50 protein-coding genes and 1 tRNA gene are annotated in these 57,017 nt (G+C 70.4%); 12 read left to right on the plus strand and 39 right to left on the minus strand.

Features of this window, described 5'->3' with window-relative positions:
* Positions 1-124 precede the first annotated feature (124 nt).
* From AC07AB_RS32690 to clpS, 7 genes are all read right to left on the minus strand, one after another.
* Positions 125-1,075, minus strand: coding sequence for a PLP-dependent cysteine synthase family protein (locus tag AC07AB_RS32690; protein ID WP_478574695.1), 951 nt, complete (start codon positions 1,073-1,075; stop codon positions 125-127).
* Positions 1,075-1,353 carry a MoaD/ThiS family protein gene (locus tag AC07AB_RS32695; RefSeq protein WP_478574698.1) on the minus strand — a complete coding sequence of 93 codons (279 nt, stop codon included), beginning with the start codon at positions 1,351-1,353 and terminating at the stop codon, positions 1,075-1,077. Before AC07AB_RS32695 ends, AC07AB_RS32690 begins: the two co-directional genes overlap by 1 nt.
* Positions 1,354-1,441: 88 nt before the next feature.
* Positions 1,442-1,555: a putative leader peptide gene (locus AC07AB_RS32700; protein WP_478574701.1), complete on the minus strand. Its 114-nt coding sequence runs from the start codon at positions 1,553-1,555 to the stop codon at positions 1,442-1,444.
* Positions 1,556-1,690: 135 nt separating this feature from the next.
* Entirely contained in the window at positions 1,691-2,125 is a 435-nt protein-coding gene (locus tag AC07AB_RS32705; protein WP_478574704.1) for a M67 family metallopeptidase, read from the minus strand.
* A gap of 262 nt (positions 2,126-2,387) precedes the next feature.
* Complete coding sequence (locus AC07AB_RS32710; protein WP_478574707.1) at positions 2,388-3,875, minus strand: amino acid permease; 1,488 nt, start codon at positions 3,873-3,875, stop codon at positions 2,388-2,390.
* A 307-nt stretch (positions 3,876-4,182) separates the two neighbouring features.
* The gene (locus AC07AB_RS32715; protein ID WP_478574710.1) at positions 4,183-4,785 is read right to left on the minus strand and encodes a DUF2017 domain-containing protein; all 603 of its coding nucleotides are present in this window, start codon (positions 4,783-4,785) and stop codon (positions 4,183-4,185) included.
* Entirely contained in the window at positions 4,785-5,096 is a 312-nt protein-coding gene (clpS, locus tag AC07AB_RS32720; RefSeq protein ID WP_478574713.1) for an ATP-dependent Clp protease adapter ClpS, read from the minus strand. Before clpS ends, AC07AB_RS32715 begins: the two co-directional genes overlap by 1 nt.
* Positions 5,097-5,378: 282 nt before the next feature.
* Between clpS and AC07AB_RS32725 the strand changes: the two genes are divergently transcribed.
* Together AC07AB_RS32725 and AC07AB_RS32730 are read left to right on the plus strand one after the other, a co-directional pair.
* Positions 5,379-6,707 carry a nicotinate phosphoribosyltransferase gene (locus AC07AB_RS32725; protein WP_478574715.1) on the plus strand — a complete coding sequence of 443 codons (1,329 nt, stop codon included), beginning with the start codon at positions 5,379-5,381 and terminating at the stop codon, positions 6,705-6,707.
* A gap of 320 nt (positions 6,708-7,027) precedes the next feature.
* Positions 7,028-7,621 carry an isochorismatase family protein gene (locus tag AC07AB_RS32730; RefSeq protein WP_478574717.1) on the plus strand — a complete coding sequence of 198 codons (594 nt, stop codon included), beginning with the start codon at positions 7,028-7,030 and terminating at the stop codon, positions 7,619-7,621.
* Positions 7,622-7,813: 192 nt separating this feature from the next.
* Here AC07AB_RS32730 and AC07AB_RS32735 read toward each other — a convergent pair whose 3' ends face one another.
* A complete protein-coding gene (locus AC07AB_RS32735) occupies positions 7,814-8,158 on the minus strand; it encodes a hypothetical protein (RefSeq protein WP_478574963.1) in 345 nt (114 codons plus the stop codon).
* 382 nt (positions 8,159-8,540) lie between these two features.
* Between AC07AB_RS32735 and AC07AB_RS32740 the strand changes: the two genes are divergently transcribed.
* On the plus strand, positions 8,541-8,783 hold the full coding sequence (locus AC07AB_RS32740; protein WP_478574720.1) for a hypothetical protein: 243 nt from the start codon (positions 8,541-8,543) through the stop codon (positions 8,781-8,783).
* A 641-nt stretch (positions 8,784-9,424) separates the two neighbouring features.
* Positions 9,425-9,766: a hypothetical protein gene (locus tag AC07AB_RS32745; RefSeq protein WP_478574722.1), complete on the plus strand. Its 342-nt coding sequence runs from the start codon at positions 9,425-9,427 to the stop codon at positions 9,764-9,766.
* A 57-nt stretch (positions 9,767-9,823) separates the two neighbouring features.
* Here the strand turns inward: AC07AB_RS32745 and AC07AB_RS32750 are convergent, their stop codons facing one another.
* Entirely contained in the window at positions 9,824-10,501 is a 678-nt protein-coding gene (locus tag AC07AB_RS32750) for an RDD family protein (RefSeq protein WP_478574725.1), read from the minus strand.
* 107 nt (positions 10,502-10,608) lie between these two features.
* Positions 10,609-12,255: an RDD family protein gene (locus AC07AB_RS32755; protein ID WP_478574728.1), complete on the minus strand. Its 1,647-nt coding sequence runs from the start codon at positions 12,253-12,255 to the stop codon at positions 10,609-10,611.
* A gap of 403 nt (positions 12,256-12,658) precedes the next feature.
* Here AC07AB_RS32755 and AC07AB_RS32760 point away from each other — a divergent pair, with 403 nt between their 5' ends.
* Positions 12,659-13,135, plus strand: a complete 477-nt coding sequence (locus AC07AB_RS32760) for an SsgA family sporulation/cell division regulator (RefSeq protein WP_478574731.1) — start codon at positions 12,659-12,661, stop codon at positions 13,133-13,135.
* Positions 13,136-13,166: 31 nt separating this feature from the next.
* Here the strand turns inward: AC07AB_RS32760 and AC07AB_RS32765 are convergent, their stop codons facing one another.
* The 4 genes from AC07AB_RS32765 to hppD form a co-directional block, all read right to left on the minus strand.
* Positions 13,167-13,562, minus strand: a complete 396-nt coding sequence (locus AC07AB_RS32765) for a VOC family protein (protein WP_478574734.1) — start codon at positions 13,560-13,562, stop codon at positions 13,167-13,169.
* Positions 13,563-13,751: 189 nt separating this feature from the next.
* Complete coding sequence (locus AC07AB_RS32770; RefSeq protein ID WP_478574737.1) at positions 13,752-15,122, minus strand: FAD-binding oxidoreductase; 1,371 nt, start codon at positions 15,120-15,122, stop codon at positions 13,752-13,754.
* A 63-nt stretch (positions 15,123-15,185) separates the two neighbouring features.
* Positions 15,186-16,325, minus strand: coding sequence for a phage baseplate protein (locus tag AC07AB_RS32775; RefSeq protein WP_478574739.1), 1,140 nt, complete (start codon positions 16,323-16,325; stop codon positions 15,186-15,188).
* A 314-nt stretch (positions 16,326-16,639) separates the two neighbouring features.
* Positions 16,640-17,779: a 4-hydroxyphenylpyruvate dioxygenase gene (gene hppD / locus AC07AB_RS32780; protein WP_478574742.1), complete on the minus strand. Its 1,140-nt coding sequence runs from the start codon at positions 17,777-17,779 to the stop codon at positions 16,640-16,642.
* Positions 17,780-17,920: 141 nt separating this feature from the next.
* Between hppD and AC07AB_RS32785 the strand changes: the two genes are divergently transcribed.
* From AC07AB_RS32785 to AC07AB_RS32805, 5 genes are all read left to right on the plus strand, one after another.
* Positions 17,921-18,385, plus strand: a complete 465-nt coding sequence (locus AC07AB_RS32785; protein ID WP_363130690.1) for an Lrp/AsnC family transcriptional regulator — start codon at positions 17,921-17,923, stop codon at positions 18,383-18,385.
* A 24-nt stretch (positions 18,386-18,409) separates the two neighbouring features.
* Entirely contained in the window at positions 18,410-19,057 is a 648-nt protein-coding gene (locus AC07AB_RS32790) for an ABC transporter permease (RefSeq protein WP_478574744.1), read from the plus strand.
* A complete protein-coding gene (locus AC07AB_RS32795) occupies positions 19,050-20,327 on the plus strand; it encodes a betaine/proline/choline family ABC transporter ATP-binding protein (RefSeq protein WP_478574747.1) in 1,278 nt (425 codons plus the stop codon). The genes AC07AB_RS32790 and AC07AB_RS32795 overlap by 8 nt, the downstream gene beginning before the upstream one ends.
* Complete coding sequence (locus AC07AB_RS32800; RefSeq protein WP_478574749.1) at positions 20,324-21,202, plus strand: ABC transporter permease; 879 nt, start codon at positions 20,324-20,326, stop codon at positions 21,200-21,202. The genes AC07AB_RS32795 and AC07AB_RS32800 overlap by 4 nt, the downstream gene beginning before the upstream one ends.
* A gap of 365 nt (positions 21,203-21,567) precedes the next feature.
* Positions 21,568-22,458: a glycine betaine ABC transporter substrate-binding protein gene (locus AC07AB_RS32805; protein ID WP_478574965.1), complete on the plus strand. Its 891-nt coding sequence runs from the start codon at positions 21,568-21,570 to the stop codon at positions 22,456-22,458.
* A 40-nt stretch (positions 22,459-22,498) separates the two neighbouring features.
* Here the strand turns inward: AC07AB_RS32805 and AC07AB_RS32810 are convergent, their stop codons facing one another.
* From AC07AB_RS32810 to AC07AB_RS32840, 7 genes are all read right to left on the minus strand, one after another.
* Entirely contained in the window at positions 22,499-23,287 is a 789-nt protein-coding gene (locus AC07AB_RS32810) for a S16 family serine protease (protein ID WP_478574751.1), read from the minus strand.
* A gap of 562 nt (positions 23,288-23,849) precedes the next feature.
* Positions 23,850-24,491 (minus strand): IclR family transcriptional regulator, encoded by a 642-nt coding sequence (locus AC07AB_RS32815; protein ID WP_478574754.1) that lies wholly within the window; start codon positions 24,489-24,491, stop codon positions 23,850-23,852.
* Between the two features lie 336 nt (positions 24,492-24,827).
* Complete coding sequence (locus AC07AB_RS32820) at positions 24,828-26,615, minus strand: DEAD/DEAH box helicase (protein WP_478574756.1); 1,788 nt, start codon at positions 26,613-26,615, stop codon at positions 24,828-24,830.
* Between the two features lie 202 nt (positions 26,616-26,817).
* Positions 26,818-28,509 (minus strand): MFS transporter, encoded by a 1,692-nt coding sequence (locus AC07AB_RS32825; RefSeq protein WP_478574759.1) that lies wholly within the window; start codon positions 28,507-28,509, stop codon positions 26,818-26,820.
* 141 nt (positions 28,510-28,650) lie between these two features.
* The gene (locus AC07AB_RS32830; RefSeq protein WP_478574762.1) at positions 28,651-29,751 is read right to left on the minus strand and encodes a YeiH family protein; all 1,101 of its coding nucleotides are present in this window, start codon (positions 29,749-29,751) and stop codon (positions 28,651-28,653) included.
* On the minus strand, positions 29,751-30,317 hold the full coding sequence (locus tag AC07AB_RS32835) for a cysteine dioxygenase family protein (protein WP_478574765.1): 567 nt from the start codon (positions 30,315-30,317) through the stop codon (positions 29,751-29,753). Before AC07AB_RS32835 ends, AC07AB_RS32830 begins: the two co-directional genes overlap by 1 nt.
* Positions 30,318-30,478: 161 nt before the next feature.
* A complete protein-coding gene (locus AC07AB_RS32840; protein ID WP_478574768.1) occupies positions 30,479-31,384 on the minus strand; it encodes a LysR family transcriptional regulator in 906 nt (301 codons plus the stop codon).
* A 151-nt stretch (positions 31,385-31,535) separates the two neighbouring features.
* Between AC07AB_RS32840 and AC07AB_RS32845 the strand changes: the two genes are divergently transcribed.
* Positions 31,536-32,402: an alpha/beta fold hydrolase gene (locus AC07AB_RS32845; RefSeq protein WP_478574770.1), complete on the plus strand. Its 867-nt coding sequence runs from the start codon at positions 31,536-31,538 to the stop codon at positions 32,400-32,402.
* Positions 32,403-32,490: 88 nt separating this feature from the next.
* Positions 32,491-32,562, plus strand: a tRNA-Cys gene (locus AC07AB_RS32850).
* Between the two features lie 124 nt (positions 32,563-32,686).
* Here the strand turns inward: AC07AB_RS32850 and AC07AB_RS32855 are convergent.
* From AC07AB_RS32855 to AC07AB_RS32940, 18 genes are all read right to left on the minus strand, one after another.
* On the minus strand, positions 32,687-33,637 hold the full coding sequence (locus AC07AB_RS32855) for a hypothetical protein (RefSeq protein WP_478574772.1): 951 nt from the start codon (positions 33,635-33,637) through the stop codon (positions 32,687-32,689).
* Between the two features lie 207 nt (positions 33,638-33,844).
* Positions 33,845-34,336 carry a hypothetical protein gene (locus AC07AB_RS32860; protein WP_478574774.1) on the minus strand — a complete coding sequence of 164 codons (492 nt, stop codon included), beginning with the start codon at positions 34,334-34,336 and terminating at the stop codon, positions 33,845-33,847.
* Positions 34,337-34,406: 70 nt separating this feature from the next.
* A complete protein-coding gene (locus tag AC07AB_RS32865; RefSeq protein WP_478574777.1) occupies positions 34,407-36,227 on the minus strand; it encodes an alpha/beta hydrolase in 1,821 nt (606 codons plus the stop codon).
* 9 nt (positions 36,228-36,236) lie between these two features.
* Positions 36,237-36,686: a hypothetical protein gene (locus AC07AB_RS32870; protein ID WP_478574780.1), complete on the minus strand. Its 450-nt coding sequence runs from the start codon at positions 36,684-36,686 to the stop codon at positions 36,237-36,239.
* Between the two features lie 138 nt (positions 36,687-36,824).
* Complete coding sequence (gene mycP / locus AC07AB_RS32875; RefSeq protein WP_478574967.1) at positions 36,825-38,018, minus strand: type VII secretion-associated serine protease mycosin; 1,194 nt, start codon at positions 38,016-38,018, stop codon at positions 36,825-36,827.
* 100 nt (positions 38,019-38,118) lie between these two features.
* Positions 38,119-39,321, minus strand: a complete 1,203-nt coding sequence (mycP, locus tag AC07AB_RS32880) for a type VII secretion-associated serine protease mycosin (RefSeq protein WP_478574782.1) — start codon at positions 39,319-39,321, stop codon at positions 38,119-38,121.
* Positions 39,322-39,361: 40 nt separating this feature from the next.
* A complete protein-coding gene (locus tag AC07AB_RS32885; protein ID WP_478574785.1) occupies positions 39,362-40,972 on the minus strand; it encodes a WXG100 family type VII secretion target in 1,611 nt (536 codons plus the stop codon).
* Positions 40,973-41,050: 78 nt separating this feature from the next.
* Positions 41,051-41,329, minus strand: coding sequence for a hypothetical protein (locus AC07AB_RS32890; RefSeq protein ID WP_478574788.1), 279 nt, complete (start codon positions 41,327-41,329; stop codon positions 41,051-41,053).
* Positions 41,330-42,148: 819 nt separating this feature from the next.
* Positions 42,149-43,282, minus strand: a complete 1,134-nt coding sequence (mycP, locus tag AC07AB_RS32895) for a type VII secretion-associated serine protease mycosin (RefSeq protein ID WP_478574791.1) — start codon at positions 43,280-43,282, stop codon at positions 42,149-42,151.
* A gap of 106 nt (positions 43,283-43,388) precedes the next feature.
* Entirely contained in the window at positions 43,389-44,996 is a 1,608-nt protein-coding gene (locus tag AC07AB_RS32900; protein WP_478574794.1) for a WXG100 family type VII secretion target, read from the minus strand.
* A gap of 78 nt (positions 44,997-45,074) precedes the next feature.
* On the minus strand, positions 45,075-45,575 hold the full coding sequence (locus tag AC07AB_RS32905; RefSeq protein ID WP_478574796.1) for a hypothetical protein: 501 nt from the start codon (positions 45,573-45,575) through the stop codon (positions 45,075-45,077).
* 189 nt (positions 45,576-45,764) lie between these two features.
* Entirely contained in the window at positions 45,765-46,094 is a 330-nt protein-coding gene (locus AC07AB_RS32910; protein ID WP_478574799.1) for a hypothetical protein, read from the minus strand.
* 258 nt (positions 46,095-46,352) lie between these two features.
* The gene (locus AC07AB_RS32915; protein ID WP_478574970.1) at positions 46,353-48,686 is read right to left on the minus strand and encodes a xanthine dehydrogenase family protein molybdopterin-binding subunit; all 2,334 of its coding nucleotides are present in this window, start codon (positions 48,684-48,686) and stop codon (positions 46,353-46,355) included.
* A 121-nt stretch (positions 48,687-48,807) separates the two neighbouring features.
* On the minus strand, positions 48,808-51,717 hold the full coding sequence (locus AC07AB_RS32920; RefSeq protein WP_478574802.1) for a (2Fe-2S)-binding protein: 2,910 nt from the start codon (positions 51,715-51,717) through the stop codon (positions 48,808-48,810).
* Positions 51,714-52,610 (minus strand): FAD binding domain-containing protein, encoded by an 897-nt coding sequence (locus AC07AB_RS32925; protein WP_478574805.1) that lies wholly within the window; start codon positions 52,608-52,610, stop codon positions 51,714-51,716. Before AC07AB_RS32925 ends, AC07AB_RS32920 begins: the two co-directional genes overlap by 4 nt.
* Positions 52,611-53,274: 664 nt before the next feature.
* Positions 53,275-54,171: a carbohydrate ABC transporter permease gene (locus tag AC07AB_RS32930; RefSeq protein WP_478574808.1), complete on the minus strand. Its 897-nt coding sequence runs from the start codon at positions 54,169-54,171 to the stop codon at positions 53,275-53,277.
* Positions 54,168-55,160, minus strand: coding sequence for a carbohydrate ABC transporter permease (locus AC07AB_RS32935; protein ID WP_478574811.1), 993 nt, complete (start codon positions 55,158-55,160; stop codon positions 54,168-54,170). The genes AC07AB_RS32930 and AC07AB_RS32935 overlap by 4 nt, the downstream gene beginning before the upstream one ends.
* 5 nt (positions 55,161-55,165) lie before the next feature.
* On the minus strand, positions 55,166-56,476 hold the full coding sequence (locus tag AC07AB_RS32940) for an extracellular solute-binding protein (protein ID WP_478574814.1): 1,311 nt from the start codon (positions 56,474-56,476) through the stop codon (positions 55,166-55,168).
* Between the last annotated feature and the right edge of the window lie 541 nt (positions 56,477-57,017).

Genomic DNA, 57,017 nt, shown 5'->3' on the forward strand with positions numbered 1-57,017 from the left:
GGGGGGGGGTTTTGGTGGGGGGGGTGGGGGGGGGGGGGGGGGGGATGGGGGTGGCCGCCGTGCGAGGGGGGGGGGGGGCGGGGCCGGGGGGGGGGGGGGGGCCCCCCCCCCGGGACGGACGCCGCTACGCCCAGAGCTGGCCGTGCAGCTTCTCGACCGCGGCCTCGGTGGTCTCGGCGGTGTAGACGCCCGTCGAAAGGTACTTCCAGCCGCCGTCGGCCACGATGAAGACGACGTCCGCGGCGCGCCCGGCCCGCTCCTCCTTGCGGGCCACGCCGATCGCCGCGTGCAGGGCGGCGCCCGTGGAGACGCCCGCGAAGATGCCTTCCTCGGCGAGGAGTTCGCGGGTCCGGCGGACCGCGTCCTCGGAGCCGACGGAGTAGCGGGTGGTGAGGACCGACTCGTCGTAGAGCTCGGGGATGAACCCCTCGTCCAGGTTGCGCAGCCCGTAGACGACGTCGTCGTAGCGCGGCTCGGCGGCGACGACGCTGATGCCGGGGACGTTCTCGCGCAGATAGCGGCCGACGCCCATGAGCGTGCCCGTGGTGCCGAGGCCCGCCACGAAGTGGGTGACGGAGGGCAGGTCGGCGAGGATCTCGGGGCCGGTGGTGGCGTAGTGCGCGCCCGCGTTGTCGGGGTTGCCGTACTGGTAGAGCATCACCCAGTCCGGGTGCTCCCCGGCGAGTTCCTTGGCGACCCGTACGGCCGTGTTGGAGCCGCCCGCCGCAGGCGAGGAGATGATCTCCGCCCCCCACATGGTGAGCAGTTGGCGCCGCTCCTCGCTGGTGTTCTCCGGCATGACGCACACCATGCGGTAGCCCTTGAGCTTCGCCGCCATGGCGAGCGAGATGCCGGTGTTGCCGCTGGTCGGCTCCAGGATGGTGCAGCCGGGCGTGAGCCGGCCGTCCTTCTCCGCCTGCTCGACCATGTGCAGGGCGGGGCGGTCCTTGACGGAGCCGGTGGGGTTGCGGTCCTCCAGCTTGGCCCAGATACGGACGTCCGTGGCCGGCGAGAGCCGCGGCAGCCGTACGAGCGGGGTGTTCCCGACGGCTGCCAGCGGGCTGTCGTAGCGCATCAGCGCATGCCGCCCGCGACGGCCGGGAGGATCGTGACGCTGTCGCCGTCGGTCAGCTCGGTGGTGATGCCGCCGAGGAAGCGGACGTCCTCGTCGTTGAGGTAGACGTTGACGAAGCGGCGCAGTTCGCCCTTGTCGACCAGGCGCTCGCTGATGCCGGGGTGGCGGCTTTCGAGGTCGGCGATGAGCTCCTGGAGCGTGGCTCCGCTGCCGCCGACCTCCTTCCGGCCGTCGGTGTAGGTGCGCAGGATGGTCGGAATGCGGACGTCGATGGCCATGGATGTGCTCCTGTCGGAATGCGGGAAGGGGCGTCGGGCTGCGCGCGGCGGCGCGCCGTGGTGCTGGTGCGAGCGGACGCCGCGGCAATCAGGCGGCAGGGCTGCGCGGACACATCGCGCTGGCGAGGCGGCACAGGTCGACGTGCAGCCGCGCCACGAGCAGTGCGCCCGGCGTCTTCTCGCTCACGTCGTGGGAAACCATGGGCTCATCGTATCGATTCCCGGTCCGGTCACCGGAAGGTTGTCCCGGGATGCGAACGGCTGGGTCTCGTTGTACGGACGCGATCGGGCGTACGGGCGGGCCGGGAGCCCGGCGAGGGCGCCCGTCCGGTCTCGCTCAGCCCGCTCCGTACTCCTCGACGAGCTTGACGTCCTCCTCGGTGATCACGCCGTCCACGATGCGGTACGAGCGGAAGGAGACGGGCCCCTCGTCGTTGCCGCACTCGGCGGTGGACACCAGCACGTAGTGGGCGCCCGGCTCGTTGGCGTAGCTGACGTCCGTACGGGAGGGGTACGCCTCGGTCGCGGTGTGCGAGTGGTAGACGATGACGGGTTCCTCGTCGCGGTCGTCCATGTCGCGGTAGAGCTTCAGCAGGTCCGTCGAGTCGAACTCGTAGAAGGTGGGCGAGCGCGCGGCGTTGAGCATCGGGATGAACCGCTCGGGGCGGTCGGTGCCCGCCGGGCCCGCGACCACTCCGCACGCCTCGTCGGGGTGGTCGGCGCGGGCGTGCGCCACGATCCGGTCGTGGAGGGCCTGGGTGATGGTCAGCATGGCGCCAGCATAAAAGGGGCCGTGCGGGGCGGGTCGCACGCAGGGGCCGGGGCGCGGGCGGGAAGGACCGGCGGGGCGGGTCGCGCGCAGGGGCCCGGGGCGCGGGCGGAAAGACCGGCGGAGCGGGTCGCACGCAGGGGGCCGGGGCGCGGGCGGGAAGACCGGCGGGCCCGCCCGCGCCGGTGAACGGCGCGGGCGGGCCCGGGTGCTGGACGTACGGCGGCGGGTGCGCGGGGTTCCCGCGTCCGCCGGTCCGTCTGCCTCAGTCCTCCTTCTCGGCCGTGCCCTGGGCGACCAGGTTCGGGTGGCCCTTGCGTTCGAACGCCTGCGGGTTGCGCGCCTTGAGCACGAAGTACCCGATCATCAGGATCGCCGCCCACACCGGGGCCGCGTACAGCGAGACCCGGGCCTCCTTGTCGACGCCCATCAGCACGATCACCATGGCGATGAAGGCGAGCGCGAAGAGGCTGGTCCAGGGGGCGCCGGGGGCCCGGAAGCTGGACTGCGGGAGCAGGCCGCGGTCGGCCATCCGGCGGTAGCGCAGCTGGGAGATGAGGATCATGATCCAGGCCCACATGCCGGAGATGGTCGCGAACGAGACGACGTAGTTGAACGCCTCGCCGGGCCACTGGTAGTTGATCCACACGCCGACGAGCATCAGCGCCACCGAGATCGCGGTGCCGCGCGTCGGCAGGCCGTTCTTGCTCAGGTAGTTGAAGACCTTGGGGCCCTGGCCGTTGCGCGAGAGATCGCGGAGCATACGGCCGGTGGAGTACATGCCCGAGTTGGCGGAGGAGAGCGCCGCGGTGAGCACCACGAAGTTGATGATGCCCGCGCCGGCCGGCAGGCCGATCTTCACGAACGCCGCGACGAACGGGCTGGTGTCCGGCAGGAATACGGTCCAGGGGACCACCGACAGGATGATGATGAGCGCGCCGATGTAGAAGACGGCGATGCGCCAGGGCACGGTGTTGATGGCCTTGGGCAGGACCTTCTTCGGATTGGTGGCCTCGCCCGCGGTGACGCCGACGAGTTCGACGGCGAGGAAGGCGAACATCACGATCTGCAGGGTCATCAGCGTGCCGCGGATACCGTGCGGGAAGAATCCGCCGTGGGACCAGAGGTTGGTGAAGGAGGCGGTGTCGCCGGCGTCGGAGAAGCCGATGGTGATCACGCCGAGGCCGATGAGGATCATGCCGATGATGGCCGTGACCTTGACCATCGAGAACCAGAACTCCAGCTCACCGAAGAGCTTGACCGAGATCAGGTTGACGCCGAAGAGGATGACCGTGAAGACGAGAGCCGATCCCCATTGTGGGATGTCCTTGTTCCAGTAATGCACATAGGTGGCCGCGGCGGTCACTTCCGTGATGCCGGTGACGACCCAGAAGAGCCAGTAGGTCCAGCCGGTGACAAACCCCCAGAACGGGCCGAGGAATTCTCGTGCGTACTCCGAGAACGACCCCGACACCGGGCGGTACATGAGCAGTTCGCCCAGTGCCCGCATGATGAAGAAGATGACCAGACCGGCCGCGGCGTAGGCGAGGATCAGGCTGGGCCCGGCCTTGGTGATGGCCTTGCCCGCACCGAGGAAGAGGCCGGTGCCGATGGCGCCGCCGATGGCGATCATCTGGATCTGACGGTTGCCCAGTCCGCGCTGGTAACCCTCTTCGGAAGCTCCCTGACCGCTTCCGTCCTGCTCTGCGGCAGCCGCTCCCGCGGCGTGGTCCGCGACCTGCTCAGAGGTCATGGTGGTGCGCCTTTCTCCATAACGACCCGGTCTGCCCGGATCGGGTCCCGATCCCCCCGGATGGAGTTCCTGCACGCCGACGGTCGGCCGGCGCAGCGCCCCCGCCGCGACATGGGTGGCGTCGCTGCGGCAGATCGTGAAGATTTATCACGGCCGTCGCGGGATCGGCACAAGTGACCATGGAACCGGCCGGTGGAAAAGTGGGACAATTAGCCTGGAGTGTGGCAATAACCCCGCCTGTAGTGACGGGATCGTTATCCGGATTTGAGCGCTCGTTGAGCGAACACTTCCCCCCGCATATCCGGCTTCAGGGCATAAGGGTTTCCACGAGGGATTCCTGGAGCCCGCCGAGCCACAGATATGCCATGACCATCGGCTTGCGCGGGTCCTCGTCCGGCAGCTGGAAGAACATCTCGCTGTCGTCGTCCGCGGCGATCTCCAGCCGGGCCCCGATGGCCAGCCGCAGGTCATTGAGGGCGCCGAGCCACTGCCGGGACTCCTCGGGCCGCAGCTTGAGCACGGCGCCGCCGTCGCCCGCGGCCGTCACCGAGTCGAGCGAACGCACGACGGCGAGGGCGTCCTCACGCTTACGGGTCCGCAGATCGTTCTCGGTGAAGCGGCGGAACTCGGCGGACCGCTCGCGCGCCGCGCCCTCCTCGGCCGACTCCGGCTTCACGTCCGGGCCGCCGTAGGCGTCCGGGAAGAGGCGGGCCAGCGCCGCGTCGGTGGGCGGCTCGCTCGGACCCTCCGCGAAGAGCCGGGCCAGCGGATCCTCGTCCTCCGGACCACTCTCGCCGGGCCCGATCAGCTCCAACAGCTGTACGGCCAGGCTGCGCAGGATGGATGCCTCGACCTCGTCGAGGGCGATGGCCGCGCCGCCGCCGGGGACCGGCTCGAAGTACCCGGCCATCAGCGGTCCTGCTGCAAGGTCGCCCACAGCCCGTAGCCGTGCATCGCCTGCACGTCGCGCTCCATTTCCTCGCGACTGCCGCTCGACACGGTGGCGCGGCCCTTGCGGTGGACGTCCAGCATCAGCTTGTGGGCCTTGTCCTTGGAGTAGCCGAAGTACGCCTGGAAGACGTACGTCACATAGCTCATGAGGTTCACCGGGTCGTTGTGTACGAGCGTGACCCAGGGAACGTCGGGCTCAGGCACCACGGAGGGTGCCTCGCTCGACTCGGGACGTTCGATCTCGACCGGTGCGACGCTCACGGGTTCCATGCTGCCACCCCGGGTGGGGCATCGCACAAACGGCCTCTAGAAATCGTCACTCTGACGAGTATTCGGGGTAGCATCTCGTGGCGGCCCCCGGACCCCGGCCAAGACCCGGTGCGGCGCGCACGAAGCGGAACAGCGACAACGCACAAGCGCACAGCCGAGAACGCACAGAGCACAGAAGCGCAGAAGCGCAGAAGCGCAGAAGCATGCGAACGCGGAAGTGCGGAAGCGCGGCACGGCATGGCACGGCAAGCACAGAGGGCACGAAAAGCGAGGTAGGCGGAAGTGAACGCTGCGGACCTGGGGCTGCCGGTGGAGGTGCCGTCGACGGCGCTCTTCACCGACCGATACGAACTCACCATGTTGCAGGCCGCCCTGCGGGCCGGCACCGCCGACCGCCGCTCGGTCTTCGAGGTATTCACCCGCAGACTGCCCGAGGGGCGCCGGTACGGTGTCGTGGGGGGCACCGGCCGGGTACTGGACGCCGTCGAGAACTTCCGCTTCGACGGGGACGTGCTCGACTTCATGGCCGAGCAGAACATCGTCGACGAACCGACGCTGGCGTGGCTCGCCGACTACCGGTTCCGTGGCGACATCTGGGGCTACCCCGAAGGCGAGGTGTACTTCCCCGGCTCGCCGATCATGCGCGTCGAGGGCACCTTCGCCGAGGCGGTGCTGCTGGAGACGGTGATCCTCTCGATCCTCAACCACGACTCGGCGGTCGCCGCCGCGGCGTCCCGGATGTCGGTGGCAGCGGGCGACCGGCCGCTGATGGAGATGGGCGCCCGCCGCACCCACGAGCTGGCGGCCGTCGCCGCCGCCCGCGCCGCGTACGTCGGCGGCTTCGCCACCACCTCCGACCTCGCGGCCGGCTTCCGCTACAACATCCCGACCGTGGGCACCAGCGCCCACGCCTTCACCCTGCTGCACGACAGCGAACGCGACGCCTTCACCGCGCAGGTCGACTCGCTCGGCGGCCGTACGACCCTGCTGGTCGACACCTACGACGTCACCGAGGCGGTGCGCACCGCCGTGGAGGTGGCCGGGCCGGAGCTGGGCGCGGTCCGCATCGACTCCGGCGACCTGCTGCTGATCGCGCACCGGGTGCGGCAGCAGCTCGACGACCTGGGCGCCGACAAGACGAAGATCGTGGTCACCAGCGATCTGGACGAGTACGCCATCGCCTCGCTCGCCGCCGCGCCCGTGGACGCGTACGGGGTCGGCACCCAGCTCGTCACCGGCAGCGGGCACCCGACCTGCTCCATGGTCTACAAGATCGTGGCCCGCGCCGACTCGAACGACCCGGCGGGCCCGCTGCGCCCAGTGGCGAAGAAGTCCATGGGCTCGAAGTCCTCGATGGGCGGACGCAAGTGGGCGGCCCGCCGCCCGGACGCGGACGGCATCGCCGAGGCCGAGGTCGTGGGCACCGGCCCGGTGCCGCCCGAACTGGCCGATCACCAGTTGCAGGTGCGGCTCGTGCGCGCGGGCGACGTGGTCGCCCGCGAGCCGCTGGACGCCGCCCGCGACCGGCACATTCGGGCCAGGGCGGGGCTGCCGCTGTCCGCGACGCAGCTGTCGCGGGGCGAGGCCGTGCTTCCTACGGAGTACGTGTAGCCGAGCCTCCCCCGGAGTACGTGGAGCCCCGCCTCCTCCGGAGTGAGTGGCGCCCCGCCTCCCCCGGAGTACGTGTAGGGGGAAGCGCATGTAGGGGGCGCGGGGTGACGGCGGGAGCGCCCCTTGGTGTCGCGTCACGCCCGTAGGAGCTGCTGCGGGCGTGACGGAAGGCGGGGTTCCGTCCGGTGGGAATCGCTTGGTTCGAACGCCCTCTCCCGTAACGCCTCCGCACTCACTACCCTCGGTCACAACGAGTCGGTCCGCACGCTCCCCCGAAGACCCCCCACCGCCCCCGCGGCCCCTGCCAAAGGATGCGCACCATGCACCGTGCATTGATCGTCGTTGACGTGCAGAACGACTTCTGCGAAGGCGGCAGCCTCGGCGTCGCGGGCGGCGCCGACGTCGCCGCCGGGGTCACGGACCTCATCGGCGAGGCCACCGCCGGGTACCGCTACGTGGTCGCGACGCGTGACCATCACATCGATCCCGGTGAGCACTTCTCCTCCCATCCGGACTTCGAGAACTCCTGGCCCCCGCACTGCGTCGCCGGCACGGAAGGCAGCGGCTTCCATCCGAACTTCGCGCCGGCCGTCGCCTCCGGCGCCGTCGAGGCGGTCTTCGACAAGGGCGCCCACACGGCCGCGTACAGCGGGTTCGAGGGCGCCGACGAGAACGGGACGCCGCTGGCCCGCTGGCTGCGGGACCGGGACGTGGCCGAGGTGGACGTCGTCGGCCTCGCCACCGACCACTGCGTACGGGCCACCGCGCTGGACGCGCGGCGCGAGCGCTTCGTCACGCGGGTGCTCCTGGACCTGACCGCCGGCGTCGCCCGGGGCACCACCGAGCGGGCCCTTGAAGAGCTGCGGGACGCCGGCGTGGAGCTGAGCGGCAAGCCGGTCCTCCAGAACGGCTGACCGGCGGCGGCAGCCTGCGGCCGTCCGCGATACGGCGCGGTCTGTCCATGGTCCGCCCACGGCCGCCTGGCGGCGGCACGGGCGCAGGGCCGCGGTGACGGGGCGCAGGGCCGCGGGACGGGCGTGGAGGCCGCGCGGTACGCCTGCGCGCCGGTCCGCGGCCCCGGCGGCCCACGTCCGTACGGGCACTCGCTAGTGGCTGGCTCCCGCGCGGCGGTCCGCCGGGGCGCGCAGCAGGCTGCGGATCGGGTGCCACGACTCGGTGTCGTCGTCGGGCACGGACCGCCAGACGAGGCCGTCCGGGTGGTGCAGCACCGCCGTTATCTCGTCGGGCGTCGGCGGCTCGGTGTTGCCACGCAGGTAGACGGCGCGCAGCCCGAGGTTGCGGAGCCTGGTCAGGGCGCGCTGGCGGTTCACGGCGTGCACCAGGACCCGCACCCGGGCCCCCGGCATCCCACTGCCGCCGGGCGGGCTGGGCAGCGACAGGGCCACCACCACACTGCCCCCCGGAAGCTTGGCGAATCCGCCACCGGCCATGTGCATCAGAACCCCTTCGTGAGACGTCGCGTCAATAAGAGCTTCACGGGATGCATTCAAACGCTATCGGCCGCCGACCGCTAGGGGGCAATGGCTCACACACCTCTGACCTGCGGCAATGCTGATCCATCGGATAGCGGCCTGGCCTGGAGCTCCATCGCGGGGCCGCCCGGACCTGCCTTAATGATCTTGCTCGGGAGGTGAGTGTCAGTAAGGATCACGCCATATGCGCGGTCATCGGCCACGCGCCGACGGGGTCCGCGGCCGCCGGTGCGCACGCCCCCGCGGGGCCTCCCCTTCCGCTTCCGCTTTCCGCACCCCGAGACTCGCGGCGCCAAAAGGCGCACGACGCAAGAAGTCTCGCGCCGTCAAAAGTCTTGCAGTGCCAAAACTGGAGAACCTGGAGGTGTTTCTGGTTGAAGTCTTTACGCAAGGCCCCGCCGCCGCCTTTCTGGCGACCGGTGGATCGGCTGAGGATTGTGCGCCGGTCCGGGATTCCCCGCAGCACTTCCTCACCGGTGAACGCGCCCCGTCGACCGCCTCCGAAACCGGAGCGCACACCATGGATTTATCGACCTTGCCGCCGGAGGCGGCCGGAGCCCATTGGAGCCCGCGAAGATCGTGAATATCTTTTCGGTCTTCTCCGGTGCAAGTTCCGCATAGCCGCCGCTACCGCTCTCGACGATCTTCGACGCACCGCGGCGTTCGCGCTCCGCGTCGCGGAGTGCCACCGGCTGCGCCACGACGGCGAGCCGACCTTCGCCCGCGGCCCGTACGAGCCCTGACCCCCTTCCCGAAAACCCAACCTGACCTGCAGAAACCCTCACCCGCACACGATCGCTGGGCGATCGTTCACCCGCGTGGCGCGGGCAGCCGGGGCCGCCGCCCGGAGCGCGCCGACCGCCGTGATCACGGCACCGGACCCGATCCTTCCCGTTGACTGTTGTGCGTTTGTGAGCGTCCTTCTCCGTAAGAACTGAGGAGGCGTTAATCCGGAGTGACAGAAGGAAAAGCAGATCCGCGTCGGAACCCGGACGGCCGGTGCGGTACGTGGCCTTTGCGTTACGAATATCGGACATCAACAGGCGCGCCCATCTCAGCTGTCGGATGGCTGAATGATTCCGTGCGCCCCCCATGCATCGGTACCGTGTGTTAGGTCACGCTTACCAGCAGTTCCGTGGGGGCAGACAGCCCCGTAGAGTCGTTTTGCGGTACGCACTACACGACTCTCCCCCTCAATCGAAGCCCCGAGGACGGATCACCGCTATGCCGCGTCCGACTCCCGCACAGATCGCCTACGGTTCGGCCACTGTCGTCATCTCCGCCCTCGCGATGCTGCTTCTGTCGCAGACGCGAACGGGGCTGGGGGTAGCGGTGGTCGCCGTCGTCGCCCTCGCGCTCGGGCTACTCGTCGCCATGACCGTGCCGCTGCCGCGCACGGCCGCTCGCGCGGCGCGAGCCAATGAGCCGCAGACCACCACCGCTCCGGGCACCGCCGCCGTGTCCACGCCCGCGGCCGTGTCGGTCTCCGCACGCCGGGTGGCCGGCCGACGCGCGCCCGCGCGCGCCGGTGGCTCACGGATCAAGGAGCACTCCCTGCGCCGCTGAGCGGCAAAACGTTTTTGCCCCCTTGTCCCACATGCTCCCCGTGGTGCACACCCCGGTTCACCGCGCGGAGACCACCACGGTCCTGGCGGCCTTGTCGTGCAGGCACTGCTGATACGGCTTGTCCCAGGTGCACCACAGGACGTTGACCAGCCAGAAGATGAAGCCGCAGCACGGCACGATCTCCGGCAGGGAGTAGGTGGCCGCCCGCGCCCATCCGGGGCGGCCCGCCGGAATCGCGCCGTTCTCCAGCATCGCCACGCGGATCTTCATCAGCCGCTTGCCGACGGTCTGCCCCCGGCTGGTGAGCATCAGCCCCTCGTAGACGAAGTAGACGAGGGCGATGATCACCGACAGGCTCGTGGACTTCACGGTGTCCTCGGTCGGGTTGTAGCCGCCGATCACCAGCGTGGCGACGACGCTGACCGGGATGCCGACGATGAGCCCGTCGATGATCCGGGCCACGAGACGCCGGCCCCGGCCGGCGAGGGGCGGCATCCCCGCCAGCGGGTCGGCCGCACCGTATTGATCCCCGTACGGATTGCCGGGGCCGCCGCCCCCGCCGTACGGGCCACTGCCACCGTACGGACCACCGCCCCCGTCGCCGTACGGTCCACCGCCCCCGCCGCCGGGCACGTCCGCGCCGTACGGCGGAGGCGGAGGGGCGGAAGGCGGCGGTTCCTGCGGCTTCTTCCGGAACGGGTCATCCTCGGGCGGCCGCGCTTGGTCGCTACTCATGGACCCAGTAGACCGGCCTACGCGGACCGTCGCATCCGGCTCACGCCGTCCGGGTGGAATTCGAGCCGCGCGAAATGGCGCCCTCCGGCGCACTCACCGCGCCACGCTCAGCCGGCGTCCGCCACGAAGGTGTGCGCCGCCTTGTCGTGCCAGCACTGCCGCCACGGCCGGTCGAACAGACACCACAGGACGTTCACGACGCCGACCACCAGCAGGCCCAGCACGCCGTACACCAGCCATCGGCGCAGCGCCGCCCCGAACGACGGCTTGTCGTGGTCCTCGATGCTCAGCACCCGCACCCCGCACAGCTTCTTGCCCGCCGTGCGGCCCCACTTGGCCGTGGGCAGCGCCTCGTACACGACCCCGGCCAGCAGCAGCACGGCCAGCACGATGCCGAGGTAGGTGCCGGTCGTACCGTCCAGGAGCCAGACGGTGACGGTCTCGCCCGACTGCTTGGCCCCCTCGACCTTGCCGTCGATGTGGTCGGCCGCCTTCGACCAGAGCGGCACGGCGGCCGCGGCCACGATCGCGCCCAGCACCACCGAATCGATCAGCCGCGCGCCGAGGCGGCGGCCGAGGGAGGCGGGCCGGCCCTGGGCCTGCGCCGCTTGGAGGAAGGGGTTGTCCACCGGGGGCTTCCACGGAATGACACCCTCCGCCGGGGCCGCCGGAGCATAGGCGCCCGCGTGCGCCCCCTCGGGGTACGGAGCCGCCTGCTGCGGCTGCTGTGCCTGCTGCCCTTGCTGTTGCGACCACGCGGGCGCGCCGCCGCCCTGCACGGGCACCAGGCCCTGCGGGGGCTGAACCGGCTGAACGGACGGCTGGGGACCCTGCGCGGTCCGTGCCTGCGGGCCCTGCTGTCCGTGTTGGCCCTGCTGTGCTTGCTGTGCTTGCTGTGCTTGCTGGCCCTGCTGCCCTGGTCCGCCCGCCGGCGCGGGCTGCACGCGCGCCTCGGGGCTGTCCGTACCGCGCCCGTAACCGGCCATCGCCCCGCCGATCGGGGCGGCCCACGGCTCGGGGGCCGGCTCGGCGGCGCGTACGGGCGGCGGAGCGGCGTGTCCGGCGGGGGGCGTGCCGCCGCCCTGGGCGGGCACGCTCTCGCCGCTCCGGGCGGGTGCGGCGGCCGGGGGCGCGGCCTCGGTGCTCTCGGCCGGGGCGGGCCAGACGACGTCATCGGGCGCGGACCGCGCGGCGGGGGCGTACCGGGCGGTCTCAGGTGCGCCCGCCTCCGGCTCGGAAGGCCGGTGCGCGGACGCCGTCTCGGGCCGCTCGTCGGCCGTACGGTCGTCCGGGCCCCAGGAGATGTGGCGGTCCGGCTCGCCGCCGAAGGCGTTCTGGGGCGAGGCGCCGGCCGGCCAGCCGGCAGCGGGTCCGGGCCGGGCGCCGTGCGGTCGCCGCGGGTCGTCCCGCTCCGGGGCGGGAACGGCTGATTCGGACCGTACGTCCGGGGCCGCCGTTCGCGGCAGCGGCTCCTCGTCGAGGAACATCGGCCCGGTCTCCTCGGGCAGCGCGACCGTGGGCCGCAGGGGCTCGGCGGGGCCGGCCTCGGGCGTGCGCACGACCGGCGGGGCGAGCGGCGGCGGCGCCGCCGCGGGGGCGGCCGGCATCGCCTCGCCGTCCACCGGAGCGGGCCGGCTGGTGCCGGGGGCCCATGCGGCGCCGTTCCAGTACCGGATGTAGCCGGGGATGGACGGGTCCGGGTAGAAGCCGGGGGTGGGGCTGCCGTCGGCTGATCCTGAGGTAGACGCGCTCATGATGTCCGATGTCCCGTATCTGTTCGGCCGTGCTGTGTCGTGTGGTGCTCGGTGGGGCGTAAGCAGTCTGCCGCACCGGCGCGAGGAGGTGTAGAGCGCTCGGCCCTTCGCGACCTCGGCCCTGGGGCGGCCTCGGCCCTTCGCGGCCTCGACGCTTCGTGGCTCGGTGCCTCGTGACCTCAATGCACACAACGCAACCGGGTGTGCAGGGAACAGGTCTACCAGAAGGGCCGAGCGCCCGGGGCCGACCGGCCGGAGCACCACCCGCACGTGCGAGCCGGAAAATATTCGGAATGTTTCCGGGAAGTCGCGTAATGGAGTGAGGGGCAGCGCGCTCTATCCGGTGCGGGCCCGTTCACAGGGGCTGCGCACCGAGAGATACAGAGCAGAGAGGGCGCACTTCATGCACACCGTGGTGGAACGAGAGCTGGAGCTCAACCTGGTGCTGTCGCCGGAGCGCAGCATCCCCGTACCGGCCCGCCTGTCCTACAGCACCGACGATCCGTTCGCCGTCCACATCAGCTTCCATGTCACCTCGGACTCCCCCGTGAACTGGACGTTCGCCCGTGAGCTGCTGGTGGAGGGCGTCTTCCGGGCCTGCGGGCACGGGGATGTGCGGGTGTGGCCGACGAAGATCGACGGCCGCAGCATCGTCTGCATGGCCCTGTCGTCCCCGGACGGCGACGCGCTCCTGGAGGCGCCCGCCTCGGTGGTCTCCGCGTGGCTGGAACGCACCCTGCGGGCGGTGGCGCCGGGCTCGGAGCACGAGCGCCTCGCCATCGACGACGCGCTGCGCCAGCTGCTGGCCCCCACCCCGGGCGACGACCTGTGGCTGCGCGGCCCGTGGCCGTCCGACGGCTCGCCGGAGGCGGGGGCGTAGCGGGCCGCCTCCCGTGGGTGGCGGCGCGGGGTCACTCGCCCTTGATGTAGGGGTGGGTCAGGAACTCGATGGCGTGTCCGTCCGGGTCGTCGACATAGACGCCCCGGCCGTTGTGCCGATGGTTGATCTGCTGGGGCTCGGTGTGGAAGGGGTCGCCCCAGTACGGCAGTTCGCGGCTCTTGATGCGCGTGAAGATCTCGTCGAACTCGTCCTCGGAGACCAGGAAGGCGAGGTGTTGCGGCGTGATCTTGAAGCCCTCGAGGAGGTGGTCGTCGGCGTAGTCGACGGTGACGTCGTTGGCGAGCGTGATCTCGGCGAACGGCCCGAACGTCTTCGGCTCCGGCTCGCCGAGGAGTTCGGTGACGAAGCGGGCGGAGGCGAAGCGGTCGGTGCTGTGCACGATGGTGTGGTTGAGCTGCGCGGGCACGGGACCTCCAAGGTGGTGGATGCCGTCAATTCCGTGGACTCAGTGCACTTTGACCGTACGTTCCGCACTCTGGCCCCGCATCGGACTTCCGGACGAGTCCGGCTGCGTCCGTGGCCCCGAACGCCCTACGTCCCTCGCCCTAAACCCCTGCCCGAACGGCCGGGCCGCCCGGGGTCGCCCGCCCTGCTCTCAGAAGACCTTCCCCGGGTTCAGGATGCCGAGAGGGTCGAAGGTGCGTTTGATGCCGCGCTGCATCTCCAGGCCGACCGGGCCGAGTTCGCGGGCGAGCCAGTCGCGTTTGAGGAGGCCGACGCCGTGTTCTCCGGTGATGGTGCCGCCGAGTTCGAGGCCGAGGGCCATGATCTCGTCGAAGGATTCGCGGGCGTGGCGGGCCTCGTCGGGGTCGTCGGGGTCGAAGCAGACGGTGGGGTGGGTGTTGCCGTCTCCGGCGTGGGCGCAGACGCCGATGGTGAGCTTGTGCCGCTCGGCGATGGCGGCGACGCCGTCGAGCAGGGCGCCGAGCCGGGAGCGGGGCACGCACACGTCGTCGATCATCGTGGCGGGCTTGAGCGCTTCCAGGGCGGTGAGGGTCAGCCGGCGGGCCTTGAGCAGCAGTTCGGATTCGGCCGCGGTCTCGGCGGGGACGACTTCGGTGGCGCCGGCCGCGGTGCACAGGGCGCCGACCGCGGCGAGGTCGGCGGACGGGTCGGGGGTGTCGAAGGCGGCGAGCAGGAGCGCTTCGGTGGTTTCGGGCAGGCCCATGCGGGCGAGCGCGTTGACGGCCCGTACGGAGGTGCGGTCCATGAGTTCGAGCAGTGAGGGGGCGTGGCCGCGGGCCATGATGTCGCAGACGGCGGCGCAGGCGGCGGCCGTGGAGGGGAATTCCGCGGCGAGCGCGAGTTGCTGGGGCGGTGCGGGCTTGAGGGCGAGTACGGCCCGTACGACGATGCCCAGGCTGCCCTCGGAGCCGACGAACAGGCGGGTGAGGTCGTACCCCGCGACGCCCTTGGCGGTGCGGTGGCCGGTGCGCAGCAGCCGTCCGTCGGCGAGGACGACGTCGAGGCCGAGGACGTAGTCGGCGGTGACGCCGTACTTCACGCAGCACAGGCCGCCGGAGGCGGTGCCGATATTGCCGCCGATGGTGCACTCCTCCCAGCTGGAGGGGTCGGGCGGGTAGGCGAGGCCCTGTTCGGCGACGGCCCGGGAGAGCGCGGCGTTGACGACGCCGGGTTCGACGACGGCGATCCGGTCGACGGGGTTGATCTCGATGATCTTGTCGAGCGCGGTGAGGGACAGCACGACGCAGCCCTCGACGGCGTTGGCCGCGCCGGACAGGCCGGTACGGGCGCCCTGCGGCACGACGGGCACGCGCAGCGCGGTGGCGGTGCGCATGACGTGCCGCACCTCTTCGACGGTGCGGGGCAGGACGACCGCGGCGGGTTGCCCGGCCGCGCAGAAGCTGGCCATGTCGTTGGCGTACGAGCGGGTGACGTCGGGGTCGGTGAGGACCGCCGCGGTGGGGAGCCCGTCGCACAGGAGTTTGATCAAGTCGCCGCCCATACTCATCACCCTCGCACTCCGGGGGCCGGTAGGGAAGATCGCGTCAGCGGGCGGCCGCCGCCCTCAGCGGCCGCCCCACTGGAAGATCGAGTACGCGCGGCCCCGCCCCGGCCCGGTGGCGAACCCCATGCACAGCCGCGGGGCGGCGGCGCTCCCGATGACCGCGAGTCCCTCCGGCTCGCGTGGGTGGAGGGATCCCCCGGCGAGGATGCGCGCTTGCTGTACGACCTCGCCGCTGCGCATGTCGATGCAGAAGAGGCGGGTGTTGCCGCCCGAGGGGCGGGGGTTCTTCGGGCCGTAGGCGCTGCCGAGCAGTTGGTACGCGTAGTCGCCGCGCACCGCCATCCCCTGGTACGGCAGCCGCAGTTCCGTGCCGGGCTGGGCGAAGTCGGCGAGCGGTTCGAACTGCCGGGCGGCGAAGGCGTCGAGGGCGTAGAGCGCGTAACGGGGCCTGCCCTTGCGGATGTAGCGCAGCAGCAGCCGGCGGGTGGTGATGTCGATGGCCGGGTAGTTGCCGGTGGTGCCGGGCTTGGGGCGGAAGGTGCCCGGGGCCGCGCGGTCGGTGTGCAGTACGGAGCCCTCGGCGTAGGCGATGCGGGCGATGCCGCGCCCGTAGCCGCTGCCGGGGTGGGCGTCCCACTCGGTCCACAGGTCGGCGGCGCCCGCGTCGGGGTCGACGCCGATCGTGCCGCCGTGGCCGAACCCCTTGAGGTACATCCGGCCGAGCTGTCTGCCGCCGGTCGAGAGCCGGTTGAGGCAGAGGTCGCCGTGGCGCTGCCGCTCGGCGTGGGAGTACGCGCGGGGCTCGCCGCGCAGCCGGACGCCGCCCTGCATCACCTGGAGCGCGTAGAGGTGGCCGCGGCTCTCGTCGAAGCCGAAGGACTGGAGGACGGTGGTGTGGTGGAGCCTGGCGCCGTTGATCAGCCGGGTGGGGGTCCCGGAGAAGTCGATCCAGGGGCGCGGGCCGAAAGGCTCCGCGCGGGCGAAGGGCTCTGCCCGGACGGGAGGTTCCGCCCGTACGAGAGGCTCCGCCCGTACGAGAGGTTCCGCGCGGGCGGCCTGTCCCGCCCGTCCGGCGGCCCGCGCGGCGCGGCCGTCGAGCGTGGTCAGCACGGCCGCCGCCGAGACCGCTCCGCCCAGCCCGAGGAGTTGTCTGCGGCCGAACAGCCGCTCCTGTTCCTGACCCTGACCCCGCTGCTCCATGCGCCCCATTCGATACTGCCCTCTCTCACGTCTCTCGCGACCGTACGGTCCGGTCCAGTGCATGACCGGGAACGGGGTGCGGAGTGCGCGTGGAGCGGGAAGTTCATCCGTATGAGAGTCGGGGGCGGCGCAGGGCGGGCATGGCGAGGGGGGGGGAACCCCCCCGTTCTCTCCCCCCCCCCCCCCCCCCCCCCCCCCCCCTCCCTCCCCCCCCCCCCCCCCCCCCCCCCCCCCCCCCCCCCCCCACCACGCGGTCGGACTCGGCGCGGTCGTACCGGGCGCGGTCGGAGCCGGCGCGGTCGGACCGGGCGCGGTCAGAGGTTGCCGCGCAGCTCCTGCTCGCGCTCGATGGCCTGGAAGAGCGCCTTGAAGTTGCCCTTGCCGAAACCCATGGAGCCGTGCCGCTCGATCATCTCGAAGAAGACGGTCGGGCGGTCCTGGACCGGCTTGGTGAAGATCTGGAGCAGGTAGCCGTCCTCGTCGCGGTCCACGAGGATCTTCAGCTCGCGCAGCGTCTCCACGGGGACGCGGGTCTCGCCGGCCCACTCCCCCAGCGTGTCGTAGTACGAGTCCGGGGTGTCCAGGAACTGGACGCCGGCCGCCCGCATGGCCCGTACGGACGCGACGATGTCGTTGGTGGCGAGCGCGATGTGCTGCACGCCCGGCCCGCCGTAGAACTCCAGGTACTCGTCGATCTGCGACTTCTTCTTGGCGATGGCCGGCTCGTTGAGCGGGAACTTCACCTTCCGGGTGCCGTCCGCGACGACCTTCGACATGAGGGCGGAGTACTCGGTGGCGATGTCGTCGCCCACGAACTCCTTCATGTTCGTGAAGCCCATGACGTTGTTGTAGAACTCGACCCACTCGTTCATCCGGCCGAGCTCGACGTTGCCCACGCAGTGGTCGATCGCCTGGAAGCGGCGCGTCACCGGCTCCACCATCGGCTCGGCGGCGGCGTAGCCGGGGAGGTACGGGCCGTCGTAGCCGGAGCGGTCGACGAGGGTGTGGCGGGTCTTGCCGTAGGTGGCGATGGCGGCCAGCACGACGGTGCCGTGCTCGTCCTTGACCTCGTACGGCTCCTGGAGGCCGGTGGCGCCGTGCGCCGTGGCGTAGGCGTACGCGGCGCGGGTATCCGGCACTTCGATGGCGAGGTCCACGACCCCGTCGCCGTGCTCGGCGACATGGTCGGCGAGGAATGTGCCGTGCTCGGAGGCGGCCTTGATGACGGAGGTGAACACGAATCGGGCGCCGCCGGATTCGAGGACGTAGCTGGCCGTCTCACGGCTGCCGTTCTCGGGACCCGAGTAGGCGACGCGCGTCATGCCGAAGGCCGTGGAGTAGTAATGGGCGGCCTGCTTCGCGTTGCCTACGGCGAAGACGACCGCGTCCATCCCCTTGACCGGGAAGGGGTCCGCCTGCCGTGCGGTGCTGGGGGTGTGCAGGGTCTCTGTCATGGCCGCAGGCTCTCTCCGAAACACAAGGTGCGCAATAGTTTGCGTTTTCCCTGGGCAATCTGACCAGTGGTAGGGCAGTATTTCCGAGCGTTCTGTACATGATGACCATCGCCCCATCGAACCCTCGCCCCGGAGGCCCCGGTGATCGATCATTTGGACGGCAGATTGCTGGAGCTACTGGCCCAGGAGCCGCGCATAGGAATTCTTGAGGCTTCGCGCAGGCTGGGCGTCGCGCGCGGCACCGCACAGGCCCGTTTGGACCGTTTGCAGAGCAATGGGGTCATTCGTGGATTCGGCCCAGATGTGGACCCGGCGGCGATCGGATACCCGGTGACGGCGTTCGCGACGCTGGAGATCAAACAGGGTCAAGGGGCGGACGTCCGAAGCCACTTGGCGGGCGTACCAGAGGTGCTCGAACTGCACACCACGACGGGACACGGCGATATGCTGTGCCGCCTTGTAGCCCGTTCCAACGCCGACCTCCAACGTGTGATCGACCGAGTTGTGGGTTTTGATGGCATTGTTCGGGCGTCCACAGCGATCGTGATGGAGAATCCGGTGCCACTGAGGATCATTCCCCTGGTGAAGCAGGCGTCGGAGGACTGACCATAGCGTCGAGGGAGCGGCCCAGTGGATTTCTGGGAATACATCGGCAACCGGTACGCGCAATTGCTCACCGACACCTTCCAACACGCCAGCGCCGTCTTTCAGTGCATGGTCGTCGCCACCCTGATCGGCGTGCTGATCGGCGTCGCCACCTACCGCAGCGAATGGGCCGGGAACCTCGCCATCACCTCGACGGCCACCGTCCTCACGGTCCCCTCGCTCGCCATGATCGGCCTGCTCATCCCGATCACCGGGCTCGGCGTCGCGCCGACCGTCACCGCCCTGATCCTCTACGGGCTGCTGCCCATCGTCCGCAACGCGATCGTCGGGCTGCGCGGCGTCGACCCCACTCTGGTGGACGCCGCCAAGGGCCTCGGCATGTCCCGGCTCGCCCGGCTCCTCAGGGTGGAGCTGCCGCTCGCCTGGCCGCCCATCCTCACCGGAATCCGGGTCTCCACCCAGATGCTGATGGGCATCGCGGCCATCGGCGCGTACTCCTCCGGGCCGGGCCTGGGCAACGAGATCTTCCGCGGCATCTCCTCTCTGGGCAGCGCCAACGCGCTCAACCAGGTGCTCGCCGGGACACTCGGGATCGTGATCCTCGCGCTCGTCTTCGACGCCGTGTACGTCCTCATCGGACGGCTGACCATCTCCAGGGGGATCCGTGCCTGACGCCTCGACGCAGACCAGCGCTCCCGCGCGCACCACGACCACCGGCGCCACCATCCAGTTGGAGGCCCTGACAAAGCGCTACTCCGGCACCCCCACCCCCGCGGTGGAGGACGTCAACATGGACATCAAGGCCGGCGAGCTCGTGGTCTTCGTGGGCCCGTCCGGCTGCGGCAAGACCACCACCATGAAGATGATCAACCGGCTGATCGAGCCCACCTCCGGCCGGATACGGATCAACGACGAGGACGTCACCGGCATCGACCCGGTGCGGCTGCGCCGCAAGGTCGGCTACGCCATCCAGTCCTCCGGGCTCTTCCCGCACATGACCGTCGCCCAGAACATCGCGCTCGTGCCGAAGCTGATCGGCTGGTCGAAGTCCAAGGTCAAGAGCCGTATCGAGGAGATGCTGGACCTCGTCGGGCTGGACGCCGGCGAATTCCAGGGCCGCTACCCGCGGCAGCTGTCGGGCGGCCAGCAGCAGCGCGTCGGCGTCGCCCGCGCGCTCGCCGCCGACCCGCCCGTACTCCTGATGGACGAGCCCTTCGGCGCGGTCGACCCCATAACCCGCGACCACCTCCAGGACGAGCTGATCCGGCTCCAGCACGAGCTGCACAAGACCATCGTCTTCGTCACCCACGACTTCGACGAGGCCATCAAGCTCGGCGACCGCATCGCGGTGCTCCGCGAACGCTCGCACATAGCCCAGTTCGACACCCCCGAGGCCATCCTCACCAACCCCGCCGACGACTTCGTCTCCGGCTTCGTGGGCGCGGGCGCCGCGCTCAAACGGCTCAACCTCACCCGCGTACGGGACGTGGAGATCGTCGACTTCCCCACCGCCACCATCGACGACCCGCTCCAGAACCTCTTCGACATGCTGCGCTCCGGCTCCACCAACGAGGTGCTGCTGCTCGACCGGTACAAACGCCCGTACAAATGGCTGCGGCGGGGCGATCTGATGCGGGCCAAGGGGTCGCTGGCCCGCGCCGGGACGCTCGTGCACGACACCGTCACCCGCGACGCCACGCTGCGCGACGCGCTGGAGGCCGTCCTCACCGACAACGCCGGGCGGGTCGCGGTCACCGGGCGGCGCGGCGAGTACACCGGCGTCGTCGACATGGAGACGCTGATGAACTCCGTGCAGCAGCTGCTGGAGGAGGACCGCCTCGAAGCGGTCGAGCACCAGCACGCACTGCAGGAACAGCGCGCGCAGCAGGCCAGACAGGAGTCCGCGGGCGCGACCGCCATCCGCCCCGAGGACGTCTCATGAGACGCCGGGACCACAAGCGGCCCAGGGGCGAGCGGGCCCCCGGCGAGCACGAGGTGAAGGGGCTCGCCTTCCGCGACGAGGTGGACGTCGACGAGCCCGCGGCGGGGCCGGTCCGGCCCTCCGCCGCGAAGCCCGCCCGCCGCATCACCTGGCAGCGGCTCACCTACATGCCGATCGTGCTGGCCCTGATCCTGCTCGCGCTGTGGCTGTGGTTCCGCGGCGCCGACCTCGACTCGATCGCCCGCAACTCGATCGCGGACGGCAATATCTGGCTGCGGCTGCGCCAGCACATCTACCTCACGGTCGTCTCCACCTTCTTCGTACTGATCATCGCGATCCCGCTGGGCATCCTGCTCACCCGCCGCAGGCTGCGCGGCGCGGCGCCGTTCGCCATGGCCGTCGCCAACATCGGCCAGGCGACCCCCGCGATCGGCCTGCTGGCCCTGCTCGTCATCTGGATGGGCATCGGCCGCCAGGCCGCGCTCTTCGGCATCGTCATCTACGCCGTGCTGCCCGTGCTCGCCAACACCATCGCGGGCCTCAAGGCCATCGACCCGACGCTGGTCGAGGCGGCGCGCGGCATCGGCATGTCGGCGACCGGGGTGCTGGGGAAGGTCGAACTGCCGCTGGCCGTACCGCTGATCCTCGCGGGCGTGCGCACCGCGCTCGTGCTCAACGTCGGCACGGCGACGCTCGCCGCCTTCGGGGGCGGCGGCGGCCTGGGCGACCTGATCACCACGGGCATCACCAATCAGCGGATGCCGATCCTGGTGCTGGGGTCCGTACTGACGGTGGTGCTCGCCCTGCTCGTGGACTGGCTGGCGTCGCTGGCCGAACTGCTGCTGCGGCCGCGTGGACTGGAGGGGAGCGACTGATGGCGCGTATACCGAGGTCCGGCCGGGGTCCGCAGCATACGGATCTGACCGCGCCGGAGCCGGGGGGCGGGCGGGCCGGTACGGTCCTGCCCGAGCCGGAGCCAGGGGGCGGGCGAGCCGGTACGGTCCTGCCCGAGCCCGAGCCCGAGCCCGAGCCCGAGCCGGGACGCGGGCGAGCCCGTACGGTCCTGCCCGAGCCGGATCCGGGGGGCGGGCGGGCCCGTACGGTCCTGCCCGCGCCCGTCCGCTCAGCCGCTCGTACGCCGTTCCGCGCGCCGCTCCGCCTGCCCCTGGCCGCCGCCGCGGTCGGCGCGCTGCTGGCCCCGCTCGCCCTCGGCGGCTGCGGGCTGACCAGCGGCAGCCCCATGGTCGACAATGTCCAGCCGGGCTCCATAGGGCAGGGCAAGCCGCTCAAGGGCGCCGATCTGACCGTCACCTCCAAGGAGTTCACGGAGCAGATCATCCTGGGGCAGGTCATGGGCCTGGCCTTCAAGGCCGCCGGTGCGACCGTCCTGGACCGCACCGACATCCAGGGCTCCATCGGCGCCCGCGAGGCCGTCAAGTCCGGGGACGCGGACGCGATGTACGAGTACACCGGCACGTCCTGGATCACCTACCTCGGCAACGACAAGCCCATCGCCGACCCGCACGAGCAGTGGCAGGCCGTGTACGACGCCGACCTCAAGAACGGCATCACCTGGCTGCCGCCGGCCTCCCTCAACAACACCTACGCGCTGGCGCTGAACCCCGCGAACGCGAAGAAGTACGGCACCAAGACGCTCTCGGACGTCGCCGCGCTGGCGAAGAAGGACCGGTCGGCGGTGAGCCTGTGCGTGGAGAGCGAGTTCGCGGCGCGCAACGACGGGCTGCCGGGCATGCAGAAGAAGTACGGGATGCGGCTCCCCGCCTCCAGCATCCAGAAGATGGACGGCGGCATCGTCTACACGCAGGTCTCCAAGGGCAACGCGTGCACGTACGGCGAGGTCTTCACGACGGACGGCCGGATCAAGGCCATGAACCTCGAAGTGATGCGCGACGACCAGCACTTCTTCCCCAACTACAACGCCGCTCCCGAGATCAACAGCAAGGCGATGAAGAAGTACCCGGCCATCAAGGACGTCCTCGACCCGATCACGAAGAAGCTCACGAACGACGTGGCCCGGACGCTCAACGCCAAGGTGGACGTGGACGGGCAGGACCCGCACCAGGTCGCCAAGGACTGGATGGTCGCGGAGGGCTTCATCAAGGGCGGCTGAGGGGCGGAAGCCGGGGCCCGGGCCCGGGGGCCGGAGGGGATCAGCAGGTGGGGACCGTACGGCCCGCCGCCAGCGCCTGGAGGGAGGAGACCGAGTCCTTGAGGGTGGTGACGGGGATGAGCTGGAGCCCCTTGGGGCGTACGGCCTCGGCCTCCTTGCACTCCCCCTTCGGCACGAGGAACACGGTGGCCCCGTCCCGCTTGGCGGCCTGCGTCTTGAGCTGCACGCCGCCGACCGGTCCGACACTCCCGTCGGGGTCGATGGTGCCGGTGCCCGCGATCGTCCGGCCGCCGGTGAGGTCGCCGCCGCGGCCGTCGCCGTCGATCTTGTCGATGATGCCGAGGGTGAAGAGGAGCCCGGCGCTGGGCCCGCCGATGCGGGCGAGATCGAGGGTGACCTTCACGTCCTTGGACGACCGGTGGAGGTAGCGCAGGGCGGCCTCGGTGGCGGCGTCCTGCGACTTCCGCATGTCGGCGAAGTTGTGCTTCTCGACCTCGGCGGTCGTGTTGCCGACCGGGTACACGGAGTCCCGCGGCATGACGGCGCGGTCCGTCCGGAACCAGCTGTCGACCACGTCGCCGAGGCGCACATCGGCGTCCGGGCCGGTGGCGACGATCGTGGTGGCCCGCAGCTGACCGGTGGTCTTGCGGGTGTCGGCCCCCTTGACCGTGATCACCTGCTCACCGCGGCGGGACCCGAGCACGTCCGCGGTGGAACCCGGCTGCGCCAGCGAGAACGGCAACGGCGCAAAGGCGGCCACGGCGAGCAGGGCGACGACGAGCGCGGAGCAGACCACGAGAACGCGAGCACGAGAGGACACGCCCGCCACCCTAATTCACCCCCACCCCGACAGCCGCCCGCGACCGGGGCCGGGGCCCTCCGGGGTGGGTGGGGTTGTACGGGCGGGGCTCGGGGCGGGTGACGACCGGCCCTTGCCGGGCGGGGCTCCGGGCGGGACTCCGGCCCGCGCGGTGGGACGTACGGGCGGGACGGCGCGTACGGACACGGCGCCGAGCGGAATTGCGACCACCCCTTGCCGGGCGGGCCCCGGGCGGGACTCCGGCCCGCGCGGTGGGACGTACGGGCGGGGGCCGGTAACGCGCGAGAACGGGCCCCCGGGGTGGATTGCGACCACCCCTTGCCGTACGGGCGCCGGGCCGGGCTCCCGCCACGGGCAAGCGGCGGGCCGCCCGGCGCACGGGCACACGCGAGCGACGGCTCGGCACGGCCGGAGCCGCAGGCGCATCGGCTGCGGGCCGGGCGCCCGTCGCCCGCTCGCGACGGTCCGGCGCAGCCGCGGGCCGGCGGGGGCGTCCCGGGCCTCGCTGGCCTGCGGAGGAATCCGAGGGTGCCGCCCCCGCATCGCCCCCCGCCCAAGCGCGAGCGCAACGTCAGCGCAGGGCTTCCGCGACCTCCTTGGCCGCGTCCATGACACGGTGGCCGACCCGTTCGGGGACCGAGTCCGCGAGCATCACCACGCCCACGCTGCCCTCTATCCCCGTCACCCCCAGGAGCGGGGCGGCGGCGCCGCTCGCGCCCGCTTCCAGTTCGCCGTGGGTGAGGGCGTAGCCCGGGTCGCCGGCCTCGCCCCGGCGGGCGGCGAGGATCGCGCGGCCCGCCGCGCCGCGGTCCAGCGGGTGGCGGAAACCGGCGCGGTAGGCGACGTGGTAGTCGGTCCAGGTCGGTTCGACGACGGCGACCGCCAGCGCCTCCGTCCCGTCGACCAGGGTGAGATGGGCCGTGGCGCCGATGTCCTCGGCCAGGGAGCGCAGCGCCGGCAGCGCCGCTTCCCGTACCAGGGGGTGCACTTGGCGGCCGAGCCGCAGCACCCCCAGCCCGACGCGGGCCCGGCCGCCGATGTCCCGGCGTACGAGCGCGTGCTGCTCCAGGGTCGCGAGCAGGCGGTAGACCACGGTCCGGTTGACGCCGAGCTTGGTGGACAGCTCGGTGACGGTGAGCCCGTGGTCGGTGTCGGCGAGCAGTTTGAGGACGCGCAATCCTCGGTCGAGCGTCTGCGAGGTCTCCGCGGTCACGACGCCCCCTCCTCACGTGAGTGGCGGCTCCCGTCGCGGGGTGGGGACACCGCCGGTCCCGTCCGGCAGCGCGCGCGAGAGGCCGCCGGCCGCTAGTCGCACGGCACCGGCTGCGCTCCGCGGCGGCGCTGCCACGGGGCGTGTGCGTGTCCCGGCACGGTAGCGAGCCGGTCCGCTGAGCGGAAGGGCTTGCCCACAATCCGGGCAATGGGCGGGTGATATGCGCGATCCGTCCGGTGGACGGACGCGAGATCGCCCGCGGAACGCCCCCTTCCGAGGGCATCCCGCGATCAGCCCGCCCGGCGCTCGCCACCCCCGCCCGGCGCGAACGTCACGTCACCGCATGCGCGTGGCCCACTCCTGCACCTTCTTGATCCGCTCGTTCAACTGCCCCGCCGTCGCCTCCGCGCTCGGCGGCCCCCCGCACACCCGGCGCAGCTCGGTGTGGACGACGCCGTGCGGCTTGCCGCTCTGGTGGACGTACGCGCCGACCAGCGAGTTGAGCTGCTTGCGCAGCTCCAGCATCTGCTTGTGCGAGACGATCGGCCGCCGCTCGGCCGGCAGCTCGACGAGGTCGGCCTCGGCGGCCGGCTTCTGCCGGCTGTGGGCGATCTGCCGGGTCTGCCGCTTCTGGAGCAGCATCTGCACCTGGTCGGGCTCCAGCAGTCCGGGGATTCCCAGGTAGTCCTGCTCCTCCTCGCTGCCGGGGTGCGCCTGCATCCCGAACTCCGCGCCGTCGTAGAGCACCCGGTCGAAGACCGCGTCGGACTCCAGCGCCTCGAAGGAGAGCTGGTCGTCCTCGCCGGTGTCCTCGTCCTGCTCCTTCTCGGCCTCTTGGAGGAGCTTGTCCTCCTCGGCGTACGGGTCCTCCTCGCTCTCCTTCTTCGGCTTGTCGAGGACGTGGTCGCGCTCCACCTCCATCTCGTTGGCGAAGGTGAGCAGCGTCGGGATGGTCGGCACGAAGACGGAGGCGGTCTCGCCGCGCCGCCGCGACCGCACGAAGCGGCCGACGGCCTGGGCGAAGAAGAGCGGCGTGGAGATGGTGGTGGCGTAGACGCCGACGGCCAGGCGCGGCACGTCCACGCCCTCGGACACCATGCGGACCGCGACCATCCACCGGTCGTCGGACTGCGCGAAGTCGTCGATGCGCTGCGAGGCGCCGGTGTCGTCGGAGAGTACGAGCGTGGCGCCCTGCCCGGTGATCTCGCGGATCAGCTTGGCGTACGCGCGCGCCGACTCCTGGTCGGAGGCGATGACGAGGGCTCCCGCGTCGGGGATGGCCTTGCGCACCTCGCTGAGGCGCTGGTCGGCGGCGCGCAACACGTTCGGCATCCAGTCGCCGCGCGGGTCGAGGGCGGTGCGCCACGCCTGCGAGACGGCGTCCTTGGTCATGGGCTCGCCGAGGCGGGCGGCGATCTCGTCGCCCGCCTTGGTGCGCCAGCGCATCTGGCCGCTGTAGGAGAGGAAGATGACGGGCCGCACGACGCCGTCGGCGAGCGCGTTGCCGTAGCCGTAGGTGTAGTCGGCGGAGGACCGGCGGATGCCGTCGTTGCCCTCTTCGTACGCGACGAAGGGGATGGGGTTGGTGTCCGAGCGGAACGGCGTGCCGGTCAGCGCGAGCCGCCGGGTCGCCGGGTCGAACGCCTCCGAGCACGCCTCGCCCCAGGACTTCGAGTCACCGGCGTGGTGGATCTCGTCGAGGATCACGAGGGTCTTGCGCTGCTCGCAGCGGTTGCGGTGGAGCATCGGCCGGACGCCGACGCCCGCGTAGGTCACGGCGACGCCGTGGTACTCGCGGCCGATCGGCCCGGCGCTGTACTCCGGGTCCAGTTTGATGCCGATCCGGGCCGCGGCCTCCGCCCACTGCTTCTTCAGGTGCTCGGTGGGGGCGACCACGGTCACCTGCTGTACGACGTGGTGGTGGAGCATCCAGGAGGCGAGGGTCAGCGCGAAGGTGGTCTTCCCGGCGCCGGGTGTGGCGACGGCGAGGAAGTCGCGCGGCTGCTCCTCGATGTACTTGGCCATCGCGCCCTCCTGCCAGGCGCGCAGTTTGTTCGCGGTACCCCAAGGGGCCCGGCCGGGGAAGGCGGGCGAGAGGTGGTGATTGGCTGCGGTGGTAGTCACGGTCTCCGTCGGGCTGGCTCGGCGATCGGCAACCGCGTCAGCCTACCCGCGTCCCCCTCCCCACCCCGTCGCCATAACCCGCCATGACCCCCGGGTGCGACCCACCTCACACTGGAGCCCGCACCCGGCCGGTCGTCAGTCGGCACGTCGGCGACTGCCGCATCGGCGCGTCGGCCGGCGCCACCGGCCGGAACTCCGCCGGTCACACGGCCTTCGGTGCGCCCGTGGGCCCCGTAGCCGACGGCTCGGCGGCCCGGCGGGGCTTCTGCCGGGTGGCGATGTACGAGCCGAACAGCGCTACCGCCGACATCGTGAGGAAGACCGCGGCGAAGGCCGCGGGCGGAGCGGCCGAGGCGGCGGAGGCCGCGGGGGCGTGGGCGTCCGCGGTGGTGGAGCCGCCGCCCAGGGCGACGAAGAGGACGCCCGCGATGCCGACCAGGGTGATGTTGCCGAGGGCGTCGGAGACCTGGAGAGAGGCCGAGTTGGAGCCCTCCTCGCCGGGCCGGGAGAGCTTGAGCAGCAGCACGCTGCCGCTGGAGATCGTCAGCCCCATCCCGTACCCGCCGATGAACCACGACGCGGCGACGACCCACGCCGGCACCCCCGGAATCAGCACCGTCGAGACGAGCGCGATGGCCGCGGTCATCAGCAGCATGCCGAGGCTCATCATCCGCTCCCGGTGCGGCTCCAGGCGGGGCCTGCTCTGCGTGTACGAGCCGAGGGCCCAGCTCAGTCCGCCGCCGGTGAGCGAGAGCCCGGCCAGCGTGGCGGACATGCCGCGCTCGGTCACCAGCATCAGCGGAACGAAGCTCTCCGCGCCGAGGAACGAGCCCGCCGCGACGCCGCGCAGCAGCACCACCGACGGCAGTCCGCGGGCGGCCCGGAAGGTCCCCTTCGGCAGCAGCCGCAGGATGCCCGGCACCACCAGGGCGAGCCCCGCCGCGGCCGGTACCAGGGAGAGCCAGTTCAGGTCGCGGCCCGCGTACTGCAAGAGTCCGGCGCCCGCCGCGACGGCGAGCGCGAGGAGGATGCGGCGACGGTCCATGGCGAGCGTGTGCTCGCCGGGCGGCAGCTTGCGCAGCGCGGGGAGCATCACGGCCAGCGGCAGCAGGATCAGCACCGGGATGGAGAGGAACACCCAGCGCCAGCTGAGCTGTTCGGTGACCGTGCCCGCGATCAGCGGCCCGACGATCACCGGGAGGACCCAGGCCGCCGAGAAGGAGGCCATGATCGACGGCCGCAGCCGCTCCGGATACGCCCGTCCGACCACCACGTACAGGGCGACGATGACCAGCCCGCCGCCTACGCCCTGTACGCCGCGCCCCGCCACGAACATCCACATCTGCTGCGCCGAACCCGCGACGACCAGGCCGGCGCCGAACGTCGCGATCCCGGTGAACAGCGGCACGAGCGGGCCCGCCCGGTCGCACCACTCGCCGGAGAGCGCCATCGCGAAGAGGCTCGCGGTGAAGTAGGCGGAGAAGGCGAAGGCGTACAGCTCGATGCCGTCGAGGGCGCGGGCCGCGACCGGCATCGCGGTGTTGACCGCGCTCGCCTCGAAGGCGATGAGGGAGACGACGGAGATGATGCCGAAGGTGAGGGCGCGGTAGCGGCGTCCAAGTACGGTGTCGGCGCCCGGCATTACGGTGTCGCCGCCGGGCATCGCGGTCTTGCCGACGGACATCGCGGTCCTGTCGGCGGACATCGCGGTCTCCCCGCCGGATATCGCAGTCTCGCCGCCGGGTATAGCGGTCTCCCCGCCGGGTATTCGGGGCGGGCCGACGGTGGAGGCGGCAGCGGCAGCGGCGGGACCGGCGGCGGCTGTGGGATCGGCGCCGTCGGCAGGGTCGGCGGTGCCGGCGGCGCCCGTGTCTCGCGGGTCGAGAGCGGTCATGCGGTCAGCGTAAGAGGCACAACCCGCTGTGACCCCTGTCGCGAGATGGTGATCAACTCATCCATCCGTCCTAGGCCGTGGCCTTGAGAGGAAGCACGCCCCCTCGGAAGTGCCGTTTCGGTCAACACCCCGGGCACCGCCTCACGTGGTGAGCAGCACCCCGGCGTACGAGCCGCCCGCGATCACCACCCACGAGCACAGCCCGAGCGCCGCGACCCGCCCCCCGGTCCGTACGAGCGTGGGCAGGTGGACCGCGCTGCCGAGGCCGAAGAGGGCCGCGGCGAGCAGGAGTTCCTGGACGTCCTGCGCGACGTCGATGGCGCCGCCCGGCACCTGGCCGGTGCTGCGCAGCGCGACCATGACGAGGAAGCCGACGACGAAGAGGGGCACCAAGGTCGGCCGCTTGCCGGTCGCTTCGCCGTCGGCGGCGCGCGCGTCGTGCCGCTTGCGGCGCCGTACGGCGAGGGCCACCGCCGCCACCAGCGGGGCGAGCAGCGCGACGCGCATCAGCTTCACCAGTACGGCCTCGCTGAGCGCCGACGGCCCCGCGGTCTGCGCGGTGGCCACGACCTGCCCGACGTCGTGCACGCTCGCGCCGACCCACCGGCCGAACTGCGCTTCGTCGAGCCCCAGCGGGTGGTGCAGCAGCGGAAGCACGGCGATGGCGAGCGTGCCGCAGAGCGTCACGAGGGCGACGGAGGTCGCCACGTCCTCCTCGTCGCTGCCGGTCACCTCGCTGACCGCGCCGATCGCGGACGCGCCGCAGATCGAGTAGCCGGTGGCGATGAGCAGCGGCTGATCGCCCCGGAGCCCGATGCGGCGGCCGAGCCACAGCGTGCCGAAGAACGTCGCGACCACGACGGCGAGCACCATCACGACCGTGGCCCAGCCGATGCCGAGCACGTCGTGGAGGCTGAGTTTGAGGCCGAGGAGCACGATGCCGACGCGCATCAGCCGCTTGCCCGCGAAGGTCAGCCCGGGCCGGGCGATGCCGCGCACCACGCCGCGCAGGCCGGGCAGATGCGCGGCGACGATGCCGAGGACGACGGCGGCGGTGAGCATGGGCACGCCGGGTACGAGCCAGTGCACGTCCCAGGCGAGGCCGACGCCGAGCACGGCCATGGCGAGACCGGGGATCTTGCCCTTGCCGGATTTCCAGCGGGGCGATCCGCTCCTCTGCGCCCCCTGCGGCGGGGCGGCGGTGGCAGTGGTGGTGGCGGCGCGGTGCGTCTCCAGCGCCATTACCGGTCGGCCGGGAGGTCGTACACGCGGCGGACGCTCGTACCCAGGCGCGCGATGTCGGCGCCGTAGATGTGGAGGGAGATCGCCTTGTCCCCGCAGGCGTTCCAGACCCGGTGGATGTCGCCCGGGGGCGCGAAGCCGCAGACGTCGCCCTGTTCGTTGACGACGTCCTCCGTGGCGACGAGCCGCGGCGGAGCGCCGACGGCGGAGGGCACGAGCCGGTAGCGGCGCTCGCTCTCCCGCCCCTCGTGGACGCCCGTGACGCACCAGGAGACGTGATCGTGGATGGAGGTGCGCTGCCCGGGGAGCCAGACGAGGGCGACGATGGAGAAGCTGCCGTCGCGTTCGGCGTGCAGGAGGTGCTGGCGGTAGTGGTCGGGGTCGCCCGCGCGCTGCTCCTCGGTGAGCAGGTCGGCGGTGCCGAGGTGGGGGCCGAGCGCCTCGCCGACCAGGTGCGCCGTCAGATCGGGCGGCAGCCCGCGCCCCACGGCTCCCCGTACCTCGTCGACGAGGTGGTCGAGGCGCGTGGTCGTCGCAGTGGGCCGGGCTGCGGTCGGAGTGGTCATACAGGCAGCGTCGAGCCACCGGATCCATCACGTCCAACGACAGTTTCTTGGCCGGAGCCAAACTCAGGCTTATCCATTACGGGAGGAGAAGCCGGCGGACGGGGAGAGACATCGGGGAGTACCGCCCGGAATCGACCGGGCGGCGGCCCGTCCGACGCCCGTCAGCAACCCACCCGGCGCTCCGCCACAGCCTTCAGCTCGTCGAGGACCAGCGCGGTGGCGGGGATGCGCAGATGGTCCCGGAGCACGTACGCGGAGACCTGGCGGCGCGAGGCCGGGTCGAGGGCACGCCCGGTGACCTTGTCGTGGCGGAGGAAGGAGAGGACGAGCGCGGGCACCATGGCGACGCCCAGCCCCTCCGCGACCAGGGACTGAACGACCAGGTTGTCGTCGGTGGTGAAGACGATGTCGGGGGCGAACCCCTGCTCGGCGCACTCGTGGAGGAAGTTGGCGCGGCAGCGCAGGCACCCCGCGATCCAGCGTTCCTCGGCGAGGTCGGCGAGCTTGACGGCGCGGCGGCGGGCGAGCGGGTGGCCGGCGGGCAGCAGAACGGTGAGCTGGTCCTCCAGGAGCGGGATCTCGGCCAGCTCGTCGGGGACCGATTCGTGCAGGCCGGGATAGGTGAAGGCGAGGGTGATGTCGCACTCGCCGCGCACCAGCCGCTGGAGGGACTCGGGCGGTTCGCCTTCGAGGAGCTCCGCCCGTACGCCGGGGTGCTCGGCGGAGAGCCGGGCCATGGTCTCCGGGATGAGGGTGGCATTGGCGCTGGGGAAGGCGCAGACGCGGACGCGGCCGGCGCGCAGCCGGGTTATCGCGCTCATCTGCTGCTGGGCGGCGGAGAGGGTGTCGAGGATGGCCTCGGCGTGCCGGGCGAGCGCCTCGCCGGCCTCGGTGAGGCGCATGCGGCGGCCGACGCGGGTGAAGAGGGGGGTGCCGACGGATCGTTCCAGGGCCTTCATCTGCTGGGTGATCGCGGGCTGGGTGTAGCCGAGGGAACGGGCGGCCGCCGAGTACGACCCGGCCTTGACCACCTCATGGAACGTCTTGATGTGCCGCGAGTCGAACACGCCTGAATCATAAGCAGAAGTTGGAGGGGCGGGACAAACATGGGGACCGGCGCTGAGAGTCCGGGCCCCGAGCGAGAGCGCGCCCCGCCGCCGTCACCCACATCACCCACACCGCGGAGTGGTTTCCCCGGGAACGGGCAAGGTGGAGCGTATGCCGCACTTCACCTCGTACGACGCCGCTGAACTGCACTATCGGGTCGTCGGCCCCCGCGACGGGGCGGCGACGCCGCCGCTGATCTGCCTGGCGGGGGGCCCGGGGCGGGATGCGGCGTACCTGGGCGATCTCGGCGGCATAGACGCGCACCGCCCGCTGGTCATCCCCGACAGCCGGGGTACGGGCGGCTCGCCGCCCCCGGCCGACCCGGCGGGCTACGCCTTCCCTTCCCTGGCCGAGGACGTGGAGTCCCTCCGCCGCCACCTGGGCCTGGAGCGCTTCGCGCTGCTGGCGCACTCGGCGGGCGCGGCGACGGCGCAGGCGTACGCGGCGGGTTACGGCGAACACCTCACTCACCTGGTCATCGTCTGCCCCGGGTCGAGGCTGCAAGGCGAACTGCCGGACGACGCGGAGAAGATCTTCGAGTCACGGGCCACGGAGGAGTGGTGGCCGGACGCGTATGTGGCGGCTCATGGCCTGGCTGCGGCGACGGACCTGAGCGAGGTCCGCGACCTGCTGCGCCGGGCGGCGCCCCTGGCGTACGGACGCTGGGACGAGCCGCAGCGAGCCCACGCGGCGGCGGAGGGCGCCCAGCTCGGCCCGGTCCCGCGAGCGGGTTTCTGGCAGGGAGTGGACGAACCCGCCCGACGCGCACTGCTGGAACGGCTGCGGCACGTCGACTGCCCGGTCCTGGTGATCACGGGCGACCTGGACGCGGTGACGGGCATGCGCGCCGGCGAACTCGTCGCGGAATCCTTCCCGAACGGCCGCTCACAGCCGCTGCACGGGGTGGGCCACTACCCCTGGGTGGACGAGCCGGACATGTTCCGCCCCCTGGTGGAGAAGTTCCTCGCCGCCCCGTGAACACCGCGTGTCAGTCACGTGGCACGAAGGCACGCCCCATTGAGCCCCGGGGACGACCGGCCCTATGGTCGACACAGCACACCAACACGGCCGTGTGCCCGAGTGGTTGAGGGACTCGCCTGCAAAGCGAGTTACGCCGGTTCGATTCCGGTCACGGCCTCTGACTGTCTTGACCAGACAGAATGAGAGGGGCGGCACTCCTTAGGGATGCTGCCCCTTCTCTTCGCCTTCGATTCGACGGGGCGTCTGGTCGCCGGTCGCCTGATCGCCGGTCGCCTGATCGTCTACTCGGCGGCGGGAGTGGTCACAGCGACCCTGATGCTTCCGGTGACCGAGGGGGCCACCTGGGCGACGCTGCCGTCTTCCGCGTTGAGGGCGATCACAGCAGGGGTGCCCGCCCCCGTCTCCAGGTGGCGCACGCTCCAGCCCGTGCTCTCGAAGTGCGCCTGCGCACGCCGCATGGTCCGAGCCGTCTCGTCCTCGGTGAGCTGAGCAGTCGACCAGGCGTGGTGGAGCGACGGGCCGTCGGCGTCCTGGACCGTACGCAGCCCTTCGCCTTCCCGCGCCGGGGCGTGCGGGGCTTGCAGAGCGTCGTAGATCCGACTGGAGTGGTCGAGGACCCGGCGCTCGGCAAGCTTGGCGGGCTGCGTGGAGTGCAGGGCGGCCTGGCGGGCGTGGGCGGTCGAGGAGGGCTCACCGGATGCGCCCGGCAGGAAGCACGGCGAGGTCACACTGACGGAGGCGAGACCGTCACCCTTCTTGCGGTCCACGGCGCCCGTGATGGCGTCCATCCAGAAGTCGTCCGGCTCGGTGCGCATGTAGACGGAAGGGAACGGCTTGGACCAGTCCCCGTCCGAGGACTGAAACGTGTGCCCGCGCTTCACCCAGGCATCCCTGGCCTGCCGTACGAGCTTCTTGGCCGCCGGACCCGGCACATCCGTCAGCTGGTAGACGACCCTGACCTGCACCCGGTTGTCGGGACCATGGTCCTCCCGGGCCAGGCAGGGGCCGACGACGTCCTTCCCGAGGGGCTTCAGTGTCGGCTTGGGCGACATGCCGTCCACCGCCTGGTGGATGATTTCGTCGGCGCGCTTGATTGCCTGCTGTTCATCCATCTTGACCTGCTTCGGTGTCGCCCCGCCGTCCGTCTTTCCATCCTGCTGCGTGCCGCATGCCGTCACCGCAACCGTCATCGCCAGCAGTGCGGTGGCAAAGACCGCTCCGCGCAGCTTCACGATTCTCCTCCGGTCACGATGTTCGCCATATGCGAGAGAGGTTCGCTGTCCCAGTACTGCGAATGCGCGGGCATCAGCCCGTCCGAGCCCGGGGCCTCGGGGGGAGCCCGTCCAGCCGGGCACTGGTCGAGGTGGACAGGGCTGCAACACAAGTACGGATCGTCTTCTACTTGCGTCCAGCCAAGCCGGGCTGCCGGATTCCGCACATCAGTACCGGTCGACCCGCTGCCCCTCGGGGACCTTGTAGCAGCCGGAGATCACCCGCACGGTCAGCTTGGGCGGGTTGTCCTTCGCGTAATGGATGACGTTGACGCTGAACTTCTTCTCATCGTTGTCAGCGGTGAGGCTGAGGTTCTTGTTGGCGCTGGAGTCGGGCTCGTACCCCTTGACCTTCCAGCCGTGCCGGGGCAGTTGTTCCTTGAGGCTCTTCATCACGTCGCCGAGTTTCCCGCTCGCGCTCGATGGCGGAGTGAGACTCCAGACGTGGTACATCTGGAAGTATTTCTCCCGGTCCTTGCCATCACCGCATTCGGTGACGCTCGGTCCGGGCTCCGACATCTTCCCCTTGATCGAAATGAGGTCGAGGATCTCGCTGGAGACCTTCTTCGTTTCGCTGTCGGCGTCGTCCAGGCTACGCGTGCCGGACGAGGGAAGGGACCCGGACCGATCGGAACCGGATTCTTTGCTTGAGTCGGTCATGCCGCATCCAGTGAGAGATGTGATGAGGGCGAGGGACGCCAGAGCATACTTCGCCCACGGTTTGGTGTTCTTACTGTTCAAGGTGGACATTTCCGTAGTCTCCTGCCACGACATGGGCCTGGTTCGCCAGACTGGTGGTTTTCGGCTCCCAGTAATCACTGTGCCCGTGTACGCCGAGGGTTTTGCCCGCACCCTCGCCCTCTTCACCGGTGGTCATCTGGTTGGCGCCGAAGAGTTCATCGCTGGGGATGATCCATACGCCGCCACCGAACTTCCACTGGCTTCCGCCGTGACCGTAGCGGCCGATGTCAGGCACCGGGTCGCCCTCCGCCTCCTCGTTCCATACGTGTCCCTTCGGCACGTCCATTTCCTCGGCCGATCCGACCTGAGCGCCGGGACTGCCCGCGAATACGACATCGTCCGCGTTCAGTTGGCCCTGCCGGGCGGCTGACCCGATGAGTGTGGTGCCGTACGAGTGGCCAATGGCCGTGCGGTGGGGATCGGAATCACCGGTGTGCGACGTGTCGAGCCCGTCCATGAAACGGTTGAAGGCCGGAGCTCCGTCATCCGCGTAATGCCTGAAAGGCGAGTCTTTGACGATGTCCTGGGGAGCGTCGTATCCGAGCCACGTAATCGTGGAGACGGGTTTGTCTCCGGCGTCCACCTGAGCACTTCTCCACAGGGTGGTCATATGGTCGACATCTCCGCCGATCTTCCCCAGGTTGGATGTCGTGCCGGGGACGTAGACGGCCTGGTGGGCGGCGGTGTCCGGGTTGCCGTTGGCGACGATCGCCCGGCCGTGGCCCTCCGAGCTGAAACCGAGCAGATACGCCTCGGGAAGACCGTTGCGGCCCGTGGAGGCGAAGCGGTCCTCAATGCTCCGCATGCCGTTGAGCGAACTGTTGAGGTGCTCGTACTCCTCCCCGTACTTCTTGTACCAGTCCATCCATTCGTCGGTCTGCACCTTGGACGGCATACTCCCGGCCGTGATCCACGTGTACTTGTTCGCCGGCTCAGGCGGGATGGCATCCAGCCTGAGCTGGTATTGCGCGTGCTTTTCCGCCAGCACCACGCGATTCGCCTCGTCCCTGGCCTCGGCCGGCAGCCCGTCCAGCGCGCCCACCGAGTCGGGGTGCACGGAGGCATAGTCGGCCCTCTCCTGCTCGGTGAGGCCCTTCCACCATTCAGCGTTGTCCTTCGGAGAACCCCCCTTGGGTGGGGCCTTGATGTGGTCAAGGTAACCCTTCGCATCCTTAAGGACCCCGCTCATGTCCTTCTGAACGTCTTCCCAGTCCTCCCCGCTCACGTCCAGGTCGTCATCGGCTTTCAGCTTCCGAAGCTGCGGGGCCCACTTGTCGTCGGCCTCCGTCGCTTCCTTGAGCGCCTCGGCTATACGGTTGGCGCACTCCTGGGCATGACGGAAGTTCGGGTTAGGCGCGAAATTGGCCGCCTGCCGGGCGACCGCGCGGGCGGTCTCGTCGGTGCTGCCGTTCGCCGAGCCCCCCTTGGGGGTCTCGCCGTCCACTTCGTCACCCGCCGCCGGATAGCTGACCGAGCCGTCCGCGCCGATCGAGAAATTCTTGGCCTCCGCGTCCGCGACGGCCGCGTCCAGTTTCTTCTTCGCCGGCCGTATGTCCGCCGCGAACGCGTTCAGAGCCGTGCTGACCAGCCCGCACTCCACCTGCATGTAGTGGAAGTCCTCGGCCAGTTCGTGCAACTGGCCGAGGGCGGCGTCCGCGACCTCCCCCTCCAGGGATTCGCGCATCTTGGCCTGGATCTTGTCCTCCAGCTCGCGCTTGGCATGGCTGGCCATTTCACTGACCGCGCGATATCCGTCGGCCGCGTCCTCGGAATCGGAGGGCTTGAGAGTCTTGAGCGCTGCGAAATCCATCGGCCCGGATCACCGGCCCCGGCTCTGACCACCGATGGCGGGCGTGTCCTTGTATTTGTCACCCAGCTTGTCGAACAGGCTCTTGGTTTCCTTGTCGTTCTCGTGCAGTGCCTTACCCGCCTTTTCCAGCGGCCCCTTGAGCCCCGCGCACCGGCCGCGGACTTCGTCCAGGTAGTGCTTCCAGCTCCCGTAGAGCTCGTGCTGGGCTGCCAAGGACGCGACGCCCCCGGCGCCACCGCTCTTGCCCATCCCCTTCTGCCCCTTCTCCAACGAGGTCAGCGCCTTCTTGGCGTTCCCTGCCAGTTCCTCAACCCCAGCCGCTGCCGCGTTCCACGCTTTCTTTTTGGACTTCATCCCGCCCGAGCCACCGGAGCCCCCACCCGCGCTCGCAAGTCTTGTCCCGGAACCAGCAGACGTCTCCTTCTTCAGCTGCGCCCACTCCGCCTCAAAGGAAGCCACGCTCCCCATCCCCCCGCTTCCTTCTCACTCTTCGCGTTGACACCGCCCGCGAGCGTACAGAGGAGAGTAGTCATGGACCTGAGTACCCATACTCATATCCCCAGGTCAGCAGGCGGGAGGGAAGCCGAACCGGCGGCCCTACTTCGGGTACGTGCGTCGGCGCCGTCTGATGAATACCGCTGCGGCGGCCGCGACGACCACACCGCCGGCTCCCAGAGCGATCCACAAAACGCCGCCCAAGCCGGACGACGATTCCTCCGCTGACTGCTGCACGGACGATCCCTTGATCAAAGAGGGCTTCGGTGCCGGGGAGTTGGCGTCGGCAAGAGGGCTCGTGTCGGGCGGGCCGGGGTCGCCGGGGTCTTTCAGGGCGATGCGCGGGCGGACCATGCCGTAGCCGATGGTGTCAGTGCGTTTTGGGCCGTTCACGGGGCCTCCCGCGGTGTTGATCAGGACCCGGGTCACTTGGTTGGCGGTCCAGTCGGGGTGCTTGGACCAGATGAGGGCAGCGGAGGCGGATGCCAGAGCGGCCGCTTCGCCGGTGCCTTCGCTGCGGCAGAACCCGGTGCCGCCCTTGCACGCCGACACGATGGCCTTGCCCGGAGCCACGAGGTCGACCTGCGGGCCTCGCTCGGTCTCCTTGATGGCTCGGAGGTCCCGGTCGACCGCCCCGACACCGATCACACCGGGGAATCCAGCCGGGTACAGAACGGGGTTGTACTTCTCGCCCATGTCCCCGACCGCCGCGACGACCAACTTTCCCTTGGACACCGCGTAGTTCACGGCCTCTGCCGCAGCCCTTCCACCGGGAAGGGTCAGGGAGACATTGATGACCTTGGCATCGGATTCTGCCGCGTAGCGGATCGCTCTCCCTGCCGATTCGACCGGATCCGTACGCAGGAAGGATTTGCTTCCATCGTTCACACGCAGTGGCAAGATCTTCGCTCCCGCCGCGCGCCCGAATGATCCGTTCGCACCGTCGCTCTTGCCTGTCCCGGCGATGAGGGCCGCCATTTTGGTACCACGGCCGTCATAATCAGAATGAGCATTTCCGGAGAAATCCGTGAAATCCTTCCCGGACAGCACCTGACCGCGCAGATCGGGGACGCTCGCGTCCACTCCCGAGTCGACCACGGCGACCGTCACGCCGGCGCCCGTACTCGCCTTCCACATGCCGTCAGCGTGCATGGCGTCGAGGTGCCACTGCCGAGATCGGATGGTGTCCGCCTGAGCCGGAGCCGCCACTCCGAAAACGATCAAGAGACTCGCGGCATCGGCAGAACTCGCGCCGGTCCTCCGACACCGCCGTGCAGGATGTGACGCATGGAGGATCTGCCGTACCTGTCACACAGGCATCAATCGACCGCAGGCGGTGCCGCTCGCAGAGAACAAGGGCGCTGGCGGTGCGCGCCCTCAGTGGATATGTGGTTGCTCAGGTCCTACGCCGACGGACGACGGTCACGCACGCCACCGCCCCGGCCACCACCACGGCCCCGGCGCCAAGGGCAATCCACAGAGTGCTGCTGCCGCTGTCGGATGACGAGTCCACCGCGGCCTGCTCGGGCGCGTCGCTGGCAGCGGACTTGGACGCCCCCGGCTCCGGAGATTTCGCTCCTGGCCCGGGAAGCGGATCGACATCCGCGGGGCCGGGGTCGCCGGGTTCCTTCAGCGCGAGACGAGGGCGGATCATCCCATAGCCGACCGTGTCACTCCGCTTCTCACCGCTCACGGGACCACCGGCAGTGTTGAGGAGAACCCGCGTCACTTGGTTGGCAGTCCAGTCAGGGTGCTTGGACCACACGAGGGCAGCGGAGGCCGAGGCCAAGGCCGAGGACGCGCTCGTACCGTGACCGGTACAGATTCCGGCGCCGCCTTCACACGCCTGCACGATTTCGCCACCCGGTGCTACGAGGTCGACCTGAGGGCCTCGCTCGGACTCCGCAGTCGTCTTGAGATCCTTGCCGACGGCACCTACTCCGATGACCCCCGGTGTGGCGGCAGGGAAATTTACGGGGTTTCCCTTGTCGCCGCTGTTTCCTACGGCAGCAAAGATCAACTTCCCCTTCGACTTTGCGTATTTCACCGCTTCTGTGAGCTCTGAACTATCTTCTCTGACACCGAGAGAGATGTTGATAACCCTGGCATCCGAGTCTGCCGCATAACGGATCGCCGACCCTACAGACTTGGAGAAATCTGCGAACTCGGCAGCTGCATTATTCGCCGTACTGCTGCTATCACTGGTTCTGAGCGGAAGGATCTCGGCCCCTGGCGCGAGACCAAACGCCCCTTTCCCCTTGCCTGTTCCAGCGATGAGGGCAGCCATGCTCGTGCCATGGTTGGCGTAGTCGGATCGCTCATCACCCGGCCGGTCGGAGAAGTCCTTCCCTTGCAGTACCCGACCTCTCAGATCAGGCAGCGAGGGATTCACACCACTGTCGATCACTGCCACCGTGACGCCCTTGCCCGTGCTGCTCTGCCACATCTCGTCAGCATGCATGGCATCCAGATGCCATTGGCGGGAGCGCACTGATTGCGCGTCAGCAGGAGAGGCCGCGAGCCCAAGGAGCATGAGCCCCAGCCCACCGGCCGCCGCCCTCCTCGACCAGGTGGACCACACACTCCCACTGCTTCGCATTCGCGTCTCTCTCAGGCGTTGTCGACGATTCAGATCAAGATCAGTCAATGACCGGAGGAGCAACGCGGCCGCGCCCTGACGTCCAGGTCTCCTCGTCCTCCACAAGATAGTCGGGGCGCTTGCCGCCACGTTCCCCTCGCGCGTTGTTCTTCCGAGCCTGAGAACCTGGCGGAGCGACAGCTGACCCGCGGCCGGGCACCGTGCCTTCGGCTCCAGCGGAGTTGCCGCGCACCAAGCCGCTGCCACCGGACGTGAACGTCCCGCCTGTGGTGCCGCCAGGACGACGCTGGGGACTCCCACCGACAACGCCCTCCACACCGGGCACCAATCGCCTCCCACCAGCACCGCCCGAGGGACCGCCCACGCTCCCACTCGCTCCGCCCGGCCCGAAAGGCCGGCCCATCGCAGGTCGGCCCTGCGCCGTCCCGCCCCCTTGTACCGGCTCATTCCCGATAACCGCCCCCCTGGGAATTCGGCTTACGGGACCGTCCTTCGGAACGGGCGACGGCCGCCCGCCCACAATGCCATCAGCGGAATTGCGCGGACTCCGCGTGCCGGGCAGTTCACTGAAGCCGCCGCCCTTTCTCGATACGTGCGATACGCGATCGACAGCCGGCGTCTGCCTGCTTCCGGACGTCTTTGAAGCCCCCGGCTGCACAGTGTTGCTCAGGGATACGAGCGGTCCCGGCTGCAACGCAGTCGGCCCCACTCGTGCGCCTCCCGGTGGAGATACTGTCTCCCCTCCGCGCGGACCCACCACATCATGGGTCGCCGTCGGAACACTGGCGATCTCCGTACCGACGTGTTCGATCGAACGATGTGAGCCCGCAGTGGCACTGGCGGGGTGGCCGTGCAGCGGTGTGCTTGAGTCGGAGACTGTTGAGACAGGCACCTGCTGGCCGTGAACGCTACTTCGGCCTCCCGGCCCGCCCGTAGACGGATCGTGCCGCAGCCCCTCGTAGTTGGGCTTGCTCCCAGTCGGCGGCATCACCGCCGCAGGCAACGGCGGAAAACGAGGCTCCGTAGCCCCCTGCATGTTCATCGTCGAAGCGATGTACGACCCCGCCAGCTCCCGCATCAAACTCGCGGCCTCGACATGGTCGCTGTCGAGCTGGGTCCGCGCGGCACCCACCTCTTTCAGCGTCGGGCCGTTCTTGACGTCGAGGGTCAACTGACCCGGCGGATTGGCCTTCGTATACGCGGCCAGGACCTTCTTCGCGTCCCCCGAGACGTGCGGCATCCCCGACTTGACTTTCTCCATGGTGGTGGCCGCGTGCGCCATCCATGTCCCGGCGGTCTCGCTGTAGTGGGCAAGCCTCAACGTAGCGTTGGCCATCTTGTCGCCCCAAGCGCGGAACGCCGTGCCACCATCGCCCCTCCACGGCACATGGTCCTCATCCATGTACCGCTTGAGGTCTTCACCAACATCCTTGATCTTGTTGGCCGCGGCAAGGAGTCTCTTGCCGACGTCGTCCACCTTGCCGGCGTCGGTACTGTCGATGATCTCCCGCAACTTCTCGTGGGGGATCGCGTCGAAGTCCGTGGAGACCGACGGGGTGAAGAAGTATCGCTGCCCCTTGGGAACCGGGACCTGCGCGGGCGCGGGTGTGCTCGCGGGCGGCATGACATAGCCGTACGGAAGATCAGACACGGTCGGCCCTCGCCTCTCCCAATTCACCGTCAGTAGTACGCAAACGCCCCGGAGTGCGAGCGCGGATTGCAGCGCGCATCAGCCTTGGACCTGATCGCTGCCCGCCGCCTCCGCGCCCGAAGGAGCATTTTCCGCTTCGGGATGGTAATGACGTTCGAAATCGGCCTGGGCAGCCCACATGCGCGCCTGCTGCTCAAGGTCCACGTTGGCGTACGAGACGCGCGCGCTCTGCACCGCTGCCCCCATCGCCTTGATCTGGTCCGCCAGAAGCTTGTGCAGCTTGGCATTCAGCTTCGCGCCGTCAGGACCTGGCGAGTGAGTGTGGGACCCCCCAGTCCCCGGAATGCTGTCACTCACTTCCGCCTCCCCCGCTACGCACCGTATTCAACCAACGTCAGAGGAGCGCCCGTTCGCTCCGCTGACGACACACACCACTATGGCATCCGGCACTGACAATCTTCCCAGCCGCCCGGCCCATCCTCATGAGTACGAGTACCTATGTACCGAGCATGCGTCAGGCGGACGAGCGCGCCGCACCACCTCCCCGGGGGCCCTGGCGGGGCCGAGGACACGTCCCAGGTTCCGCGCGTCAGTACCGATCGACCGCTGCCCCTCCGGGGCCTCGCAACAGCCGGAGATCACCCGCACGGTCAGATTGGGTGGGTTGCCCTTCGCGTGATGGACGACGTTGACGCTGAACTTCTTCTCGTCATCGTCGGCAGTGAGGCGGAGATTCTCGTTAGCGCTGGAGACAGGCCCGTACCCCTTGATCTTCCAGCCGTGCCGGGGCAGTTGTGCCATGAGGCTCGTCATCACGTCGCCGAGTTTCCCGCTCTCGCTCGACGGCGGAGTGAGGCTCCAAACGTGGTACATGCTGGACGTATTTCTCCCGGCCCTTGCCGTCACCGCATTCGGTGACGCTCGGCCCGGGCTCCGATGTCTTCCCCTGATCGAAATAAGGTCGAGGATCTCGCTGGAGACCTTCCTCGTTTGGCTTTCGGCTTCGTCCAGGCTCCGCGTGCCGGACTCGCGCCGGTCTTCCGAAACCGCCGTGCAGGATGTGACGCATGGAGGATCTGCCGTACCTTTCACGCAGGCATCAATCGACCGCCGGCGGTGCCGCTCACAGAGAACAAGGACGCTCCCGGTGCGCGCCTCCAGTCGATATGCGGCTGCTCAGGCCCTACGCCGACGGACGACGGTCACGCACGCCACCGCCCCGGCCACCACCACGGCCCCGGCACCAAGGGCAATCCACAGAGTGCTGCTGCCACCTCTGTCGGATGACGAGTCCACCGCGGCCTGCTCGGGCGCGTCGCTGGCAGCGGACTTGGACGCCCCCGGCTCCGGAGATTTCGCTCCTGGCCCGGGAAGCGGATCGACATCCGCGGGGCCGGGGTCGCCGGGTTCCTTCAGAGCGAGACGAGGGCGGATCATCCCATAGCCGACCGTGTCACTCCGCTTCTCACCATTCACGGGACCACCGGCAGTGTTGAGGAGAACCCGCGTCACTTGATTGGCGGTCCAGTCAGGATGCTTGGACCACACAAGGGCGGCTGAGGCCGAGGCCAGAGCCGAGGACGAGCTCGTACCGTCGCCCATGCAGACTTGGCTTCCGCCTTCACACGCATGCACGATGTCGGCACCTGGCGCTACGAAGTCGACTTGAGGCCCACGCTCGGATATGGCAGCCGCTTTGAGATTCTTGTCAACTGCCCCGACTCCGACAACCCCTGGTGTTGCGGCCGGGTACATCACGGAGTTGTCTGCTTTGCCGCTGTTCCCCACAGAAGCAAAGATCAACTTTCCCTTGGACTTGGCGTATTTCACAGCATTCGTCAGGTCAGGCGTCGACGATACAACGCCGAGCGAGATATTGATGACCTTGGCATCCGAGTCGGCTGCATAGCGGATGGCCGCCCCCACGGACTTGGAGAATCTTGCATATCCGTCGTCCGTTCTACTCGTCGGCTTACTGTCCGAGACCCTGAGAGGAAGGATTTTTACCCCTGGAGCGAGGCCGAACCCTCCTCCCTTTCCCGTTCCAGCGATGATGGCAGCCATACCCGTGCCGTGATGTTCGTAGTCGGTTCGCTCATCACCCGGCTTGTCTGAGAAGTCCTTTCCTCTCAGCACCTGACCTCTCAGATCAGGCAGCGACGGATTCACACCGCTGTCGATCACTGCCACCGTGACACCCTTGCCGGTGCTGCTCTGCCACATCTCGTCAGCATGCATGGCATCCAGATGCCACTCTTGAGACCGCACCGATTGCGCGTCAGCAGGAGAGGCCGCGAGCCCGAGGAGCATGATTCCCAGCCCACCGGCCGCCGTCCTCCTCGACCAGGTGGACCACACACTCCCACTGCTTCGCATTCGCGTCTCTCTCAGGCGTTGTTGGCGATTCAGATCAGAATCAGTCGATGACCGGAGGGGTGACACGGCCACGCCCTGACGTCCAGGTCTCCTCGTCCTCCACAAGATAGTCGGGGCGCTTGCCGCCACGTTCCCCTCGCGCGTTGTTCTTCCGAGCCTGAGAGCCTGGTGGAGCGACAGCCGACCCACGGCCGGGCACCGTACCTTCGGCTCCAGCGGAGTTGCCGCGCACCAAGCCACTGCCACCGGACGTGAACGTCCCGCCTGTGGTGCCGCCAGGACGACGCTGGGGACTCCCACCGACAACGCCCTCCACACCGGGCACCAATCGCCTCCCGCCAACACCACCCGAGGGACCGCCCACGCTCCCACTCGCTCCGCCCGGCCCGAAAGGCCGGCCCATCGCAGGTCGGCCCTGCGCCGTCCCGCCCCCTTGTACCGGCTCATTCCCGATAACCGCCCCCCTGGGAATTCGGCTTACGGGACCGTCCTTCGGAACGGGCGACGGCCGCCCGCCCACAATGCCATCAGCGGAATTGCGCGGACTCCGCGTGCTGGGCAGTTCGCTGAAGCCACGGCTTCTCGATGCCTGGGACGTACGGTCGGCATTCGGCGCGCGGTTGCCACCAAAAGTACCGGGAACCCTCGGTGACACCGAACTCACCGGCGGCACGAAGGGCCCCGGCTGCGGTGCGACCGGCCCTGGCCCCACTCGTACACCCCCTGACGGGGAAACTGTCTCTCCTCCGCGCGGCACCACCGCATCGTGAGTCGTCGTCGGAAGGCCGGCGATCTCCGTGCCGATGTGCTCGATCGGACGATGCGTTCCCTCGGGGGCAGTTGAGGAGTGGTCTCGCACTGGCCTGCTCTCGGAGGCCGTCGAGGCAATCGACCCATTACGGGGAGCATTGCCTCCGCCTCCGGGCCCACCTGCGATCGAGATGTGCCGCAGATCGTCCCATTGCGTATCCCCACGCGGCGGCATGACCTTCGAAGGCAACGGCGGAAAACTAGGCTCCGTAGCCCCCTGGATATTCATCTTCGAAGCGATGTACGACCCCGCCAGTTTCCGCATCAACCGCGCGGCCTCGGCATGGTCGCTGTCGAGTTGGGTCCGCGCGGCGCCTACCTCTTTCAGCGTCGGGCCGTTCTTGACGTCGAGGGTCAGCTGGCCCGGCGGGTTGGCCTTCGCATACGCGGCCAGGACCTTCTTCGCGTCTCCCTGGACGTGCGGCATCCCCGTCTTGACGTCCGTCATGTCGGTAGCCGCACGCGACATCCAGGTGCCGGCGGTCTCGCTGTAGTCGGCAAGGCTCAGCGTCGCCTTGACCATCTTCTCGCCCCATGCGCGAAACGCCTTGCCGCCGTCGCCCCTCCACGGCACATGGTCCTCGTCCATGTACCGCTTGAGGTCGTCACCGACATCCTTGATCTTGTCGGCAGCGGCAAGGAGTCTTTTGCCGACGTCGCCCACCTTGCCGGCGTCGGTGCTGTCGATGATCTCCCGCAGCTTCTCGTGGGGGATCGCGTCGAAGTCCGTGGAGACCGACGGGGTGAAGAAGTATCGCTGCCCCTTGGGAACCGGGACCTGCGCGGGCGCGGGTGTGCTCGCGGGCGGCATGACATAGCCGTACGGAAGGTCAGACACAGTCGGCCCTCGCCTCTCCCAATTCACCGTCAGTGGTACGCGAGCGCTCCGGAGTGCGGGCGCGGATTGCGAGGCGCATCAGCCCTGGACCTGATCGCTGCCCGGTGCCTTCGTGTTCGAAGGGGCGTTCTCCGCCTCGGGGTGGTAGTGACGTTCGAACTGGGTCTGGGCGGCCCACATGCGCGCCTGCTGCTCAAGGTCCACGTTGGCGTACGAGACGCGCGCGCTCTGCACCGCTGTCCCCATCGCCTCGATCTGGTCGGAGAGGAGCTGGGAGAGCGTCTCCAACTGGCCGTGTACCTGGTGGTACGCCGTGTACAGGTCTTGTGCCTCGTTGAATGCCGAAGCGCCCAGATGACCCTCCGTCACCTTGTCGCGCCCGATGTTCGACGGCGAGGCGTCGGACGCGGAAAGGCCCTTGAGGATGTCGTCGACCCGGCTCTGGAACGCCTTCAGTTTATGCAACTCGGCTTTGAGCTTCTCGCCGTCCGGACCGCCGGACGGAGCAGCCGACGTCGCCGACTGGAGCCGGACGTGGTGCTCTCCACCCCTCCCACCGTCCGGTGCGCTGTCGCTCACTCCGTCTCCCCCGTCACTCTCAGTATTCAACTTGCGGCAGAAATCCGGCCATTACTGTACTGGCGACTCGTAACTCTCGCACTTCCCTTTCGGCTCCGGCACAGAGCCCCAGCTCATCCTCATGAGTATGCATACTCATGGACGGCAGCCTTGTCGCATGGTAAGGGCGCCGCTCCGTCCCCCCGAATCTCAGAACACGGGCAGAGCGATCAGCGACGGGCCGTTCACGACGAAGACCCGGTTGGCGCCCGCCGCGATCGAGCGATGGTCCTCCGCCTCCAGCTTGTACGTCCAGCCGAGCGCACCGCTGTCCTTCCTCAGAGCGCTCACCATGTCGTAGTGATCGTCCCCCCACCACACGCCCGCGCCCTGGACAACGATCGGGACGTCTGCCCGTCCGCTCACCACCCCTTCCCATACCTTGCTTCCGTCCTTGCGGCTCAGCCGTCTCAGCTGGTCCCCGTAAGCGGCGTAAACGGCCTCTCCCCCGTCACGGTCGGCGGTGAGGGGCAGCGGCATCGGCGGCCAGTCCTGGCGATGGGAGGCCGCGCACGGGGCGGCGGAGCGGTCGGCCCCGGTCCGCGCGTGGACCGGGGCGGCATTGGCGCCCCGGGTGAACTCGTCGAGCAGGGAGGCGGCTCGCGGACGGGACGCCGAGTCCCGGGAGAGGCAGGCACGGAGCGCGGCCCGGCTCGGATGGCTGTGGTCCGGCTCGGATGGCTGTTGGATGTGGCCCAGTTCGGCGGGTGCGGTCCGGCGGCTACCGGCGCCCCCCTGCTACGCCGGAACCCCCACCGCCGACTGCGGCCGGATGGGAAGCCGGTTCACCGGGCGGCCCGTTGCCGCTCGGACCGCGGCGGCTACGGCGGCGGGGGTGGTGACGACCGGGACGGCGCTGATGGCCTTGGCGCCGAAGGGGGCCACCACGTCGCGTTCTTCCACGAGTTTGACGATGCGGACGGTCGGGGCGTCCAGGGAGGTGGGGAGGGTGTAGCCGGTGAAGTCCGGGCGGCGGATGATGCCTTGGCTGGTGCGGAGGTTCTCGGTGAGGGCCGCGCCGATGCCCTGGGTGATGCCGGCCTCGATGCGGGTGACCGCCTGGCGGGGGTTGAGGACGCGGCCCACGTCCTGGGCCACGGCCATCTCCACCACGCGTACGGAGCCGAGCTCTATGTCGACGTCCACGACCGCGCGGATCGCGCAGAAGGCGAGGCCGACGAAGGCGTCGCCCTGGCCCGTGTCGTCCAGCGGCTCCGTCGGGTGCGGTCGGCACTGGGCAGTGGCCCAGAGTTCCTTGCCGTCCAGGGCCTCGGCGACGGTGGTGCTCAGCACCCCGTCGTACGAGGTGATCTTGCCGTCGGCGATCGTCAGCAGCTCCGTCGACATGCCGAACTTGTGGGCCAGCGGCTGGAGAAGCTGCGTACGGACCATCCGCGCGGCTCGTTCGACCGCACCGCCCGACACCCACGTGTGGCGTCCGCGCGAGGCCGGGCCGGCCGGGGGCTGGTCCGTGTCGACGGGTGCGACATGGACCTCCTCCACGCCCAGGACCTCCTGGACGATCTGGCGGGCGAGGGTCGAGAAGCCCTGGCCCGTCTCGACGGCCGCGCAGATGATGGTGGCCACATTGTTGTGGATCTTCACGGTGGCCGTCGAGACCTCGTCCGCGCCCTCGGCGCCGAGCATGTGCACCATGCCCACTCCGTAGCCGACGCCCCGCCGCACCGCCCCCGGTTCGCCCGCGCCCTCGGGGCCGCCCGGCAGCAGCCAGTCGCCCTCCGGGTCGTCCTTGGGGAGAGCCGGCAGCGGGAAGTCCCGTACGGCGCGCAGCAGTTCGGCCACCGGCGCCGGGCAGGTCACCGTCTGGCCGGTGGGGAGCAGGTCGCCGGTGGCCAGGGCGTTGCGCAGCCGCAGTTCGGCCGGGTCCAGGCCGAGTTTGGCGGCGAGCTTGTCCATCTGACCCTCGTACGCCGCGCACACCTGCATCGCGCCCTCGCCGCGCACATGGCCGGAGGGCGGGTTGTTGGTACGTACGGCCCAGCCCTCGACGAAGGCGTGCGGAACCACGTACGGGCCGCAGGCGAACGCCACCGCGGCGGCCAGGGAGTCGGCCGACGAGTCCGCGTACGCACCGGAGTCCAGCAGGATCTGCGCCTCGACCTTGACCAACTTGCCCTCGGCGTCCGCGTGGTGACGGTACCTCAGCAGCGTCGGATGCCGGTGCGCGTGCCCCAGGAAGGACTCCTCGCGCGTCGCGGCCAGCTTGACCGGGTGGCCCGTGCGGAGCGCGAGGAGGCCCAACGGCAGCTGCATGCCGGGGTCTTCGCGTTCGCCCATCGCCCCCGGCACCCCGGTGACGACGACCTTCACCCGCTCCGGTTCGAGGCCGAAGCAGGCGGCGGCCAGGTCTCGGTCCGCGTGCGGATCGGTGGACGCCGTATAGATCTCCACGCCGCCGTCGGGGCGCGGCACCGCCAGCCCCGCCTCCGCGCCGATCGGCGCCGGGTCCTGGCGGCCGATGCGGTACAGCCCCTCGACGATCACCTCGCCCGCCGCCTCCGGGTCGCCGAAGCGCAGCGGAATGTGCCGGATCAGATTGCCGTCCGGGTGCAACGGCTCGGCGGCGAAGGCTTTTTCGGGGTCGGTGACCGGTTCCAGCACCTCGTACTCGACGGCGATGGCCGCCGCCGCCAGCCGCGCCGTGTCGGGGTGGTCCGCGGCGACCGCCGCGATCGGCTCCCCGTGGTGGCGCACCAGGTCCGACGCGAACACCGGGCGGTCCGCCACCCGCCGGCCGTGCGCGGCGTCGCCCGGCACGTCGACGTGGGTCACCACGGCCCGTACGCCCGGCATCGCCGCCGCGGCCGAGGTGTCGATCGAGACGATACGGGCGTGCGGGTGCGGGGAACGCAGCACCGTCGCCCACAGCAGCCCCTCCGCCCACAGGTCGGCGGCGTACGGGAAGACACCGAGCGCCTTCGCGGGCGCGTCGGCCGGCGGGAGCGAGACGCCGATGCCGTGCGGGGGCGGCTCGACCGGGGCCGGGCCGGGGCCGCCGGGACCGTCGCCCTCGGCAGGGGGCACGGCTCCGGCGCCGACGGCGTCCGCCATTCCTGCTGTCATGCCGCTGCCTCTCCGCTCTCGGTGCCGGTGCCGTTATTGGTGCCGGTGCTCGTTTGCGTCCCCGTGTCGGTGCCCGTGTCGGTGCCCGTGCTCGTACGCGCGCCCGTGCTCATGCCGTGTCCGCCTGCCCGCCGTGTCCACCCGGGAAGTGGCCGCCGAGGCCGCCGGGGTTCCCGGGGCCGCCGCCTTGCAGGCCGCCCTGGTGCGGGATGCGGGCCTGCTGGTTCGGTTCCGCGGGGTCCGCGGGCAACTCCCCCGGGCCGCCCTCATGCGTCGACGTCTCGTGCATCGCGGTCTCGTGCGTCGCCGTCTCGTGCGTCATCGGCTCGTGGGCCATCGGCTCGTGCGTCGCTGGATCGTGGGCCGCCGCCTCATGGGCCGCCGCCGACTCCGCGCGCTCCTCCACGACTTGGCCGACGGCGTCGAGCACGCCCCGGTAGCCGGAGCACCGGCACAGGTTGCCGCAGATGGCCTGCCGCGTCTCCAGCTCCGACGGCGCGTGGTTGCCTTCGAGCAGGTCGTGCACGGTCATGGCCAGCCCCGGCACGCAGAACCCGCACTGCACGGCACCGCAATCGGCGAGCGCCCGCTGTACGTCCGAGGGCCGGCCGTCGGTCGCCAGGCCCTCGACCGTACGGACGTCACTGCCGGCCGCCGTCGCCGCGGGCACCAGGCAGGAGACGACGAGGCGCCCGTCCACCTTCACGGAACACGCTCCGCACTCGCCCTGCGAGCAGCCGTCCTTCGCACCGGCGAGGCCGAGGCGCTCACGCAGCACATAGAGGAGGGACTCGCCGATCCAGGCATCGATGACGGGGCGGTCGGTGCCGTTGACGCGCAGGACGTAGGAGGCGCGGGGGTGTTCGTTGAGAGGCTGGGGGGGCTCCTGGTCAGCGCCGGGCTCGGGCGGGGGCGCGGCGGCCTCACCCGATGCCGCGTCGTCAGGCGACGCCGCCTGCTCGGACGGCTCGGCGAGACCGTCGGCCTCGGGGTCGGTTTCCGGCGGCGTTACGGGCGCGGGGCCGGGCTCGTCGACGGAGGCCGACTCCGGCTCCGACTCAGGCTCCTGCTCGGGCCGTGCCGCGTGCTCCGCCTGTTCGGCGTGCTCGGCGTGTTCGCCTGCCGGGGCCTGACCGCCGACGCTGTCGGGCGTGGGCTCCGTACCGGTGTGCGCCGGAGCCGCGTGGTCGTGGCGCGGCGCGTCCGTACCGGCGTCCACGGGTTCGCCGTGGTCGCCCGGCGCCGGAGCCGTCTCGACCGGCGCGCTGTCGGCGTCGCCCGCGCCGTCCCGGCCCGGAGCGTGCGCGGCTGCCGCGGACTCCTCCGTACTCGGCCGACCGGAATCGGAGCGCGGACGCACCGCGTCGGCGCCGCTCAGGTCACCGTGTTCGGCCGCCACGTGCAGGTCTTCGGGGGCGCCCGGCGTGCCAGAAATACCCGATGCGTCCGGTGTGTCCACAGGGGCCGCGTTCGGCGCGGACCCGGCCTCGGCCGGCTGCCCGCCGTCCGAACCGGCCGCACGGGCAGCGTCCGGCGCCGCCCCTTCGCGCCCCTGAGCCCCATGCCCCTGAGCCCCATGCCCTTGAGCCTCGTGCGTCTGGGCCTCGTGCCGCTGCGCCTCGTGCCCGGGCTCCTCATGCCCAGCCGCTTCGATCGGCTCGGTCCGCCCGTACTCGCCCTGCGTCTGCGCGGGGATGTCGATCGCGCCCGCCGACGGCAACTGCTCGGCCGGCTGCGGCGGTTGGCCCGGGTTCGTCCACGGGCCGCCCTCGGCGGCTCGGCTGCCGTACGGGCCGTAGGGGTCGGTGAAGGCGTCCGCGCTCAGCGCGCGCGGACCGCTGAACGGGTGGCCGCCCTCATAGCCGCCGTACACCGGCACCTGATGCCCGCCGTGCCCGACCTCCCCGCCATGCCCAGCCGGAACGCCGTGCCCGATCTCACCGCCGTGCCCAGCCGGAACGCCGTGCCCGATCTCACCGCCGTGCCCAGCCGGCACGTCGTGCCCGGTCGGAACACCCTGCCCGGCCGGAACACCATGACCAGTCGGAACGCCCTGCCCGGCCTGCCCGTCCCGGACCTCCTGCCCGTACACCGGCTGGTTCGCATACGGACCGCCGCCGTACTCGACCCCCTCGGCCCCTTCGAGCGTCTCAATCGTCTCGACACCCTCGACCGCGTACCCGCCGGTCTCGCCCGCCGCCCCGTCCGCGCCCGGCATCGGCCACTGCCCCGTGCCGACGGCCGCGCCGTCGTCGCCGTGCATACCCGGCATCGGCCACTGCGCCGTAGCGTGCGGGTCGTCCTGTGCGGAGGCCGAGGCGGAGGCAGAGGACGAGTGCGAGTGCGAGGCCGAGTGCGAGGCCGGATCGGCGACCGGGCCCGAGACCGGAGCCGGGGGCGTGACGTACCCCCCGTACGGCGGTGCCGCGGGAACGCGCATCCCCAAGGAGTACTCGCCGGACTCGTCGACGGGGTCGTCGCCCACCACCGGTACCGACCACTGCCCGGCGCCGACGGCCGCGCCGTCGTCGCCATGAGCGCCCGGGATCGGCCACTGCGCCGTGGCGTGCGGATCCGAGGGGCCGCCGTCGGGGTCGGGGGCGCCTTCGTGCCTCCACTGCCCCGCACCGCCGTCGACACCGGCGTTTTGCGGTACGTACGCCCCGCCGCCCTGCCCGTAAGGATGGGTCCACTGCCCGGACTCCGCCGGGTCCGCGGAAACCGGCGGGGCGGCCGCCGCGTGCGGCTGCTGCCACTGATCGCCGCGGGCCGGGGGCGCGGGCTGGTGGTACTGGCCCTGGTCGAACTGCGGCGGCGCGTAGCCGGTGCCGGGCGCGGCCAGGGGGTCCCAGCTCCCCGGCGAACCCGCCGCGTTCGGGCGCGGATGGGCCAGGAGTTCGGGCGGCAGCTGTACGAACGCGGTGCCCTCCGCGTCGTACTCGGGTCCCTGCGGGATCGGCTGCCAGCCGCCCTCCATCGCTGCTTCCGTTGATGCGGGGCGCTGCTGTTCGTCACTCACGCGAGTGCCCTCCCCAGTGCTCGGCGGGCCAGAGCTGCCACGGTACGACGCAGGTGCAGGGCGGCGGGCGGCAGGGTGACCGGTTCCGCGCCGTCCGCCGGCTGCGGCGGGTCGGGGATGCAGGCCGCCGCGGCGTACTCGCCGAAGGCGGCGCAGGCCTCCGGCGCGAGGCCGCGCTCGCCGTCCCAGTCGATCAGGGAGGCCACCCAGCGCTCGGCTTCGAGCGGGCGCAGCGGCATGGGCGCGACCGCGCCGACCGCGCACCGGATCTCGCGCCGGGCGGGGTTGAGGACGATGGCGACCGATGCGGTGGCGCGCCCCGGGCCCGTACGGCCGGTGGCCTTCAGGAAGGTCTGCGGGGCGTGCAGCAGCGGTACGCGCACGTAGCCGATCAGTTCGCCGGGGCGCAGCATCTCGACGCCGGCGAGCAGGTGGCTGACCGGGATCTCCCGGCGTACGCCGCCGGGGCCCGCGATGACCAGGGTCGCTTCGAGCGCGGCGAGCACGGGCAGGGTGTCGCCGGTCGGCGCGGAGGTGACGATGTTGCCACCGAGGGTGCCCGCGTTGCGGATCTGCGGGGGTCCGGCGGCGCGGGCGGCGGCGGCGAGGCCGGGGATGAGGGCCGCGAAGTCGGGGCGCCCTATGCGGGCGTGGGTGAGGCCGGCGCCGAGCAGGGCGTGGCCGTCCTGGTACTGCCAGCCGCGGATCTCGCTGATCCGGCCGAGGCCCACGAGGGCCGCGGGGCGCAGGAGTCCGGAGTTGACGGCGGCCATCAGATCGGTGCCGCCCGCGACGGGCACGGCGGCGGGCATGGCGGCGAGTGCCGCCACGGCCTCGTCGAGCGAGCCCGGCAACGTCACCGTGTGTGCCGTCTGCGGTGCGTGCGTGGTCAACCCAGCTGCCCCTTCCCCGGTGTCCCGGCCGTTTCGCCGTACGGTACGTGCTCCCGGCCTGGACGTGGCAACTCTGGCACACCTTGTGGCCCAGCCGTCGCGAGGGTCCACGAACGGCCGGTCCGCCCCCGTGCGAGGGGACGGACCGGCTTGTGACGCGGTCTGCGGCGTGTCCCCCAGTACGTGCGAAATGCCATCCTTCGGGGCCCCTTGTACGACTTACGCCATTGTGTCGAGCTCTACCGTCCCAGGGGCGGGCGGCGAAGGCGTGGACCTTGGGGCCCGGCTCACACGATCGGGGGCGAACCCTCGATCGGGCGTCCGAGGGCTCGGGACGGCGGCGCCGGGGACGCGGCCGGGCGGGGAGGCCGCGCGGGGCGGCGGTCGACGCCGACCGCGTCAGGTCGTCGGCGTCAAGTCAGGGGGAGCAGACGCTCATCCGGTGTTCGAATGCGGCGAATAGGCGGCGGATGCGGCTGCGGCGAATAGGCGACGGATGCAGCGGCTGCGGCGGATACGGCGAGCCGTCGCCCTCACCGCCCATTCCGGCCGCCCTCACCGCCCATTTCCGCCACCCCCACCACCCATTCCGACCGCCCCCACCGCCCATTCCGACCTCTTCCGACCGCTTCCGACCGTCTATTCCGACCGCCTGTACGGCGCGTCAGTCCTTGACCGCCCCGCCGATCCCCGACACCAGCCGTCGCTGCACCAGGACGAAGAAGACCAGCACGGGAATGGTCATGATGGTCGACGCCGCCATGATGCCTCCCCAGTCGTTGCCCTCGTCCTTGAAGAACACCAGCAGCGCCATCGGCAGAGTGGAATTCTCGGTGGCGCTGATGATGAAGGACTTGGCGAAGAGGAAGTCGTTCCAGGTCGATATGAAGGAGAAGACGCTCGTCGCCACCAGCCCCGGGAAGACCAGCGGGAAGAGGATCTGCCACAGGAATCGGCCGCGGCTCGCGCCGTCGATGTACGCGGCTTCCTCCAGCGCCGGCGGCACCGCTTTCACGAATCCGCGCAGCATCCAGATCGCGAAGGGCAGCGAGAAGGCGATGTGCGGCAGCATCAGCGAGCCGAGGGTGTTGAGTCCGATCCCCGGCACGGTGTCGCCGAGGTCTCTCATCAGGAAGAACATCGGGATCGTCAGCGCCTCGACCGGCACCATCTGCGCGACGAGGAACATGATCAGCAAGGTGGTGCGGAAGCGGAACCGGAAGCGGGTCACCGCAGTGGCCGCCAGGAAGGCGATCAGCCCGGAGACGGCCACCACGACGACCGCGACCAGCAGGCTGTTGAGGAAGTACCGCCCGAAGTCCTGCTGATCGAAGACGCGCCGGAAGGCGTCGAGCGAGGGGTGCAGGGTCCAGGGCCGGGGCTTGTCGGACTGCACTTCGCTCGCCGGCTTGAAGGCCGAGAGCACCATCCAGTACAGGGGGAAGGCGACGACGGCCGCGACGACGAGGGCCGTCGCCTCGGCGGCGAGCCGCCAGGGACGGCGCACGCGGAGCAGCCCGCGGAGCCGCCCGCGCGGCCGGAGTGCGCTGGTGACGCTCACAGTTCCTCTCCCTGCCGCCGCAGCAGCCGCAAATAGCCGAGGGTGACCGCCAGCAGGATGAGCAGCATCACCACCCCGATCGCCGACCCGAGTCCGTACTGCGAGGAGGCGAACGCCTTCTGGTAGGCGTAGACGTTGAGCACGAGGTTCTGTCCGGCGATGCCGCCGCCGTTCGTCATCACATAGATCTGGGTGAAGACCTTGAAGTCCCAGATGATCGACTGAATGGTGACGACGACGAGGATCGGCCGCAGCATCGGGGCCATGACACTGCGCCAGATCCGCCAGTGGGACGCGCCGTCGAGCGAGGCCGCCTCCAGCACCTCGCTGGGGATCGACCTGATGCCCGCGTAGACGGTGACCATCACGAACGGGAACGAGCACCAGACCACCTCGAAGAGCACGAGGGCGAAGGCGCTGTAGCGGTCGTACGTCCAGGAGTAGTCGGCGAATCCGCCGAGGCCCAGCCAGACCAGGGCCTTGTCGACGGGGCCGAAGTCGGGGTCGAAGAGGAAGACCCAGACCGTCGAGCCGGTGATGGCGGGGGTGGCCCACGCGCCGAGCGCGGCGAGCATCAGCGCGAGCCGGGGCAGCGCCCGTATGCGCGTCAGCAGTACGGCGAGCGAGCAGCCGACGGCGAGCGTGGAGACCACGCAGGCGGCGGCGAAGGCGAGGGTGGCGACGAGGACCCGCCAGAACTGGCCGTCGGCGAACAGGTCGGCGTAGTTGCCGATCCCCCGGAAGGAGGTCGGCTCACCGCCGCTGACCTGGGCCTGGGTGTACTGGAGGGTGGAGATGAGCCCGAGTTGGTAGATCGGGTAGATCAGCAGCCCGGCGAGCACGATGAGCGCGGGGGCGAGATACAGCCAGGGCGTACGGCCGCCGCGCGAGGCGCCGAGGCGTGGGCCCCGGCGCGCGCGGGCAGGCGCGGGCGCGGGCCGGCGCTGTCCGCGCGCCGGGGCGGGTGGCGCGGTGGCGTTGGGGGACACCGGCCTCATCCCGCGGTGGTGAAGGCGTCGTCCATCTTCTTCGCGGCGGCGGCCGAGGCCGCGTCCACGTCCTTACGGCCGCTGGCGATCTCCTGGAACATCGTCGGCAGGACGAGCGAGGAGTCGATCGTCGCCCAGGCGGGCGTGGCGGGGACGAACTTGGCGCCCGCGGCGAGCGTCTTGACGAAGGGGGCCACGTACGGCCGGCGCTTGGCCGCGTCCTGGCGTACGTCGGCGTAGGTGGGCAGGAAGCCCATCGCGTCGAAGAGCTTGCTCTGCGAGCCCTTTCCGGCCAGCGTCTTCATCAAGTCCACGGCCAGCGTGCGGTGTTTGCTGCTCTTGAGGATGCCGATGTTGTTGCCGCCCGCGAAGGCCGGTGCGATCCGGCCCGCCTTGACGCCGGGCAGCGGCACGATCCCGTACTCGCCCTTGACCTTGCCGTCCTCCACCGCCTGGCGGTTGAAGTCGCCGCCGATGGCCATGGCGGCCTTGCCGGAGGAGAAGGCTTCCACGGTGGCGTTGCCGCCCATCTGGGCGCACTTGGCGGCCGGGCAGTTGTCGTTGCCGAAGAGGGCGGTGTACGCGGCGATCCCGCGCTTCGACGCCGGGCTGTCGATGGCCGCGGAGAAGGCGCCCTTGCCGCCCTCGCGGCTCGCGATGTCGCCGCCGTGGGCCCAGATGAAGGGCATCGCGCCGTACGTGTACGCGCCGCCGACCGCGACTCCGTACAGCTCGGGCCGCTCCTTGCGGATCTTCTTCGCGGTCTCGGTCAGCTCGTCCAGGGTGGTGGGCGGCTTGAGGTCCAGCTGCTTGAAGACGTCGGTGCGGTAGTACAGCGCCCGTACCCCGACGAAGAGCGGCGCGCCGTAGATCTTGCCGTCGACGGTCACCGACTGCTTGGCCGCGGGGTCGGTGTCCTTGGCGTCCGACCAGGCGTCGAACTCCTTGGTCACGTCGGCCAGTCCGCCGTCCTTCACATAGCCGGCGGTGTCCGTGTTGCCGTACTCGATGACGTCGGGCGCGCTCTTCGGGTCGTTGAAGGCGGCCTTGATCTTCTGCGCCCGGGTGTCCACGGGGATGTAGGTGACGTCGGCCTTGACCCCCGGGTGGCCCTTCTTGAAGGCGGCGAGCGCGTCATTGACGACCTCCTCCTTCGGCTTGTTGCTGACCTCCTGGAAGAGCCAGACGCGCAGGGTGCCGCTTTTCTCGTCGCTCTTCGCGCTGGTGTCGGAGGTGGAGGGCGCGCATCCGGTGACGGCGAGGCCGGCCACCGCGAGTGCGGCCACTGGTACGGCGATTCGTGCGGAAAGCTTCATAAGGGTTCCCCTCCCGATTGGCATTGCAACATACGCAACGGGCGTTTCGCTTAGCACAATTGGGAGGAGAGTAAGGGCCGTTGCCCACCCCGGCAAGAGGTTTCGATCACTCAGCGGTCAGCCGGCCGGAGCGTCAACCCGTCGCCCGGTCGACCACGTATGGACGACCCGGCCCCGGCCGCACCCCCGGCGCGCCCCGCCCGCGCTCCGGCGCGCCGCATCCGGCCGCCCTCGCCCGCGCCCCGGCTCGCACCCCCGCCCGCACGACCACCCGCGCCCCGCCCGTACGACCGCCCACGCCCGCGCCCGTACGTTCGCCTACGCCCCCGCTCGCACGACCGCCCGCACGACCGCCCACGCCCGTACGACCACCCGAACCGCCCCTCCGGCCGCCCCTCCGGCCCGAACCGCCCCTCCGGCCCGAAAAACACGACGGGCCCGGGGGGGGGGGGGGGGGGGGGGGGGGGGGGGGGGGGGGGGGGGGGGGATGGGGGGGGGGGGGGTTTCGCTTGTTTGTTTCTGCTTTTTTTTGTTTCTTTTT

Source organism: Streptomyces sp. NPDC044033 (assembly GCF_056434425.1).

Coding starts and splice junctions, on each gene's coding strand:
- AC07AB_RS32715 (WP_478574710.1), bottom strand. CDS start 4,785: ATGGCCGGGTACTTCGAGCCGGTCCCCGGCGGCGGCGCGGCCATCGCC.
- AC07AB_RS32690 (WP_478574695.1), bottom strand. CDS start 1,075: ATGCGCTACGACAGCCCGCTGGCAGCCGTCGGGAACACCCCGCTCGTA.
- AC07AB_RS32760 (WP_478574731.1), top strand. CDS start 12,659: ATGCACACCGTGGTGGAACGAGAGCTGGAGCTCAACCTGGTGCTGTCG.
- AC07AB_RS32710 (WP_478574707.1), bottom strand. CDS start 3,875: ATGACCTCTGAGCAGGTCGCGGACCACGCCGCGGGAGCGGCTGCCGCA.
- mycP (WP_478574791.1), bottom strand. CDS start 43,282: ATGCTCCTCGGGCTCGCGGCCTCTCCTGCTGACGCGCAATCGGTGCGG.
- AC07AB_RS32825 (WP_478574759.1), bottom strand. CDS start 28,509: ATGACCGCTCTCGACCCGCGAGACACGGGCGCCGCCGGCACCGCCGAC.
- AC07AB_RS32695 (WP_478574698.1), bottom strand. CDS start 1,353: ATGGCCATCGACGTCCGCATTCCGACCATCCTGCGCACCTACACCGAC.
- AC07AB_RS32770 (WP_478574737.1), bottom strand. CDS start 15,122: ATGGGCGGCGACTTGATCAAACTCCTGTGCGACGGGCTCCCCACCGCG.
- AC07AB_RS32730 (WP_478574717.1), top strand. CDS start 7,028: ATGCACCGTGCATTGATCGTCGTTGACGTGCAGAACGACTTCTGCGAA.
- AC07AB_RS32860 (WP_478574774.1), bottom strand. CDS start 34,336: ATGACCGACTCAAGCAAAGAATCCGGTTCCGATCGGTCCGGGTCCCTT.
- AC07AB_RS32845 (WP_478574770.1), top strand. CDS start 31,536: ATGCCGCACTTCACCTCGTACGACGCCGCTGAACTGCACTATCGGGTC.
- hppD (WP_478574742.1), bottom strand. CDS start 17,779: ATGACAGAGACCCTGCACACCCCCAGCACCGCACGGCAGGCGGACCCC.
- clpS (WP_478574713.1), bottom strand. CDS start 5,096: ATGGAACCCGTGAGCGTCGCACCGGTCGAGATCGAACGTCCCGAGTCG.
- AC07AB_RS32755 (WP_478574728.1), bottom strand. CDS start 12,255: ATGAGCGCGTCTACCTCAGGATCAGCCGACGGCAGCCCCACCCCCGGC.
- AC07AB_RS32805 (WP_478574965.1), top strand. CDS start 21,568: ATGGTCGACAATGTCCAGCCGGGCTCCATAGGGCAGGGCAAGCCGCTC.
- AC07AB_RS32750 (WP_478574725.1), bottom strand. CDS start 10,501: ATGAGTAGCGACCAAGCGCGGCCGCCCGAGGATGACCCGTTCCGGAAG.
- AC07AB_RS32800 (WP_478574749.1), top strand. CDS start 20,324: ATGAGACGCCGGGACCACAAGCGGCCCAGGGGCGAGCGGGCCCCCGGC.
- AC07AB_RS32705 (WP_478574704.1), bottom strand. CDS start 2,125: ATGCTGACCATCACCCAGGCCCTCCACGACCGGATCGTGGCGCACGCC.
- AC07AB_RS32835 (WP_478574765.1), bottom strand. CDS start 30,317: ATGACCACTCCGACCGCAGCCCGGCCCACTGCGACGACCACGCGCCTC.
- AC07AB_RS32910 (WP_478574799.1), bottom strand. CDS start 46,094: ATGCCGCTGCCCCTCACCGCCGACCGTGACGGGGGAGAGGCCGTTTAC.
- AC07AB_RS32830 (WP_478574762.1), bottom strand. CDS start 29,751: ATGGCGCTGGAGACGCACCGCGCCGCCACCACCACTGCCACCGCCGCC.
- AC07AB_RS32775 (WP_478574739.1), bottom strand. CDS start 16,325: ATGGAGCAGCGGGGTCAGGGTCAGGAACAGGAGCGGCTGTTCGGCCGC.
- AC07AB_RS32940 (WP_478574814.1), bottom strand. CDS start 56,476: ATGAAGCTTTCCGCACGAATCGCCGTACCAGTGGCCGCACTCGCGGTG.
- AC07AB_RS32745 (WP_478574722.1), top strand. CDS start 9,425: ATGCCGCGTCCGACTCCCGCACAGATCGCCTACGGTTCGGCCACTGTC.
- AC07AB_RS32865 (WP_478574777.1), bottom strand. CDS start 36,227: ATGGATTTCGCAGCGCTCAAGACTCTCAAGCCCTCCGATTCCGAGGAC.
- mycP (WP_478574782.1), bottom strand. CDS start 39,321: ATGCGAAGCAGTGGGAGTGTGTGGTCCACCTGGTCGAGGAGGGCGGCG.
- AC07AB_RS32700 (WP_478574701.1), bottom strand. CDS start 1,555: ATGGTTTCCCACGACGTGAGCGAGAAGACGCCGGGCGCACTGCTCGTG.
- AC07AB_RS32735 (WP_478574963.1), bottom strand. CDS start 8,158: ATGGCCGGTGGCGGATTCGCCAAGCTTCCGGGGGGCAGTGTGGTGGTG.
- AC07AB_RS32915 (WP_478574970.1), bottom strand. CDS start 48,686: ATGGCGGACGCCGTCGGCGCCGGAGCCGTGCCCCCTGCCGAGGGCGAC.